The 57671-nt window shown below is 72.3% G+C and carries 44 protein-coding genes, 1 tRNA gene and 1 pseudogene (1 of these 46 only partly in view); 18 read left to right on the plus strand and 28 right to left on the minus strand.

Going from position 1 to position 57671, the window contains the following annotated elements; genetic code table 11:
• Window positions 1–128: 128 nt before the first annotated feature.
• The gene (gene mfd, locus ACZ4YL_RS21060) at window positions 129–3662 is read right to left on the minus strand and encodes a transcription-repair coupling factor (protein WP_468118321.1); all 3534 of its coding nucleotides are present in this window, start codon (window positions 3660–3662) and stop codon (window positions 129–131) included.
• 260 nt (window positions 3663–3922) lie between these two features.
• Here mfd and ACZ4YL_RS21065 point away from each other — a divergent pair, with 260 nt between their 5' ends.
• A complete protein-coding gene (locus ACZ4YL_RS21065) occupies window positions 3923–5329 on the plus strand; it encodes a DUF2079 domain-containing protein (RefSeq protein ID WP_468118323.1) in 1407 nt (468 codons plus the stop codon).
• A gap of 81 nt (window positions 5330–5410) precedes the next feature.
• On the opposite strand, the gene ACZ4YL_RS21070 is transcribed toward ACZ4YL_RS21065, so the two are convergent.
• Both ACZ4YL_RS21070 and ACZ4YL_RS21075 read right to left on the minus strand, forming a co-directional pair.
• Entirely contained in the window at window positions 5411–7996 is a 2586-nt protein-coding gene (locus ACZ4YL_RS21070) for an ABC transporter permease (RefSeq protein ID WP_468118325.1), read from the minus strand.
• Window positions 7993–8769, minus strand: a complete 777-nt coding sequence (locus ACZ4YL_RS21075; RefSeq protein WP_468118327.1) for an ABC transporter ATP-binding protein — start codon at window positions 8767–8769, stop codon at window positions 7993–7995. The genes ACZ4YL_RS21070 and ACZ4YL_RS21075 overlap by 4 nt, the downstream gene beginning before the upstream one ends.
• Before the next feature lie 437 nt (window positions 8770–9206).
• Here ACZ4YL_RS21075 and ACZ4YL_RS21080 point away from each other — a divergent pair, with 437 nt between their 5' ends.
• Both ACZ4YL_RS21080 and ACZ4YL_RS21085 read left to right on the plus strand, forming a co-directional pair.
• Window positions 9207–10793 carry an MFS transporter gene (locus ACZ4YL_RS21080; RefSeq protein ID WP_468118581.1) on the plus strand — a complete coding sequence of 529 codons (1587 nt, stop codon included), beginning with the start codon at window positions 9207–9209 and terminating at the stop codon, window positions 10791–10793.
• Between the two features lie 81 nt (window positions 10794–10874).
• Window positions 10875–11750 carry a hypothetical protein gene (locus ACZ4YL_RS21085; protein WP_468118328.1) on the plus strand — a complete coding sequence of 292 codons (876 nt, stop codon included), beginning with the start codon at window positions 10875–10877 and terminating at the stop codon, window positions 11748–11750.
• Between the two features lie 168 nt (window positions 11751–11918).
• On the opposite strand, the gene ACZ4YL_RS21090 is transcribed toward ACZ4YL_RS21085, so the two are convergent.
• The gene (locus tag ACZ4YL_RS21090; protein WP_468118330.1) at window positions 11919–12473 is read right to left on the minus strand and encodes a CGNR zinc finger domain-containing protein; all 555 of its coding nucleotides are present in this window, start codon (window positions 12471–12473) and stop codon (window positions 11919–11921) included.
• Between the two features lie 81 nt (window positions 12474–12554).
• On the opposite strand from ACZ4YL_RS21090, the gene ACZ4YL_RS21095 reads away from it, so the two are divergent.
• Window positions 12555–13430, plus strand: a complete 876-nt coding sequence (locus tag ACZ4YL_RS21095) for an alpha/beta fold hydrolase (protein WP_468118332.1) — start codon at window positions 12555–12557, stop codon at window positions 13428–13430.
• Window positions 13431–13507: 77 nt separating this feature from the next.
• On the plus strand, window positions 13508–14605 hold the full coding sequence (locus ACZ4YL_RS21100) for an alpha/beta fold hydrolase (protein WP_468118334.1): 1098 nt from the start codon (window positions 13508–13510) through the stop codon (window positions 14603–14605).
• 267 nt (window positions 14606–14872) lie between these two features.
• Here ACZ4YL_RS21100 and ACZ4YL_RS21105 read toward each other — a convergent pair whose 3' ends face one another.
• From ACZ4YL_RS21105 to ACZ4YL_RS21115, 3 genes are all read right to left on the minus strand, one after another.
• Window positions 14873–15745 carry a DivIVA domain-containing protein gene (locus ACZ4YL_RS21105; protein WP_468118335.1) on the minus strand — a complete coding sequence of 291 codons (873 nt, stop codon included), beginning with the start codon at window positions 15743–15745 and terminating at the stop codon, window positions 14873–14875.
• A 139-nt stretch (window positions 15746–15884) separates the two neighbouring features.
• Entirely contained in the window at window positions 15885–18434 is a 2550-nt protein-coding gene (locus ACZ4YL_RS21110; protein ID WP_468118337.1) for an SUKH-4 family immunity protein, read from the minus strand.
• 7 nt (window positions 18435–18441) lie between these two features.
• A complete protein-coding gene (locus ACZ4YL_RS21115) occupies window positions 18442–19437 on the minus strand; it encodes an SMI1/KNR4 family protein (RefSeq protein WP_468118338.1) in 996 nt (331 codons plus the stop codon).
• Window positions 19438–19667: 230 nt separating this feature from the next.
• Between ACZ4YL_RS21115 and ACZ4YL_RS21120 the strand changes: the two genes are divergently transcribed.
• Together ACZ4YL_RS21120 and ACZ4YL_RS21125 are read left to right on the plus strand one after the other, a co-directional pair.
• Window positions 19668–20273, plus strand: coding sequence for a YwqJ-related putative deaminase (locus tag ACZ4YL_RS21120; RefSeq protein WP_468118340.1), 606 nt, complete (start codon window positions 19668–19670; stop codon window positions 20271–20273).
• Window positions 20274–20275: 2 nt separating this feature from the next.
• Window positions 20276–20782: an SUKH-3 domain-containing protein gene (locus ACZ4YL_RS21125; RefSeq protein ID WP_468118342.1), complete on the plus strand. Its 507-nt coding sequence runs from the start codon at window positions 20276–20278 to the stop codon at window positions 20780–20782.
• A 696-nt stretch (window positions 20783–21478) separates the two neighbouring features.
• On the opposite strand, the gene ACZ4YL_RS21130 is transcribed toward ACZ4YL_RS21125, so the two are convergent.
• Entirely contained in the window at window positions 21479–22750 is a 1272-nt protein-coding gene (locus tag ACZ4YL_RS21130) for a sensor histidine kinase (RefSeq protein WP_468118343.1), read from the minus strand.
• 160 nt (window positions 22751–22910) lie between these two features.
• Between ACZ4YL_RS21130 and ACZ4YL_RS21135 the strand changes: the two genes are divergently transcribed.
• The 5 genes from ACZ4YL_RS21135 (at window position 22911) to pth (ending at window position 27103) form a co-directional block, all read left to right on the plus strand.
• Window positions 22911–22982, plus strand: a tRNA-Gln gene (locus tag ACZ4YL_RS21135).
• 109 nt (window positions 22983–23091) lie between these two features.
• Window positions 23092–24537, plus strand: coding sequence for a bifunctional UDP-N-acetylglucosamine diphosphorylase/glucosamine-1-phosphate N-acetyltransferase GlmU (gene glmU / locus ACZ4YL_RS21140; RefSeq protein ID WP_468118345.1), 1446 nt, complete (start codon window positions 23092–23094; stop codon window positions 24535–24537).
• Between the two features lie 133 nt (window positions 24538–24670).
• Window positions 24671–25648, plus strand: coding sequence for a ribose-phosphate diphosphokinase (locus ACZ4YL_RS21145; RefSeq protein WP_030008898.1), 978 nt, complete (start codon window positions 24671–24673; stop codon window positions 25646–25648).
• A 184-nt stretch (window positions 25649–25832) separates the two neighbouring features.
• Window positions 25833–26414, plus strand: coding sequence for a 50S ribosomal protein L25/general stress protein Ctc (locus ACZ4YL_RS21150; RefSeq protein WP_468118347.1), 582 nt, complete (start codon window positions 25833–25835; stop codon window positions 26412–26414).
• Window positions 26415–26512: 98 nt separating this feature from the next.
• On the plus strand, window positions 26513–27103 hold the full coding sequence (gene pth / locus ACZ4YL_RS21155) for an aminoacyl-tRNA hydrolase (RefSeq protein WP_468118349.1): 591 nt from the start codon (window positions 26513–26515) through the stop codon (window positions 27101–27103).
• A 4-nt stretch (window positions 27104–27107) separates the two neighbouring features.
• On the opposite strand, the gene ACZ4YL_RS21160 is transcribed toward pth, so the two are convergent.
• Window positions 27108–27707, minus strand: a complete 600-nt coding sequence (locus ACZ4YL_RS21160; protein ID WP_389120162.1) for a Uma2 family endonuclease — start codon at window positions 27705–27707, stop codon at window positions 27108–27110.
• A gap of 93 nt (window positions 27708–27800) precedes the next feature.
• On the minus strand, window positions 27801–30563 hold the full coding sequence (gene ppc / locus ACZ4YL_RS21165) for a phosphoenolpyruvate carboxylase (protein ID WP_468118351.1): 2763 nt from the start codon (window positions 30561–30563) through the stop codon (window positions 27801–27803).
• Window positions 30564–30917: 354 nt separating this feature from the next.
• Between ppc and ACZ4YL_RS21170 the strand changes: the two genes are divergently transcribed.
• Together ACZ4YL_RS21170 and ACZ4YL_RS21175 are read left to right on the plus strand one after the other, a co-directional pair.
• The gene (locus ACZ4YL_RS21170) at window positions 30918–31898 is read left to right on the plus strand and encodes an acyl-CoA desaturase (protein WP_468118353.1); all 981 of its coding nucleotides are present in this window, start codon (window positions 30918–30920) and stop codon (window positions 31896–31898) included.
• Window positions 31895–32569, plus strand: a complete 675-nt coding sequence (locus ACZ4YL_RS21175) for a TetR/AcrR family transcriptional regulator (RefSeq protein ID WP_189735476.1) — start codon at window positions 31895–31897, stop codon at window positions 32567–32569. The genes ACZ4YL_RS21170 and ACZ4YL_RS21175 overlap by 4 nt, the downstream gene beginning before the upstream one ends.
• 74 nt (window positions 32570–32643) lie before the next feature.
• Here ACZ4YL_RS21175 and ACZ4YL_RS21180 read toward each other — a convergent pair whose 3' ends face one another.
• The gene (locus ACZ4YL_RS21180) at window positions 32644–33036 is read right to left on the minus strand and encodes a VOC family protein (RefSeq protein ID WP_468118583.1); all 393 of its coding nucleotides are present in this window, start codon (window positions 33034–33036) and stop codon (window positions 32644–32646) included.
• Between the two features lie 2 nt (window positions 33037–33038).
• The gene (locus tag ACZ4YL_RS21185) at window positions 33039–33896 is read right to left on the minus strand and encodes a trans-aconitate 2-methyltransferase (RefSeq protein ID WP_468118355.1); all 858 of its coding nucleotides are present in this window, start codon (window positions 33894–33896) and stop codon (window positions 33039–33041) included.
• A 161-nt stretch (window positions 33897–34057) separates the two neighbouring features.
• Here ACZ4YL_RS21185 and ACZ4YL_RS21190 point away from each other — a divergent pair, with 161 nt between their 5' ends.
• The gene (locus tag ACZ4YL_RS21190) at window positions 34058–34555 is read left to right on the plus strand and encodes a MarR family winged helix-turn-helix transcriptional regulator (RefSeq protein WP_030659599.1); all 498 of its coding nucleotides are present in this window, start codon (window positions 34058–34060) and stop codon (window positions 34553–34555) included.
• Here the strand turns inward: ACZ4YL_RS21190 and ACZ4YL_RS21195 are convergent.
• The 14 genes from ACZ4YL_RS21195 to rsmI all read right to left on the minus strand — a co-directional run bounded on the left by ACZ4YL_RS21195 (window position 34514) and on the right by rsmI (window position 52321).
• Window positions 34514–35281, minus strand: a complete 768-nt coding sequence (locus ACZ4YL_RS21195) for a response regulator transcription factor (protein ID WP_301370442.1) — start codon at window positions 35279–35281, stop codon at window positions 34514–34516. The two genes, ACZ4YL_RS21190 and ACZ4YL_RS21195, sit on opposite strands and share 42 nt — an antisense overlap.
• 491 nt (window positions 35282–35772) lie before the next feature.
• Window positions 35773–36732, minus strand: a complete 960-nt coding sequence (galE, locus tag ACZ4YL_RS21200; RefSeq protein WP_382549671.1) for a UDP-glucose 4-epimerase GalE — start codon at window positions 36730–36732, stop codon at window positions 35773–35775.
• 113 nt (window positions 36733–36845) lie between these two features.
• Window positions 36846–37538, minus strand: coding sequence for a response regulator transcription factor (locus tag ACZ4YL_RS21205; RefSeq protein WP_468118357.1), 693 nt, complete (start codon window positions 37536–37538; stop codon window positions 36846–36848).
• A gap of 142 nt (window positions 37539–37680) precedes the next feature.
• A complete protein-coding gene (locus tag ACZ4YL_RS21210) occupies window positions 37681–39399 on the minus strand; it encodes an outer membrane protein assembly factor BamB family protein (RefSeq protein ID WP_468118359.1) in 1719 nt (572 codons plus the stop codon).
• Window positions 39400–39442: 43 nt separating this feature from the next.
• Entirely contained in the window at window positions 39443–41074 is a 1632-nt protein-coding gene (locus tag ACZ4YL_RS21215; RefSeq protein ID WP_468118361.1) for an outer membrane protein assembly factor BamB family protein, read from the minus strand.
• A gap of 248 nt (window positions 41075–41322) precedes the next feature.
• Window positions 41323–42933 (minus strand): outer membrane protein assembly factor BamB family protein, encoded by a 1611-nt coding sequence (locus tag ACZ4YL_RS21220; RefSeq protein ID WP_468118363.1) that lies wholly within the window; start codon window positions 42931–42933, stop codon window positions 41323–41325.
• 70 nt (window positions 42934–43003) lie between these two features.
• Entirely contained in the window at window positions 43004–44806 is a 1803-nt protein-coding gene (locus ACZ4YL_RS21225) for an ABC-F family ATP-binding cassette domain-containing protein (RefSeq protein WP_468118365.1), read from the minus strand.
• 28 nt (window positions 44807–44834) lie between these two features.
• The gene (locus tag ACZ4YL_RS21230; RefSeq protein ID WP_468118367.1) at window positions 44835–46163 is read right to left on the minus strand and encodes an acyltransferase family protein; all 1329 of its coding nucleotides are present in this window, start codon (window positions 46161–46163) and stop codon (window positions 44835–44837) included.
• A 259-nt stretch (window positions 46164–46422) separates the two neighbouring features.
• Window positions 46423–47340, minus strand: coding sequence for a 4-(cytidine 5'-diphospho)-2-C-methyl-D-erythritol kinase (locus tag ACZ4YL_RS21235; RefSeq protein ID WP_468118368.1), 918 nt, complete (start codon window positions 47338–47340; stop codon window positions 46423–46425).
• A complete protein-coding gene (rsmA, locus tag ACZ4YL_RS21240; RefSeq protein WP_468118370.1) occupies window positions 47337–48257 on the minus strand; it encodes a 16S rRNA (adenine(1518)-N(6)/adenine(1519)-N(6))-dimethyltransferase RsmA in 921 nt (306 codons plus the stop codon). The genes ACZ4YL_RS21235 and rsmA overlap by 4 nt, the downstream gene beginning before the upstream one ends.
• On the minus strand, window positions 48254–49783 hold the full coding sequence (locus tag ACZ4YL_RS21245; protein ID WP_468118371.1) for a ubiquitin-like domain-containing protein: 1530 nt from the start codon (window positions 49781–49783) through the stop codon (window positions 48254–48256). Before ACZ4YL_RS21245 ends, rsmA begins: the two co-directional genes overlap by 4 nt.
• 115 nt (window positions 49784–49898) lie before the next feature.
• The gene (locus ACZ4YL_RS21250) at window positions 49899–50789 is read right to left on the minus strand and encodes a TatD family hydrolase (protein ID WP_468118373.1); all 891 of its coding nucleotides are present in this window, start codon (window positions 50787–50789) and stop codon (window positions 49899–49901) included.
• A gap of 10 nt (window positions 50790–50799) precedes the next feature.
• Complete coding sequence (locus ACZ4YL_RS21255) at window positions 50800–51303, minus strand: hypothetical protein (protein WP_468118374.1); 504 nt, start codon at window positions 51301–51303, stop codon at window positions 50800–50802.
• A 139-nt stretch (window positions 51304–51442) separates the two neighbouring features.
• Window positions 51443–52321 carry a 16S rRNA (cytidine(1402)-2'-O)-methyltransferase gene (gene rsmI / locus ACZ4YL_RS21260; RefSeq protein WP_468118584.1) on the minus strand — a complete coding sequence of 293 codons (879 nt, stop codon included), beginning with the start codon at window positions 52319–52321 and terminating at the stop codon, window positions 51443–51445.
• 138 nt (window positions 52322–52459) lie between these two features.
• On the opposite strand from rsmI, the gene ACZ4YL_RS21265 reads away from it, so the two are divergent.
• A complete protein-coding gene (locus tag ACZ4YL_RS21265) occupies window positions 52460–54229 on the plus strand; it encodes a dolichyl-phosphate-mannose--protein mannosyltransferase (RefSeq protein WP_468118375.1) in 1770 nt (589 codons plus the stop codon).
• Between the two features lie 482 nt (window positions 54230–54711).
• Here ACZ4YL_RS21265 and ACZ4YL_RS21270 read toward each other — a convergent pair whose 3' ends face one another.
• Both ACZ4YL_RS21270 and ACZ4YL_RS21275 read right to left on the minus strand, forming a co-directional pair.
• Window positions 54712–54975 carry a hypothetical protein gene (locus ACZ4YL_RS21270; protein WP_468118376.1) on the minus strand — a complete coding sequence of 88 codons (264 nt, stop codon included), beginning with the start codon at window positions 54973–54975 and terminating at the stop codon, window positions 54712–54714.
• Between the two features lie 177 nt (window positions 54976–55152).
• Window positions 55153–55701 carry a GNAT family N-acetyltransferase gene (locus ACZ4YL_RS21275; RefSeq protein ID WP_468118378.1) on the minus strand — a complete coding sequence of 183 codons (549 nt, stop codon included), beginning with the start codon at window positions 55699–55701 and terminating at the stop codon, window positions 55153–55155.
• A gap of 159 nt (window positions 55702–55860) precedes the next feature.
• On the opposite strand from ACZ4YL_RS21275, the gene ACZ4YL_RS21280 reads away from it, so the two are divergent.
• A complete protein-coding gene (locus ACZ4YL_RS21280; protein WP_468118380.1) occupies window positions 55861–57504 on the plus strand; it encodes a penicillin-binding transpeptidase domain-containing protein in 1644 nt (547 codons plus the stop codon).
• Between the two features lie 51 nt (window positions 57505–57555).
• Window positions 57556–57671 (plus strand): annotated as a pseudogene (locus ACZ4YL_RS21285) (YbaK/EbsC family protein); its annotated part runs 157 nt beyond the window's last position; the annotation flags it as partial.

The raw sequence follows: 57671 nt of genomic DNA on the forward strand, positions 1-57671 counted from the left end.
GGGGGGAGGGTAGGGCGGGGGAGGGGGTGAGATGAGTCGTGGAGGGAAGGCCAGGGTTGTTTGGGGCCCCCCCCCTCCCCCCCCCCCCCCCACGGCCGTTCACGTCGTCACCGCAGCCGCTACGGCCGCTACGAGCCGAGGATGGTGGTGAGGAACTCCCCCGTCCAGGCCAGCAGTTCCCGCCCGACCACCGGCTTCCCGCCGATCTTGCCCGCCTTCGGGCGCGGGACCAGCACCTGCGAGGTGGCGGGCTTGAGCACCGTCCCCGGGTAGAGCCGCTTGAGCCGCAGCTCCTGCGACTCGCGCAGCTCCACCGGCCCGAACCGCACGTTGTTGCCCTGGAGGGTGATGTCCCCGACCCCGCAGGCCCGGGCCAGCATCCGCAGCCCGGCCACCAGCAGCAGGTTCTCCACCGGCTCCGGCAGCTTGCCGTAGCGGTCGGTGAGCTCCTCCCGCACGGCCTTGATGTCCGCCTCGGAGTTGGCGGAGGCGATGGACCGGTACGCCTGCAGGCGCAGCCGCTCGCCCGGCGCGTAGTCGTGCGGGACGTGCGCGTCGACCGGCAGCTCGATCTTGACCTCCAGCGGCGGCTCCTCCTCCACCTGGCCCTCGACCGCGGCCCGGTAGTCGGCCACGGCCTCGCCGACCATCCGGATGTAGAGGTCGAAGCCGACGCCCGCGATGTGACCGGACTGCTCGCCGCCGAGCAGATTGCCCGCGCCGCGGATCTCCAGGTCCTTCATCGCCACGTACATGCCGGCGCCCATCTCGGTGTGCTGGGCGATCGTCGCGAGCCGCTCGTGCGCGGTCTCGGTCAGCGGCTTCTCCGGCGGGTACAGGAAGTACGCGTACCCGCGCTCGCGGCCGCGCCCGACGCGTCCGCGCAGCTGGTGCAGCTGGCTCAGGCCGAAGTTGTCGCCGCGCTCCACGATCAGGGTGTTGGCGTTGGAGATGTCGATGCCCGACTCGACGATCGTGGTCGAGACGAGCACGTCGAACTTCTTCTCCCAGAAGTCGACGACGACCTGCTCCAGGGCCTGCTCCGACATCTGGCCGTGGGCCGTCGCGATCCGCGCCTCGGGCACGATCTCGCGCAGCTTGGCGGCCGCCCGGTCGATGGACTCGACCCGGTTGTGGATGTAGAAGCACTGGCCCTCGCGCAGCAGCTCGCGGCGGATGGCCGCGCCGATCTGCTTCTCCTCGTACGGGCCGACGAAGGTCAGGACCGGGTGCCGCTCCTCCGGCGGGGTGGTGATCGTCGACATCTCGCGGATGCCGGTCACCGCCATCTCCAGGGTGCGCGGGATCGGGGTCGCGGACATGGTGAGCACGTCCACGTTGGCGCGGAGCTTCTTCAGCTGCTCCTTGTGCTCCACACCGAAGCGCTGCTCCTCGTCGACGATGACCAGCCCGAGGTCCTTGAACCGGGTCTCCTGCGAGAACAGGCGGTGGGTGCCGATGACCAGGTCCACCGAGCCCTCCTGGAGACCCTCCAGGGTGGCCTTGGACTCGCTCTCGCTCTGGAAGCGCGAGAGCGCCTTCACCTTGACGGGGAACTGGCTGTAGCGCTCGGAGAAGGTGCCGAAGTGCTGCTGCACGAGCAGGGTCGTCGGGACGAGGACGGCGACCTGCTTCCCGTCCTGGACCGCCTTGAAGGCGGCTCTCACAGCAATCTCGGTTTTACCGTAGCCGACGTCGCCGCAGATCAGCCGGTCCATCGGGACCGACTTCTCCATGTCCTCCTTGACCTCGGCGATGGTGGTGAGCTGGTCGGGCGTCTCCGCGTACGGGAAGGCGTCCTCCAGCTCGCGCTGCCAGGGGGTGTCCGGCCCGAAGGTGTGGCCGGGGGCCGCCATGCGCGCGCTGTAGAGCTTGATGAGGTCGGCGGCGATCTCCTTGACCGCCTTCTTCGCGCGCGCCTTGGTCTTGGTCCAGTCGGCGCCGCCGAGCCGGTGCAGGGTCGGGGCCTCGCCGCCGACGTACTTGGTGACCTGCTCCAGCTGGTCGGTGGGGATGTAGAGGCGGTCGCCGGGCTGCCCGCGCTTGGCCGGCGCGTACTCCACCAGCAGGTACTCGCGGGTGGCGCCCTGCACCGTGCGCTGGACCATCTCGACGTAGCGGCCCACGCCGTGCTGCTCGTGGACGATGTAGTCGCCGGCCTCCAGGGTCAGCGGGTCGATGGTCTTGCGGCGCCGGGTCGGCATCCGGCCGAGGTCCTTGGTGGCGGTGCGCTGGCCGGTCAGGTCGGTCTCGGTGAGGACGGCCAGGCGCAGCACCGGGTCGACGAAGCCGTTGTCGATCGAGCCGCAGGCGACGTGGACCAGGCTCGGCTCCAGGGCGCGCAGTTCCGGCTCCAGCCGGGCCGCGATGCCCTCGCCGCCGAGCACCTCGACGGTACGGGCGGCCGGGCCGTGGCCCTCGGTGAGGTAGACGGTGTGCCAGCCGTCGGCGATCCAGCCCTTGGTGTCGGCCAGCGCCCGGGCGGTGTCGCCGCGGTAGGCCTCCGGGGCGTGCATGCCGAGCTTGAGGGTGTCGCTGCCGCCCGCGGTCTCGTCGGCGGCGAAGGGGGACACCGACCACCACATCATGTCCAGCTCGCGGGCCCGGTCGCGGACGTCGGCGATCCCGCGCAGGGAGGCCGCGCCGACGTCGATGGGGGCCTCGCCGCCGCCCGCGGTGGCCGCCCAGGAGGCCATCAGGAACTCCTGGCTCGTGGCCACGAGGTCGGCGGCCCGGGTCCGGACCCGCTCCGGGTCGCAGACCACGGCCATCGACCCGGCGGGCAGCACGTCGATCAGCAGTTCCATCTCGTCGACGAGGACCGGGGCGAGGGACTCCATGCCCTCCACGGCGATCCCCTCGGCGATCTTGTGCAGCAGTTCGCCGAGCTCGGGGTGGGCCTCGGCGAGGGCCGCGGCCCGCTCCCGTACCGCGTCGGTCAGCAGCAGCTCGCGACAGGGCGGGGCCCACAGCCCGTGCTCGGCGATCTCCAGCGAGCGCTGGTCGGCGACCTTGAAGTAGCGGATCTCCTCGACCTCGTCGCCCCAGAACTCGATGCGCAGCGGGTGTTCCTCGGTGGGCGGGAACACGTCCAGGATGCCGCCGCGCACGGCGAACTCCCCGCGCTTCTCGACGAGCTCGACCCGCGCGTACGCCGCGGCGGCCAGCGCCTCGGTGATCTCCCCGAGGTCGGCGCCGCCACCTTGCCGCAGGCTGACCGGGACCAGCTCCCCGAGCCCCTTGACCTGCGGCTGGAGCACGGACCGGATGGGCGCCACGAGCACGCTCACCGGGCCTGCCGCCGGGTCGTCCTTGCTCGGGTGCACGAGGCGGCGCAGGACGGCGAGCCTGCGGCCCATGGTGTCGCTGCGCGGGCTGAGGCGCTCGTGCGGGAGCGTCTCCCAGGACGGGTAGTCCACCACCTCGTCGGGCGGCAGCAACGAGCGCAGCGCGGCGGCCAGGTCCTCGGCCTCACGCCCGGTGGCGGTGACCGCCAGCACGGTCCGCCCGGTCTGCCGGGCCAGCGCGGCGATCGCGAAGGGCCGCGCGGCGGCGGGGCCGACCAGGTCCACGTGCATGCGCTTGCCGTCCCCGGCCGCGGTGACCGCCTCGGCGAGGGCGGCATCACGGGTGACGGCGTCGAGCAGTCCGTGCAGGCTCATGAAAGAGGCTTTCCGTCCGGTGAAAGTCTGAAGGTGTGCGGTGCGGTGCGGTGGAACAGTGCGGGTGCGATGCGATCGTGCGGTGCGGTGCGGTGCGGGTGCGAGGGCAACGCGAAGGGCCCGACACGTCGCACGGGCCGGGGGTTCCCACCCTACGACGACGCCCCTCGCCCCGCTTTACGATGTTCCTGTTCTGACTGTCCGAGCTCGCCGTGTCGTCTTCCGCCGGGGAGACACTGCCTCCGGAGGAGCACGAGTCCGTGACGAGCGATGCGATAGCCCGCCCGGCGCCGGTGGCACCGGCATCCGCGAAGCCGGACCGGTACGCCTGGGCGCCGCCCTGGCTGGTGGCCGCCGGGCTGTTCCTCGTCTACCTCGTCCTGTCCGTCGGGCGGTTCCGGCGGATGGACTGGGCCTCCTGGGACCTGGGGATCTTCGAGCAGGCGATCCGCGCGTACGCGCACCTCCAGGCGCCCGTCGCCGACCTGAAGGGGCCGGGGGCCAACATCCTCGGGGACCACTTCAGCCCGATCATCGCGCTCGTCGCCCCCGTCTACCGGGTCTTCCCCGGTCCCGTCACCCTGCTGGTCGTGCAGTCGGCGCTGTTCGCGCTGTCCGCCGTGCCCGTCACCCGGGCGGCCGTACGCTTCCTCGGCCGGGCCCGCGGGCTCGCCGTCGGCATCGCGTACGGGCTCTCCTGGGGCATCCAGCGGGCCGTCGAGTTCGACTTCCACGAGATCGCCTTCGCCGTGCCCCTGCTGGCCTTCGCCCTGGAGGCGGTGCTCGCCCGGCGCTGGCGGGCAGCCCTGCTGTGGGGGCTGCCGCTGGTCCTCGTCAAGGAGGACCTCGGCTTCACGCTCGCCGCGCTGGCCGTGGTGGTGGCCTGGCGGGCCCGCGACGGCAACCGGCGGATCGCCGTGACCGCGCTCGGCGTCGCCGCCGCGGCCTGCGTCTTCGCCGTCCTGGTGTTCACCGTCCTCATACCGGCCTTCGCCACCGCGGGATACGGCTACTGGGACAAGATCGACGGGGCGGGTCCGCTCGGCGGCATCGGCACCAAGCTCACCACCCTGGCGTGGGTGCTGATCCCCACCTCCGGGCTGCTCGCGCTGCGCTCGCCGCTGCTCCTGGTGGCCGCGCCCACCCTCGGCTGGCGGTTCCTGTCCGGGGACGACCACTACTGGTCCACCGACTGGCACTACAGCGCCGTCCTGATGCCCGTCGTGGCCCTCGCCCTGGTCGACGCCATCGACACCGTCCGGCGGAGCGAGCGGCCCCGGCTGCGCTCGTACGCGCTGCAGCTGCCGACCGCCGTCCTGGCCGCCGCCCTCGCCCTGAGCGCGACCGCCATGCCGACGGCCAAGCTCGCGGAGGCCCGTACGTACGAGAAGCCCGAGCGGGTCACCGCGATCGAGCGGCTCCTGGACCGGATCCCCGACGGGGCGACCGTGGAGGCCGACACCACCCCGCTGACCCGGCTGACCTCCCGCTGCCGCGTGCTGTGGATCGGCGGCAGCAAGGGCGTGGTCCCCGACTGGATCACCATCGACAACTCCTCGAAGTGGGCCGGCGAGGACCCGACCGGCTACGCCCGCCAGCTCCACCCCGACGAGCGGTTCACCCTGGTGGGTGAGGCCGCCGGCATCGTCCTCATGCAGCGGCAGTGACGGGAGCGCCGGCCCCGGAACGACGCCGGTCCGGGACCCTGAGGTCCCGGACCGGCATTCCCCCGAACGAACGCGGGCCGGTTACTCGCTCGCGATCGCGTTCAGTACGTTCATCCGCCCTGCCCGGAAGGCCGGGACCAGTGCGGCGAACAGGCCTACGAAGGCCGAGGCGGCGAACACCCCGAGGATCGTCGGCCACGGGATCTCCAGCACCTTCAGGCCCTGGAGCGCCAGCAGCTGCTGCGCGCCGATCCCCCAGCCCATGCCGAGCCCGAGGCCGAGCAGGGCGCCGAAGAGGGCGATGACCACCGACTCCAGGCGGATCATGCGGCGCAGCTGGCGGCGGGAGAGGCCGATGGCGCGCATCAGGCCGATCTCGCGGGTCCGCTCGACCACCGAGAGGGCCAGGGTGTTCACGACGCCCAGGACCGCGACGATGATCGCGAGGCCGAGGAGCCCGTAGACCATGTTCAGCAGCTGGCCGACCTGGTCCTTCAGGGCCTGCTTGTAGTCGGTCTGGTCGCGCACCTTGTACTGCGGGTACTCCGCCATCGCCGCCTTGACCGACTCGTACGCGGTGGCCTCGGACTGACCGTCCTGCGCGCTGGCCAGCAGCATGAAGGGCAGCGGGAGCTTGTCGGCCGGGACGTTCGCCCGGGCCGTCTCGGTGCTGATGTACTTCATGCCCTTGTCGAGGTTGCCCTCGTCGCTGGTGATCGCGGCGACCTTCAGCTTGACCGTGCTGCCGCCGGTGAAGGCGACCGTCAGCTCGTCGCCGGCCTTGACGCCGTGCTTGGTGGCGTACTCGGAGCCGACCGACATCGCGTTCGCCCCGTACGCCGCGGCGTGCTCGCCGGAGACCATCTTGCGCCGGATGTCCTTGGCGTACGTCGGGTCGGTGGCGCCGAGTCCCTCCTCCACAGTGGTGCCGTCGGGCGCGGTGACCTTGGCCGCCACCTCGCGGTAGGCGGTGACGTGGTCGAGGCCCTTGGTGGCGCGCAGGGCCTGCTCGGCCTGCGGCAGCACGGGCTGGCCGGTCTCGGAGTTGACGATGTAGTCCGCGCCGACCGACTGGTCGAGCTCCTCGGTCGCGGAGGCCACCATCGAGGAGCCGACCACCGACAGGCAGGCGACCAGCGCGAGGCCGATCATCAGCGCGGCGGCGGTGGCACCGGTGCGGCGCGGGTTGCGCAGGGCGTTGCGCTCCGCGAGCCGGCCCACGGACCCGAAGGGCCGCAGCACCACGCCGGAGAGCACCCGCACCACGCCCGCGGCGAGCAGCGGGCCGATCACGATGAAGCCGATGAGGCTGAAGACGACGCCCAGGCCCAGCCAGAGCGATCCGGGTCCGGCCTCCTCGGCGGCGGTGGCGAGGTAGAGCCCCGCGCCGCCGATGCCGGTGAGGACCAGGCCGAGGACGGCGCGGACGACGCCGGCCTTCCTGTCGCCCGGGGTGCCGGACTCGCGCAGCGCGGCCATCGGGGAGACCTTGCCGGCCCGGCGGGCCGGGATGAAGGCGGAGACGACGGTGACCTTGATGCCGAGGTAGAGGCCGACGACCGGGGTGGTCCAGGCGATCGTCAGGTCGTCGGTGGACAGGTGCATGCCCATGGAGCCCATGAGCTGCATCAGGCCGATGGCGAGGCCGATGCCGGCGCCGATACCCAGGAGCGAGCCGACGATCCCGAGCAGGAAGGCCTCGACGACCACGGACTTGAGGATCTGCCCGCTGTCGGCGCCGATGGCGCGCATCAGGCCGATCTCGCGGGTGCGCTGGGCCACCAGCATCGAGAAGGTGTTGAAGATCAGGAAGATGCCGACGAGGAAGGCGATCCCGGCGAAGCCGAGCATCACGTACTTCATGACGTTGAGGAAGGAGCCGACGTCCTTGCGGTTGGCGTCCGCGGCTTCCTTGGCGGTCTGCAGCTTGTACGTGTCCGCGCCGACGGCCGCCGCGACGTTCCGCTTGAGCTGCTCGTCGCTCACCCCGTCCTTGGCGGTGACGTTGACGTGCGTGAAGGAGCCGGGGGAGCCGAGCAGCGCCTGCTGCGCGGTGGCCGTGTCGAAGTAGACGATGGCCGCGCCCGGGTTGGTCACGGTGAAGGTGGCGATACCAGTGATCCTGGCGCGGATGTCGCCGGCGATGGTGATCGTGCGCAGTTCGTCACCGAGCTTCAGGTGGTGCTTCTCGGCGGTGTCGGCGTCGACCATCATCTCGGTCGGGCCGCGCGGAGCGTTGCCCGAGGTGATCTTCATGGACTTGAGCTCGTTGTCGTTCCAGCTGCCCGCGATGGTCGGGGCGCCGGTGGTCGAGCCCAGGTTCTCGTTCTTGGCGTTGACGACGGTGACGGACATCGACACGACGCCGCCCTCGGCGCTCTTGACGCCCTCGGCCTTGCGCACCTGCTCCACGGCCGAGCCCGCCAGGATCTCGGGGCGGCCGCGCTGCGGGGTCTCCTCCCCCTCCTCGGCTTCCTTCGGGCTGACGGTCACATCGGAGTTGGTGACGGCGAACAGCTTGTCGAAGGTGGTGTTCATGGTGTCGGTGAACACCAGGGTGCCGCAGACGAAGGCGACGGAGAGCATGACCGCGACGGCGGAGAGCGCCATCCGTCCCTTGTGGGCGACGAAGTTGCGCCGCGAGGTCTTCAGGACGGTGTTGCTCATGAGGTCCGCCCGCGCGCGTCGAAGTCCTTCATGCGGTCCAGGACCTGGTCGGCGGTGGGTCCGTACATCTCGTCGACGATCTTGCCGTCGGCCAGGAAGATGACGCGGTCCGCGTAGGAGGCCGCCACCGGGTCGTGCGTGACCATGACAATCGTCTGGCCGAGCTCGTCCACCGAGCGGCGCAGGAAGCCGAGGACCTCGGCGCCCGCCCTGGAGTCCAGGTTTCCGGTCGGCTCGTCGCCGAAGATGATCTGCGGGCGGGCGGCGAGGGCGCGGGCGACCGCCACGCGCTGCTGCTGGCCGCCGGAGAGCTCGGTCGGGCGGTGCTTGAGCCGGCCGGCGAGGCCGACCGTCTCCACGACCCGGTTCAGCCACTCCGCTTCGGGCTTGCGGCCCGCGATGTCCATGGGGAGCGTGATGTTCTCCAGGGCGTTGAGCGTGGGCAGCAGGTTGAAGGCCTGGAAGATGAAGCCGATCCGGTCGCGGCGCAGCTGCGTGAGCTTCTTGTCCTTCAGCCCGGTGATCTCGGTGTCGTCCAGGTGGATCTGGCCGCTGGTCACTGTGTCGAGACCGGCGAGGCAGTGCATCAGCGTGGACTTGCCGGAGCCGGAGGGACCCATGATCGCGGTGAACTGGCCGCTCATGATGTCCACGTCGACGTCGTCGAGGGCGACGACACGCGTCTCCCCGGAGCCGTAGGCCTTGACGACCTTGCGCGCCCGGGCCGCGACGGCTGCATGCCCTCCAGTACCCCCGTGCCTGGTTTCGGTCATAGCCGTTGTCACGGTCTTTCTCCCTCTTCGAATGCGTGCGTGCGTGTGCGTGCGTGCGTGTGCGTGCGTGCGTGCGTGCGTGCGTGTGCGTCGGTGTGCGGCTGTGCGCTCGTCGCCGTCATGAAGTCTCCGCCGGGCGGAGGCGCGGCGCGCTGGTGCCCATCGCCGTATCCGCCCGGGGGTTAACCCCACCCCCCGGCCTGTGGTGCGTAGGTTCCAGTTAAGGAGACGCCCGGGCCGCTCACGTCCTCCGCCGGGAGGAACGACCCCTGGCCCGTTGTGCGGAGGGACCCCTAGGGGATCTGCATCCTTCGGCGTACGAACCCTGGGGGATACCGCCCGCCACCCGGCGGTGAGATGGTGTTCCCCGCAGTTACGTGCAGGGGGAAGGAATCTCGGTGGCATCGGCGGAGAGCACCGGCGCGAGCCCGGACGGCATACCCTCGGGGCCCGCGGCCGATACCCCCGGGGCCGGGGTTCCGGCCAAGAACGCGACCAGCGGCGCGCCCGCGGCCAAGCCGGCCGCACGACCGCCGGCCCCGGTGGTCGCCTCACTGATGCTCGGCATGGCCCTCGTCGCCCTGGACAGCACCATCGTGGCCACCGCCGTCCCGCAGATCGTGGGCGAACTCGGCGGATTCTCCGTCTTCTCCTGGCTCTTCTCCGGCTACCTGCTCGCGGTGACCGTCACCCTTCCCGTCTACGGGAAGCTGTCCGACACCTTCGGCCGCAAGCCCGTCCTGCTCTTCGGCATCGGCCTCTTCCTCATCGGTTCGCTGCTGTGCGCGTCCGCCTGGAACATGGCCGCCCTCATCGCCTTCCGCATCGTCCAGGGCCTGGGCGGCGGCGCCCTCCAGGGCACGATCCAGACCCTGGCCGCCGACCTCTACCCGCTCAGGGACCGGCCGCGGATCCAGGCCCGGATGTCCAGCGTCTGGGCCGCCTCGGCCGTGGCCGGCCCGGCGCTCGGCGGGCTGCTCGCCTCGTACGCGCACTGGCGCTGGATCTTCCTGATCAACCTGCCGCTGGCCGGGCTCGCCCTGTGGATGATCGCCCGTCACCTGACCGAGCCCGTCCGGTCGCCGGGGCGCCGGGGACCGGTCGACTGGGCGGGGGCGCTCGCCGTCTTCGCCTGTGGCGGGCTGCTGCTCTTCGCGCTCGTCCAGGGCGGGGTCGCCTGGCCCTGGCTGTCCGCGCCCTCGCTCGGGCTGCTGGGCGCGAGCGCGCTGCTGGCCGTCGTCGTGGTCCGGGTGGAACGCCGGGCCGAGGAACCGATCCTGCCCGGCTGGGTATGGCGCCGGCGCACCATCGCCGCCGTCAACCTGGCCATGGGGGCACTCGGCCTGCTGATGGTCGCCCCCATGGTGTTCATGCCGACCTACGCGCAGTCCGTGCTGGGCCTCGGCCCCGTCGGCGCCGGCCTGGTCATGTCGGTGATGACCCTGAGCTGGCCCGTCACCGCCGCCTGCAGCCAGCACGTCTACCGGCGCATCGGCTTCCGCAACACGGCGGCCGTCGGGATCGCGCTCGCCGCGGTGATCCTGTTCTCCTTCACCCTGCTGCCCTACCCCGCCCGGCCCTGGCAGCCCGCACTGGTCATGCTGCTGCTGGGCGGCGCCCTCGGCCTCTTCCAGCTCCCGCTGATCGTCGGGGTCCAGTCCACCGTGGGCTGGGCCGAGCGCGGGACGACGACGGCCTCGGTACTGTTCTGCCGGCAGGTCGGCCAGAGCGTGGGCGCCGCCCTGCTCGCCGCCGTCGCCAACGCCACCATCGCCGCCCGCCTGGCGGACGCCCCCGCACCCGGCCTCCCGGAGCACCTGGACGACGTGGCGAAGACACTGGACCGGCCGGAACTGCTGCCCGCTGCCGCCGCCGGCTACCTGCGCGAGGCCGTGGCCGCCGCCGTCGAGCACATCTTCCTCGGCGCCACGGCAGCCGCCCTGGCCGCGCTGCTGGTCCTGCTGCTGGTGGCACCGCGCCGGTTCCCCGTCCTGCCGGAACTGCGCGAACAGCAGGAGGAGTAGACCGTCTGCGGAAAGTCGCCTTGTCATGGCCGGGCCAATGGGTAACCCTCGTGCCAGGACCGTTTCCGGGGGGACGACGACATGGCATCCGCACTCTGCGCACTCGCGTTACTGGCCGCGCTGGCCGGCCCGCTCTGCCTGCGGCTCCGCCGCAGCCCGGGCTTCATCACCGGCCGCGACGGCCGCCTCTCCACCTCGACGGCGCTCGCCCTCGCCTGGACGGTGATCCTGGTCTGGCTGCTGCTGGCGATCCTCGGCTACGGGCTCACCGCGGGCGGGGGCATCGCGTACTTCCGCGGCACCGACGGCCCGCTGTCCACCCTGACGACGGTGTACCTGCCGCTGCTCGGCGGCCCGTACGTGGCGCTGATCGCCGCGAAGGCGGTCGTCGGCCTGCGCGTGGAACACGGCAGCATGGCCAAGCCCGCCGCGAGGCCGACGGTGTCGGGCCGGCGGCCGCTGCGGGAGCTGATCGCGAACGACAGCGGGCGCACCGACCTCGTGGACCTCCAGTACGTCGCCCTCAGCGCGGTCACCATGCTGTACGTGGTGCTGTTCTACCTCGCGGACGTGGGCGGCGGACTCCCGCGCCTGCCCGCCGAGATGTGGGCCCTGACGGGCGCACCCGCGGGCGCGTACCTGGTCAACAAGATGGCCGTCCGCGCCAACCCGGTGATCACGCACGTCGCGCTGGAGGACGGCCGCCTGACGGTCGAGGGCGGCGGATTCGCCCCGGACCCGGCGGGCCCGCCGACCCTCCTCACCGTGGACGACGCCCCCCTTCCGGCACAGGCCGACCCCCTGACGGGCGCCCTGACCGCCACCCTCCCGGCCCCGGGGGCACCCCCGTTCACGGTGGTCGTCACGGCGCGCGGCCTGCGCAGCGACCCGTACCACTACGAGCCCCTGGCGAAGCCCCCCGTCCCGGCCCGGCAACAGACGCGGCCGGCGGGCTGACCCGTGCCGAGCCCCTTGTGAAGCCTGGCTGAGCGCCGACGCCGAGGCGTGGGGGCGGGAGACCGGCGGCGCGGACGAGGTGCCCGCGCGCACCCGCACCGGCGGCTCGGAGACGCACCGGCCGGACCGGGGCGAGCCGGCCCTCCTGTGCTTGATCACCGTCTCGGGCTAGTCGCCCTTGTGACGTGCGTAGTACCGGGCCACCCGGGCCCGGTTGCCGCAGACCGATGCCACGCACCAGCGGCGCCGGGGGTGCGCCGGCAGGAAGAGCAGGACGCAGTCGTGGGCCTCGCACGCGCGCACCTGCGCCACCCGGGGGTCCGTCAGCAGCTCCGCGACCGCCTCGGCCAGCTCCGCCGCGAGCCGCCGGGCCGGATCCGCGGGCCGGTGCGTGCCGGCGGCGATCCCGCCCGCCTCGCTCCAGGCCAGCACGCGGTGCGAGGGCGCCGCGGCCAGGGCCTCGTTCAGCGCGGTGAGCGCCCCGGCCGGGGGCCGCTCACCGCGCCGCACGGCGTCGAGCGCCGGGCGCGCGGCCTCCCGTACGGCCCGTACGGCGGCCACCTCGCCCTCACCCACGGCGTCGACGGGCGTCAGCCGCCCGGCCTGCGCGGCCAGCCAGGCCGTGAGCCCCGCCGGGCCGGCGACGAGGTCGCCCACCGCGGCCTCGGTGTTGAGGAGGTCCAGCGCGAGGGGCTCACCGGTGAGCGGGAAGGTCACTGTCATCCGACTAATGCTACTGCAATCGCTTGACCCATTAGCGATCACCGGCAAGACTAATGGAAACAAGGACGCAGGAGGCATGTGATGACCGCTCGCCGCACCATTCCCACCATCCGGCACCGCACCGTCGACGTGGACGGAGTCCGCGTCGCCTACCGCGAGAGCGGCCCCGCCGACGGCCCCGTACTGCTGCTCCTGCACGGCTTCCCCACCGCCTCGCACCAGTTCGCCCGCCTGATGGACGCCCTCGGCGACACCCCGTACCGCCTGATCGCCCCCGACTACCCCGGCTTCGGCCGCACCGAGGCACCGGCCGGATTCACGTACACCTTCGACCGGCTCGCCGACGTCATGGAGGGCTTCACCGATGCCCTCGGACTGGACCGCTTCGCCCTGTACGTCTTCGACTTCGGCGCCCCGGTCGGGCTGCGGCTCGCCGCGCGCCGGCCGGAGCGGGTGACCGGCCTGATCGTCCAGAACGGCAACGCCTACGAGGAAGGCCTCTCGGACGCGGCCCGCGAGTTCGCCGGACTCCGGCGGGAGGTCCCCGGCGACGAGGAGCGCGTCCGGGGGCTCTTCACCCTGGAGGGCACCCGCTTCCAGTACGAGACCGGCGTCGCCGACACCGGCCTCCTCTCCCCCGACAGCTGGACCCTCGACGTGCACCACCTCGGCCTGCCGGGCCGCGCCGACGCCCAGGCCGACCTCGCCTTCGACTACGCCTCCAACTTCGCCCACTACCCCGCCTGGCAGGCCTGGCTGCGCGCCGCCCGGATCCCGGTGCTGGTCGTGTGGGGCGCGGGCGACCCCTTCTTCACCCCGGCGGGCGCGAAGGCCTACCTCCGCGACGCCCCCGAAGCCGAGGTGCACGTCTTCGAGGGCGCGGGCCACTTCGCCCTGGAGACCCACCTCCCGCAGATCGCCCCGCTGATCGAGGAGTTCCTCGCCGAACTCCCCTGACGCAACAGGGGTTTACAAATCACCGGCATCGCGTAATCTTCCCCCCGTCAGCAAAACAGTGTCTGGGGGAAACAGTAATGCTCGGTGTCATCCTCGCCGCCGCCACCGCCGTACTCGCCACGCCCGTCGCCGGACTGCTCGGCCACCGCGCCGTGCGACGCTCGGCGAACGCCGCACTCATGCGGATCGACGCGCCGACCGGCATCGACGAGCAGGGCTTCGTCCCCATCGGCGGAATCGACCAGTGGATCTCGATCCGCGGCGAGGACCGCACCAACCCCGTACTCCTGGAGATCCACGGCGGCCCCGGGGCGGCCAACTCCCCCTACGGAGCCCGCACCCGGGAGTGGGAGAAGCACTTCACCCTCGTCCGCTGGGACATGCGCGGCGCCGGCCTGACCTTCGCCCACGCCCCTGCGGACCAGGGCGGACCGGTCACCTTCGCCCGGCTCTACGAGGACGCCCTGGAGGTCACCCGGTACGTCCTCGACCGGATGCACGTGGACCGGGTGGTGCTGCTGCCGAGCTCCTTCGGCACCACCTTCGGGCTCCGACTGGCCCGCAACCACCCCGAGCTCTACTCCGCGTACGTCGGCACCGACCAGAACATCCAGGAGGCGGGCCGGGACACTTCCGCCTACGAGGGCACGCTGGAGCGGCTGCGGGCCGCGGGCCGGACCAAGGACGTGGCGACGATCGAGGCGATGGGGTCCGACCCCCGGCGCTGGACCTCCGCGCAGCGGTCCTCGTACGACAAGCTGTGCGCCGGCAGCGACCCGCTGACCCTGGACACGGTCAAGAAGGTGATCATCGGGTCGCTGTGGCTGTCACCGCTCTACACCCTCGGCCGGATCAAGGCGTACTTCGGCGGTCAGGGCTTCTCGGAGTCCGTCACCGAGGGGGCGTCGGAGTTCGACGACCTGGCCGACGGAACCCGCTTCGAGATGCCGTTCTTCATCTTCCAGGGAGCGCTCGACGTGATCACCCCGGCGGCGCGCGCCAAGGCGTACTTCGACGCCGTCGAGGCACCGGTGAAGGCCTTCGAACTGATCGAGGGGGCCTCCCACTTCGCCGCACTCCGTCGCCCGGACCGCTTCCTGGACCTCCTCCTGACCCATGTCCGTCCGGCGGTCACCACCGCCGACCGTCGGGGAACGGCCACCGCCACGTCCTGAATCCGTAATGGTCCGTCAGGAACGGCTCTCCACCAGCTCCGCCGGGGAATGAACCGGTCGATCGACCAGTCCGTTCGCACACGGGGGCCACCATGCGCACTGCCCGAACCAGTTGGAGAACCTGCGCTCTCGGGGCCGCGGCCCTCGCCGCGCCGGGGTCGGGGTGGTGGGGTTCTTGGTGTTGTCCGCGATTCCTGGGTTGCAGGCCGTGGACGAGACGAGCGGTCCGGGGTGCCGGCCCGGCCCGACCCCCGGACCGGACACGCCCTAGCCCTCCGCCGGAGCCCGGCCCGTCAGTGCCGCCAGGCTGGAGCGGACGCGGTTCATGTGCGCCCGCATCTCCTCCGCCGCCTCCCCGTGCTCCCGCAGGATCCCCCGCGTCTCGCGCCCGATCCGCTCCTCCGCCACCCGCGCCTGCGCGACCAGCTCGGCGGCCCGCGCCTCCGCGTCCTCCTGCCCGTGCCGCGCCGACTCCTCCGCCTCGGCGAACTCCCGCCGCGCCTCCGCCAGACGGGCCTCGACGTACCGCTCCTGCTCCGCGTGGCGCGCCTCCAGGTCCGCCTCCCGCTCCGCCAGCTCCCGCTCCGCCGCCTCCCGGCGCTCCGCCTGCTCCTGCTCGCGCTCCGCCCGCTCCGCCTCCGCCCGCCGCCGCGTCTCCGCCAGCGCGGCCGCCGCCTGCGCCCGCCACGCCGCCGCGTCCTCCCGCGCCGCCGACCGCACGTCGTCCGCCTCGCGTTGCGCCCGCAGCAGCCCCTGCCGGGCCCGGACCTCCGTCTGCTCGCGCACCGCCTCCGCATCGCCCCGCGCGAGCTCCGCCACCCGATCGGCACGCGCCTCGGCCGCGCCGAGCGTCGTCGAGGCGTCCACCCGCGCGTCCGTCCGCAGGGCGTCCGCCTCTTCCTCCGCCAGCAGCAGGATCCGGCGGGCCCGCTCGCTCAGCTCGTCGTACGTCTGCGGAGCCAGCGCGGAGACCGCCGCCCGCAGCCGCGCCGCGTCCGCCTCCATCTGCTTGGCCAGGACCGTCAGCCGCGCCACCCGCTCCCAGGCCTCGTCCCGGCTCCCGGAGAGCCGGGCGAGATACCGGTCGACCTCTTCCATGCGGTAGCCACGACCGCGCACGGTCGCAAAGGGTGCACTCATCCTGGATGCGCCTCTCTCGCGGGGATTCCCGTCAAGGATGCGCCATTTGATCCCAGAAGCCGGAATGGCCGGGCTGAGACCCTGTTCGAAGGTCCCGACCCGGCCATCCAGCCGATCACACGATCACTCGATCAGCCGGTCAGAGCAGTCCGTCCCACATCTGCTCCAGCAGCACCGACCACCAGCTCTCCGGCGAGGACAGCGCCGCGCTGTCGAGCCCCGCCAGACTCGCCTGGAAGTCGACGGTCCAGCGCCCCGCCTGCTCCGGCGTCAGATGCTGGCGCAGCCGCCACATGTGACCCAGCATCGCCAGGGACCGCACGAACTGCGGCAGGCTCGAATTCACGAACTGCGGCGGTACGGGAGCACCTCCCGGGCCGCCTTCCACCGGCACCGCCACGATGTGCGCGGTGCCGTACTGCACGCACAGCGCCTTGCCGAAGTCGCTGCCGACGACGAGGTACGAACCCGCGTCCGAGGCCGGCTGCACCCCCCGCTGCTGCGCCAGCTCGGCCAGCGTCGGCACCGGCTGGCCCGGCACCGCCTGCGCCCAGAAGAACGGCCCGAAATCGACCGGCAGACCCGACCACATCAGCGTCTGCGCCACGATCTCCGGCACACCCTGACGGGACACCGCCCGCTGGTCGAAGCGGAACACGCCCTGCGGACCGAACGCGGCCGTCAGCTCCTGCGCGATCGCCTCCAGCGGGATCGCCGGCTGCAGCGGGACCTGCGGCAGCGGCGCCCGTACCGGCGCCGGGCGCGCCGGACCGTCCGCCACCTGGTGCAGCTCGCCCTGGTGGGTGAGCAGGTGCCGCATGCCCTGCTGACGGCCCGCGTGGTCCTTGCCGTACGGGGCCACGCTCGTGATCCGCACCTGCGGCCAGGTCTCCCGGATCATCCGGGCGCAGTAACCGCCGGGCAGCTCACAGGACTCCAGCTCGGTGTGCAGCTCCAGCACCTGCTGCGGCGGCACGTTCATGGCGCGCAGCTCGTAGAGGATCTGCCACTCCGGGTGCGGGGTACCGGGCGCCGAGCGGCGGATGAGCTGCTGCTCGGAGCCGTCGGGCGCGCGGTAGCGGAGCACGGCCTGGTAGCCGGGGCCGACGGTGGGCGCACCGGTCGGGACCGGGGGCTGCGCGCCGGGACCGGGACCACCGGGACCGCCGGGCACGCCGGGCGGCGGGCCGGGGGGCCCGGGCGGCTGCACCATGGCCGGGCCGGCCAGCATCGTGGCGGCATGGTCGAGCCCGCCACCGGGGGCGCCGGGCGCACCGGGGGCCGCAGGCGCACCGGGCGCACCGGGCGGACCCGGAGGCTGCGGTACGCCGGGACCCGCGAGCATCGTGGCGGCGTGATGGGCCCCGCCACCGGGAGCCCCGGGCGGACCGGGAGGCGCGGGCGGCTGACCCGTGACGGCCGGACCGGCCAGCATCGTCGCGGCATGGTCGAGGCCACGGCCCAGCGACCCCGGAGCACCCAGCGGACCGGGAGGCTGGGGCGCACCCGCACCCGCACCCGCACCCGGAGCCCCCGGCGGACCGGGAGGCGCCGGCGGCTGACCCGTGACGGCCGGACCGGCCAGCATCGTCGCGGCATGGTCGAGCCCACGGCCCAGCGACCCCGGAGCACCCGGCGGACCGGGGGGCGCCGGCGGCTGACCCGCGCCCGGTGCACCGGGCGGACCGGGCGGCTGCGGAACACCGGGGCCGGCCAGCATCGTCGCGGCGTGGTGCGCCCCGCCTCCGGGAGCCGAAGGCGCACCGGGCGGACCCGGCGGCGTCGACGGCGTCGACGGCCGGGAGATCTGGGCCTTGCTGGTCGGGGCGTCCGCGATGTCACTCGCCGCCGAACCGCCCTGCGAGCCGCCCTGCGAACCGCCCGCCGCATCGCCCGGCGAACCCAGCGCGGGCACGACCGCGGTCCTCGGCAGCTGGCTGCCGCCCGGCATCAGCGTGGTCTTCGCCTCCGGGGCCACCCCGGACGACGGCGCGTCCTCCAGGTCCGACCCGGACAGCGGCGGCGCGAACACCGTCGCGGGCAGCGGTACGGACGCGTCGTCCGTACCGGAGTTCACATCGGTGCCCGCCCAGGGCGTGGCACCGATCGGCACCGCGGGCGCGGCCGGAGCCGGGGCAGGGGCCGTCGCCGGAACCCCGTCGTTGGCCGTGGGCTCGTACGGGATCTCGCCCCCGCGCCGCAGCGGCACTGCCTCGACAGGCGCTGCCGGTGCCGCGGGAGCCGGCGCGGGCTCAGGCTCGGCCACGGCGTCGACGGGCGCGGCCGGAGCCGGCGTGGGCGTCGACCTCGGCGCGATCCCCGCCCGGTCCGCGGCCTCCTGCAGCCACTCTGGCGGGCTGAGCATGAACGACGTCTGTTCCGAGTCGATCCGCGGCTGCGGGACCGAAGCCTCCGAAACGGCCGCGGCCACGGCCCCGTACTCCTCCTCGTACCGGCGGATCACCTCACCCACCGGCAGTCCCGGCCACAGCGTCACCTCCCCGCTGTCCCGCGCGATGACCAGCCGCTGCCGCCCACCACCGGACACGGGACCCGCTGCGCGGTCCTCCGCCCACACCACGAACCCGAGCCCGAACTCCCGTACGCGCACCTCGCGGTGCTGGTACGCGGGCACGTCCCCGTTGATCCACTCCTCGGCGCGCTCCTGCGCCTGCGCAAACGTCACCATCGCGCGCTCACCCCTCCACCGGTGCCGAGCCCGGCACCGGAACCGAACGTGCGAATCCGCCGTCCACCATCAGACCGGCCACCGTCTCCAGCTCCGGCGGGTTACCGGCCAGCCTCTCGAGGAAGGCGTCGAAATCGGCACCGCACGGCAGCAACAACCGCTCCACGCGCTCCTGGACCGACCAGCCGTCCCGGTCGCGGGCATCGTCGTACGGGGAGAACCACACCGAGCCGATGCCCTCACCCTTGACCTTCAGCGCGAGCAGCCCGCCCTGGGCGAAGGCCACGCACAGGTAGTCCTTCGTCAGGTGGTCCCGCAGACACTTGTTGACATACACCAGGTCGTTGACCGCCGCCTCCTCACGCACCGTGAAGAACGGCTGGTCCACCAGCAGACCGAGGTCCACGTCCAGGCCCGCGCCCACCGGCGCGCAGCCGCCCGCGGCCTTCAGGAACGAGCGGTACGCCTCGGGCAGCCGGTAGCCGAGGTCCTCCTCGACCCCCTGCACCTGCTCCTCGGCGACCGACACCACGGACTTGGGCAGCCCCAGGTGCGCCGGGCGCACCTCCTGCAACGGCCGCGTCCCGCGCTTGTCGTGGTCCACCGGAGCCGTCGCCAGGCCCGCGTGATGCCGCAGGAGGGCCTTCACCTCGACCGGGACCAGCTCCATGCGCCGCGAACCCGCCACGTGGTGCCAGGTCCAGCCGTGCGGGGTCGCCACCGGCCCGACCGTGTCCCACAGCTCGTGCCCGGCGGCCTTCATCGCCGCGTTCGCGGACACGTAGTCCGTGAGCCGCAGCTCGTCCACGCCGAAGCCCTCCGGCGGTTCGGCGATCTCCACCGCCGCGCGCGCGTAGGCGGAGAAGTCCGGATGCCCATTGCCGTCCATCCGCACCCCGTGAGGATGCCGAGCGGCCCGGACCGGGTCCGGGAAATGCACGACCTGCCCCGAGTAAGCGGCGTTGGGTGGCGCGGCCTGCTGCCCGAGCCGACCTGTCGTCATGGCGGTAGCCCCCTGCTGGATCTGGCTGGTTCACCACAGCCTATGCGCTGGGGCAAGAGCCTTACCCGCGCCCGACCGGCGCACCCGCCCGAGGGCCGGGAACATCCGAATTGATACGAATATTCGACCCAGCTTCCGCATGACAGGTGACGTTTGACAGGCTGTCCCCGCGGCACGGGGGCGCGCGCGACAGCGGTCACCACCGCCGCCACGGGAGGGAAAGCGCGACCATGCACCACACGGCAACACGTACAGAATCCGGCGACACCGCGCCGAACGCAGCAGGCGCACCGGGCGCACTCGGCTCGCCTGGCGCGCCCGGCTCCACAGGCCCGGCCGGCGAAGCCGCCGGCCCCGCCGGCGACCCCCGCCTGCGCTGGAGCAGCACCGACGGCCGCCCCGCCGTGCCCGTCCTGCGCTTCCGCCGGGACGGCATCCTCCCCACCATCGCCGCCGCCCTCTCCGTACGCGGCGAAACCCTCACCGGCACCGCCGGCAAGGCCGATCAGCCGCCCGTGCTCCACCCGCTCGTCCAGGACTTCCTCGACACCCTCACCAGCGGCCAGCGCGAACGATTCACCGGCCGGTGCCCCGAGGCGATCCTGCTCTCCCGCCACCTCACCGCCGTCGAGGGCGCCCGCTCCCGGCGCGCCTCCCGCAAACCCCTCTCCCCGACCGAGGCCCGCCGCTCCCTCAAACACGCGAAGATCACCGCCCGCCGCATCCGCGAGGACGGCGACCCCCTCCACGGCAGCTACGCAGCCCCCTGCCGCTCCTGCGAAGCACTCCTCGCCCACTTCGGCGTACGCTCCGTCGACCTCACCCCATCCGAGTAGCCATGACCACCGCATCCGCCTCCTACGACCGCTCCTCGGCCACCCGGTTCCCGGTCGCCGTGGACTCCGCCCTGCGCACCGCCGGCTGGGAACCGGGCCGGTGGGACATCAAGCAGGCCGAGTACTGGGCCGACGCCCTGCGGGACCACACCACGCCCGCCGGACACCGGCACACCGTCTTCCCCGCCGCCGTCGAGGCCTGGGCCGAGTTCGGCGGTCTGACGGTCGCCGCGCACGGCCCCGGCCGCCAGGTCGCCCCGACGCCCGTCCGGATCGACCCGCTCACCGGGCTCCACCTCGCGCGCACGTTCGCCGACCTCGGCCGGGCCCTCTCCACCCAGCTCTGCCCGCTGGGCGTCGAGGCCGACGGCGCCTCCCACCTCGCGCTCGACCGCGAAGGCCGCGTCTACGGCATCGACCACACCGGCGACTGGTACCTCGGCTCCAACGTCGACGAGGCCCTCACCCTCCTCCTGACGGGCCTCCAGCCGACCCGCCTCACCACCTAGCTCCCGCTGGGGTTGCCGACTCCGGCCGGTCGGTGGTGCGGGGGCTCTGCGGTTCGGCTCCGGTCGGTCGGTGGTGCCGGGGTTCTGCCCCGGGCCCCGCGCCTCAATCGCCGGCGGGGCTGGGTGGTGTGGGGCGGTGCCCCGCCGGAGTGTCTCCTCGGCTCGCGCGGTGCGGCATGTCGCGGTGGTGCCCGGTGGTGCGCGCTCGTCCTGCGGGGACACTCCGCCGTGTCCCCGCCCCACGGCGAGGCTCCGGCAGTGCCCCGAAGCCGCCCCGACGCGTGGGGAGCGGGGACGGGGAGGGGTGTCCCCGCAGGACGAGCGCGCGACCGCCGGGTACAACCGAGACATGCCCGCACGCGCCGAGCCGAGGAGACACCCCTGCCCGGCCCCGCGCACCCGGCCCGCACCGCGCCCGAATCCCAGCCCGCAGGACGAACAGCGACCGCCACCGAGACGGCCCGCACGCGCCGAGCCGAGGAGACACCCCTCTCCGGCCCCGCGCACCGGCCCGCACCGCGCCCGGACCCCGGCCCGCAGACCGATGCGGACCGACCGGCCCGGACCCGCCCTGCGGGATCGGCTCGGCAGAGTGCCGCGGAGCCCCGGGCGCAGCCCGGGTGCATTCGGACCGTCACCCCCGCGGGAGCGGACCGGCCCCGGGCCGTCACCGTCACCCCCGCGGGAGCGGACCGGCTAGGCCGTCGGGAGGACCGCCGAGACGCGGAAGCCGCCCGCGTCGGTCGGCCCGGACACGAACACCCCGCCCAGTCCGAGGACGCGCTCCCGCATCCCGACGAGTCCGTTCCCCCCGCTGGGCAGGCCCGGCTCGGGGGCCTGCCCGTCGCAGGGACCGTTCTCCACCTGCATGGCCACCTCCCCCGCCCGGTGCGCGAGCCGCACCACGACCCGCGCGCCCGGAGCGTGCTTGTGGCAGTTGGTGAGCGCCTCCTGCACCACGCGGAACGCCGTCTGCTCGATCTCCGCCGCGTACGCCGCCCACTCGCCGTGCACCAGCATCTCCACGGCCATCCCCGCCGCCCGCGACTGCCCGACCAGCGCCTCCAGCTCGCCGAGCGAGGGCCCGTCCTCCATGCCGCCGGCGAACGCGACGGCGGGCACCGCAGGCACGGCGGGCACCGCGGGCACGGGAGCCGGGGCCGGCTTGGGCGGCGCCCGGAGCACGCCGAGCATCTCGCGCAGCTCCGTCAGCGCCTGCCGCCCCATGTCCCCCACCAGGGCCGCGTTCTTCGCCGCCCGCGCCGGGTCCTTGACCGCCACCGCCTCCAATGCGGCCGCGTGCACCACCATCAGCGACACCCGGTGGGCGACCACGTCGTGCATCTCCCGCGCGATCCGGGTGCGCTCCTCCGTACGGGCCCACTCGGCCCGCTCCTCCGCCCGGTCCGCCAGCAGCGACAGCTCCCGCTCCAGCGAGTCCGCCCGCTCCTGCAGGCTCTCCATCAGCCGCCGCCGGGCCCCGATGTAGAGGCCGAACAGCACCGGCGGCACGGTCAGCGCCACCGCGACGAACCCGGACAGCACGACCACGAGCGTCGTGTCGGCCTCCACGTCCCCGCGGGTACGCAGGTACATCACGACGAAGGTCGCGGCCAGCGACATCGAGGCCAAGGTGGCCGTGATCCGCCGGGGCACCTCGGAGGAGGCCAGCGTGTACATCCCGACCACCGCGAGCAGGAACCCCATCGCGGCCGGCGACACGGCGATCCCGACGAGCACGACGGCGATCGGCCACCGCCGCCGCAGCACGAGCGTGGCCCCCACCACGAACCCGAACAGCACTCCGACCGACGTCGGCAGTCCCGCCTCGGCGGCGAAGGGCACGCCCTCCCACGCGCACTCGACGGCGGACACCCCGCCGAGCACCACGTCCCCCACGGCGTCCCGCCGCCGCACCCACCACAAAGGCGGCCCGGCCCGGCCTTCCACTTCCCCCGTTTTGGTCATGCCGTCCAGCGTACGGGCGGCCTTCGCGGCACCCCGGGGAAATACCCGCCGCCGAAACGGCGGGGACGGGTACCGTCGCGGTGAGGGCAGGTGGTACGGCATAGTAGGGACGGCCAGCTTGATCGGTACGCCAAAATGTCCGATTAGGCCACATTCACTATCCCCTGTGGTGTAATTGGCAGCACTGAGGCTTTTGGTGCCTTATGTCCGGGTTCGAGTCCTGGCGGGGGAGCTGCTCGATTCCGGGTCCGGACCTTCACGGTCGGGACCCGCGTTCGTTCGGGGGCACCGGCACCCCGGTATCCTTCACGGGTCCACCCCCGAAGCCGAAGGGCATCCCCGTGAGCGCCAACCGCCCGGCAGCCGTCGTCGTACTCGCAGCGGGTGAAGGCACCCGCATGAAGTCGGCGACTCCCAAGGTTCTCCACGAGATCTGCGGGCGCTCGCTCGTCGGTCACGTCGTCGCCGCCTCCCGTGAGCTGGACCCCGAGCACCTCGTCGTGGTCGTCGGGCACGCCCGGGAGCAGGTCACCGCGCATCTGGCCGGCATCGACGCCGACGTCCGCACCGCCGTCCAGTACGAGCAGAACGGCACCGGGCACGCCGTCCGCATGGCCCTCGAAGAGCTCGGCGGCGGCATCACCGGCACCGTGATCGTCGTCTGCGGCGACACCCCGCTGCTGACCGGGGAGACCCTGGCCGGGCTCGCGCGGACGCACGAGGCCGACGGCAACGCCGTCACCGTGCTGACCGCCGAGGTTCCGGACTCCACCGGCTACGGACGCATCGTCCGCGACGCCGGCGGCGCCGTGACGGCCATCGTCGAGCACAAGGACGCCTCCGACGCCCAGCGCGCGATCCGTGAGATCAACTCGGGTGTCTTCGCCTTCGACGGCGCCCTGCTCGCCGACGCCCTCGGCAAGGTCCGCACCGACAACAGCCAGGGCGAGGAGTACCTCACCGACGTCCTCGGCATCCTGCGCGAGGCCGGGCACCGCGTCGGCGCGGCCGTCGGCAGCGACCACCGGCAGATCCTCGGCATCAACAACCGCGTCCAGCTCGCCGAGGCCCGCGCGCTGCTGAACGCGCGCCTGCTGGAGCAGGCCATGCTCGCGGGCGTCACGGTCGTCGACCCGGCCGGCACCTTCATCGACGTGACGGTCACCTTCGGGCAGGACGCGATCGTGCACCCCGGCACCCAGCTGCTGGGCACCACGCACATCGCCGAGGGCGCCGAGGTCGGCCCCAACACCCGGCTCAAGGACACCCACGTGGGCGCGGGCGCCCGGGTGGACAACACGGTCGCCGAGAGCGCGGTCGTGGGTCCGCAGGCGAGCGTGGGCCCCTTCGCGTACCTGCGCCCCGGCACCAACCTCGGCGCCAAGGCCAAGGCCGGTACGTACGTCGAGATGAAGAACGCGACGATCGGCGAGGGCACCAAGGTCCCCCACCTGTCGTACGTGGGCGACGCGACGATCGGCGAGTACACCAACATCGGCGCCGCGAGCGTCTTCGTGAACTACGACGGTGAGCACAAGCACCACACCACCGTCGGCTCACACTGCAAGACGGGCTCGGACAACATGTTTGTGGCTCCCGTCACCATCGGGGACGGCGCCTACACGGCCGCCGGCTCCGTGATCACCAAGGATGTGCCGCCCGGCGCCCTGGCCGTGGCCCGTGGCCAGCAGCGGAATATCGAGGGCTGGGTGGCCCGCAAGCGTCCGGGCAGTGCGGCTGCCACGGCGGCGCAGTCGGCGGGCCCGGAGGACGCCGAGCGCCCCTGAGGTGAACTGACCGGAAACAGGTACGCCCGCGACGGCGTACCGTGATAGGTGCACGCAATTCGGCTGGCTCACCGTGTGCGGGACGGACGCACATGGGGGCGAGCAGCTTCAACACGTCTGAGGAGACTGTGCTGTGACCGGGATCAAGACGACCGGCGAGAAGAAGCTGATGCTCTTCTCCGGCCGCGCCCACCCCGAGCTGGCCGAGGAGGTTGCGCATCAGCTGGGCGTCGCCCTCGTGCCGACCAAGGCTTTCGACTTCGCGAACGGTGAGATCTACGTCCGCTTCCAGGAGTCGGCACGTGGCGCGGACTGCTTCCTGATCCAGAGCCACACGGCTCCGATCAACAAGTGGATCATGGAGCAGCTGATCATGATCGACGCGCTGAAGCGCGCGTCGGCACGCTCCATCACCGTGATCGTCCCGTCCTACGGGTACGCCCGCCAGGACAAGAAGCACAAGGGCCGCGAGCCGATCTCGGCCCGCCTGGTCGCCGATCTGCTGAAGACCGCGGGTGCGGACCGCATCCTCACGGTCGACCTGCACACGGACCAGATCCAGGGCTTCTTCGACGGCCCGGTGGACCACCTTTCGGCCCTGAACGTCCTCGCGGACTACGTCGGCGCCAAGGTGGACCGTACGAAGCTCACGATCGTGTCCCCGGACGCCGGCCGCGTGCGCGTCGCCGACCGCTGGTGCGACCGTCTGGACGCGCCGCTGGCCATCGTGCACAAGCGCCGCGACAAGGACGTCGCCAACCAGGTGACCGTCCACGAGGTCGTCGGTGAGGTCAAGGGCCGCGTCTGCGTCCTGGTCGACGACATGATCGACACGGGTGGCACCATCTGCGCCGCGGCCGACGCGCTGTTCGCGCACGGCGCCGAGGACGTCATCGTGACGGCCACGCACGGCATCCTGTCGGGCCCGGCGGCCGACCGCCTGAAGAACTCCAAGGTCAGCGAGTTCGTGTTCACGAATACCCTGCCGGACCCGTCCGACCTGGAGCTCGACAAGATCACGGTGCTATCGATCGCCCCGATGATCGCGCGCGCGGTGCGCGAGGTCTTCGAGGACGGTTCGGTCACCAGCCTCTTCGAGGAGCAGCAGTAACCGCTCCGCGGTAGATCCTTTTTGGTACGGCCTCCCCTGCCGGGTACACTCCATGAGTTGCTCGGCGAGGGAGGCCGTACCTTTTTTTCCGGTACGGACGCTCCGTTATCGACGCGCTCTTCGTAGCAGGCCGTTCCGGCCGGGTGACTGTCGTCCTTCTTCCGTCACCCCACGAGGAGTGAGCATGTCCGAGGTCAAGCTTTCCGCCAAGGTCCGCACCGTGTTCGGCAAGGGCTCTGCCCGTCAGGCCCGTCGCGACGCCCTGACCCCCGCCGTCATCTACGGCCACGGCACCGACCCGAAGCACGTCAACGTCGACGCCCACGCCCTCCAGCTGGCGCTGCGCACCCCGAACGTCCTGCTCTCCCTGGACATCGACGGCGCCACCGAGCTGGTCATCCCGAAGGCCGTGCAGAAGCACCCGCTGAAGCGCTCGATCTCGCACGTCGACTTCCTGATCGTCAAGAAGGGCGAGAAGGTCACCGTCGACGTCGCGATCGTCACCGAGGGTGAGCTGGCCGCCGGCGGCAACATGCTGGAGACCCTCCAGAACACGATCTCCGTCGAGGCCGAGGCCACCCACATCCCGACCGAGGTCACCGTCTCCATCGCGGGCCTTGAGGCCGGCGCCACCATCCACGCCAAGGACCTGGTCCTCCCGGCGGGCACCACCCTGGCCGTCGACGGCGACATCGCCGTCCTGCAGGTCGTGGCCCCGCAGGCCGAGGAGCCGGCCGCCGAGGCCGCCGAGGGCACCGAGGCCTGAGCCTCGCCCCATCCCCTCAGCAGTTGCTGACCGACCGCCGTCCGGCTCCACTGGAGCGGGACGGCGGTCGTCTTCGTAGAGGAACCGAGGAGCTATTGATGTCGGACGACGCGGCGCCCTGGCTGATCGTGGGCCTGGGGAACCCGGGACCGGAGTACGCGGGCAACCGCCACAACATCGGCTTCATGGTGGCCGACCTGCTGGCGGAGCGGATCGGCGGGAAGTTCAAGGCGCACAAGGCCCGGGCCCAGGTGGTCGAGGGCCGTATCGGTCCGCCGGGGCCGGCGAACCGCCGGGTGGTGCTGGCCAAGCCGATGACGTACATGAACCTGTCCGGCGGCCCGGTGACGGCGCTGCGCGACTTCTACAAGGTGCCGCTGGAGCGGATCGTCGCGGTCCACGACGAGCTGGACATCGACTACCCGACGCTGCGGCTGAAGCTGGGCGGCGGGGACAACGGGCACAACGGTCTGAAGTCGATGACCAAGTCCATGGGCCCGGACTACCACCGGGTGCGGTGCGGCATCGGGCGGCCGCCGGGCCGGATGCAGGTCGCGGACTTCGTGCTGAAGGACTTCTCCTCCACGGAGCGCAAGGAGCTGGACTGGTTCGTGGACCGGGCCGCCGACTCGGTGGAATGCCTGCTCCAGGAGGGCCTGGAGCGCGCCCAGTCGGCGTACAACTCCTGACCCGCTACATCTCGTCGAGCCCGTCGAAGTCGATTTCGGCGGCGAAGGGCCGGTCGACGCTGAACGGCTTGGTGTGGATCCCCTGGCAGACGTAGGCACGTGTGTGGGGGTCCAGCTCGTAGAGGTACACGACCGGTTCGATGGCTTCGTCGCCCTCGATCTTGACGATCCAGTAGTTCGGGATACCGGCAGCGGCGTACTTGTGCAGCTTCGCTTTGGTGTCCCGGGCTTCGGACTCGGGCGAGACCACCTCGACTGCGAGCAGGACATCGGCGGCATAGAAGTGGGTCTGCATGGGGCTCGTGCAGGCTTCTCGCCGCACGACTGAGATGTCTGGTTCGGGCCCGTTGCGCTTGTCGATCACCACAGTCATCTCTCGCGCGACCCTTGTGTGCCGGGGGGCGGTCAGTCGCAGCCGGGTGACGAGGAAGTCGATCAGATCAGAGTGGATGAAGCGTTGCGGACTCACGAAGACCAGACTCCCGTCGATCAGCTCGGTGTGTCGCGGGAGGTCCGGCAGCGTCAGCAGGTCGTCCACCGTGTACCCGTCCAACGGCGGCCTCGACCAGTCGTGTACGGGCTCGGCAGTCATGGTTGCTCCCATGGACGGGATTGTGGTCCTGGACGTCCACGGTAGCGCCCGGTATCCGTGTCCGTCATCACAAAGGGTGACGGACACGGATACCAGGGCTCGGGGTCAGCCGGTGTTGCGCAGGCCTGCGGCGACGCCGTTGACCGTGAGCAGCAGGGCGCGGGCGAGCAGCGGGTCGGCTTCCTCGCCCGCGGCGGCTGCGGCGCGCTGGCGGGCCAGCAGGGAGACCTGGAGGTAGGAGATGGGGTCCAGGTAGGCGTCGCGGACGGCGAAGGTCTGCTGGAGCACCGGGTTCGAGCCGAGGAGCTCTGCGGCGCCGGTGATGCGCAGGACCTCGCGGACGGTGAGCTCGTGTTCGGCCTCGATGCGGGCGAAGACGTGCTTGAGGTGGTCGGGCACGAGGGTGTCGACGTAGTGGCGGGCGATCCGCAGGTCGGTCTTGGCCAGCGTCATCTCGACGTTGGACAGGAAGTTGCGGAAGAAGTGCCAGCGTCCGCCCATCTCGGCGAGGACGTCCTCCTGGCCGGCTTCGCGCAGGGCCTTGAGGCCGGAGCCGACCCCGTACCAGCCGGGGACGATCTGGCGGGACTGGGTCCAGCCGAAGACCCACGGGATGGCGCGCAGGCCGTCGAGGCCGGCGCCGGAGTCGGGGCGGCGGGAGGGCCGGGAGCCGAGGTGCAGGTCGGCGAGCTGGTCGACGGGGGTCGCGGCGAAGAAGTACGCGGGCAGGTCGGGGTCCTCGACGAGTGCGCGGTAGGCGGCGTGCGCGGCGTCGGAGACGACGTCCATGGCCGCGTCCCAGCGGGTGAGGGCTTCGTCGGACTGGCGGGGTGCGGTGTGCAGGGCGGAGGCCTGCAGGGTGGCGGCGACGGTCAGTTCGAGGTTCTCGCGGGCCAGCGAGGGGACCAGGTACTTGTCGGAGATGACCTCGCCCTGCTCGGTGACCTTGATCTCGCCTTCGAGCGTGCCCCAGGGCTGGGCGAGGATCGCGTCGTGGGAGGGGCCGCCACCGCGGCCGACGGTGCCGCCGCGGCCGTGGAAGAGGCGCAGGCGCACGCCGTAGCGGTGGGCGACGTCGCGCAGCCGGCGCTGGGCTCGGTGGATCTCCCACTGGGAGGTGGTGATGCCGCCGAACTTGGAGGAGTCGGAGTAGCCGAGCATGACCTCCTGGACGTCGCCGCGCAGGGAGACGAGGCGGCGGTAGGAGGGGTCGGCGAGCATCTCGTCGAGGATGACGTCGGCGGCGCGCAGCTCGTCGGTGGTCTCCAGGAGCGGGACGATGCCGATCTTGGCCCAGCCGGTGTGGAGGTCGATGAGGCCGGCCTCGCGGGCGAGGACGGCGGCGGCGAAGACGTCGTCGGCGCCCTGGCACATCGAGATGATGTAGGACTCGATGACTTCGGGGCCGAACTTCTCGAAGGCGTCCTTGATGGCGCCGAAGACGCCGAGGGTCTTGGCTCCGGCGGCGTCGAGCGGGGCCGGGGTGGGGGCCAGCGGGCGGCGGGAGCGCAGTTCCTTGGCGAGGAGCTTCTGCCGGTACTCGCGCGGCATGTCGGCGTAGCGCCAGGACTCCTCGCCGAGGCGGTCGAAGAGCTGGCCGAGCGCGTGGTGGTGGGCGTCGGCGTGTTCGCGTACGTCCATGGTGGCGAGCTGGAGCCCGAAGGCGGCCAGGGTGCGGATGGTGCGGTCCATGCGGCCGTCGGCGAAGAGCGCGCCGCGGTGTTCGCGCAGGGAGGTCTGGATGAGGGTGAGGTCGGTGAGGAGCTCGGCGGTGCCGAGGTAGTCGCGGCCTTCCTCGTGCGGGATGCCCTTGGCGAGGCGCTCGCGGGTGTTGAGGAGCTTCTGCCGGACGCAGGTGGCCTTGAGGCGGTACGGCTCCTCGGCGTTCAGCCGCTTGTAGCGCGGGCTGATCTCGGGGAGGCGCTCCAGGTCGGCCTGGAGGGAGGCGAGGAGTTCCTCGGTGGCTCCGGTGTAGCGGATGGAGTTGGAGAGGAGTCCGCGCAGGTAGTCGATGAGTTCGAGGGCGTCGGTGATGCCGTGCTCGTGCTGGAGGATCAGCACGTCGCGGGTGACCTCGGGGGTGACGTTGGGGTTGCCGTCGCGGTCGCCGCCGATCCAGGTGCCGAAGGTCAGCGGGCGGGTGCCGGCGGGGATCTCGACGCCGACGCGCTGGAGCTCGGCGGCGAGGTCTTCGAGGACGTCGCCGACGGCGCCGGCGTGCAGCTCGTCGAGGTAGTAGATGGCGTTGCGGGCCTCGTCGGCGGGCTCGGGGCGCACGACGCGCAGTTCGTCGGTCTGCCAGACGAGGTCGATGTTCTCGGCGAGGCGCAGGTCGTGGCGGCGGCGGTCGCCGGCGCCGGTGACGGGCTCCTCCAGCAGCGTGGCGATGCGGCGCAGCTTGTTGAGGACGCTGCGGCGGGCCGCCTCGGTGGGGTGTGCGGTGAAGACGGGGCGGACGTTGAGGTTCTTGACCGTCTCGCGCAGGTGTTCGGGGTCGGCGTCCTTCAGCATGTCGGCGGTGCGGGCGAGGAGCCCGCCCTCGGCGGCACGGTGGGCGCGGAGCTCCTTGCCGCGGTGCACCTGCTCGGTGACGTTGGCGAGGTGGAAGTAGGTGGAGAAGGCGCGTACGAGCTTGGCGGCGGTCTCCAGGTCGGTGTCGCCGAGCAGGGCGGCGGCGGCCTCGCCGTCGGTGCGGGTGAGGGCGCGGACGCGCTCGACGAGGTCGAGGAGGTCCTGGCCCTCCTGGCGTACGAGGGTTTCCCCGAGGAGGTCGCCGAGGCGGCGGATGTCCGCGCGCAGTTCCGCGTTGGCGGTGGCGGCCGGGGTGACGGGGGCCTGGCCCTGGCGGGCCTGGTCAGCACTGCTCACAGGTGCGGCTCCTTGCAGTGTTCGAGCGCTACTGGGCGGTGGGCTCCCGGCGACGTGCGGCGATGCCTTCCCAGGACTCCGTCCGGGGGCGGGATCTCCGCTCCTGATGCGCAGCTCGGGCTGCCCGTGCGGACCGCGCTGTCCGACGGGACCCAGGATAGGTGTCCGATGCGTGTGCCTGGACAAACGTCTCATCAGGCGGCGCGTGAACACCTCGCGCGCGCTCCTTCTCCCGGCGCTGCCCCTCTTGCCTGCGTACCCGGCTTTGCCATACTTACGATGCCGTAGGTTACGGGTCCGTAGGGTCCGTGACCCGGGAGCCCTCCGACTTCTCTCACCCCCCAGGGGACACCCATGACCACCAGTCCCGATCTGATCGAGGGTGCCTCCGCGCCCTCCGACACGTCCGAGCCGTCCGCGACACTGGGCGGCGAGAACAAGCGCTCCATCGAGCAGATCGCTCTGCTGCTGTTCATCACCGTGCCCTTCGTGGCCCTGCTGGCGGCGGTTCCGCTGGCCTGGGGCTGGGGGGTGAGCTGGCTGGACCTGGGTCTGATGGTCTTCATGTACTTCCTGGCCTGCCACGGGATCACCATCGGTTTCCACCGCTACTTCACGCACGGTTCCTTCAAGGCGAAGCGGCCGCTGCGGATCGTCCTGGCCGTGATGGGGTCGATGGCGGTGGAGGGGCCGCTGGTGCGCTGGGTGGCGGACCACCGCAAGCACCACAAGTTCTCCGACCACGAGGGTGACCCGCATTCGCCGTGGCGGTTCGGGGAAACGCTGCCGGCCCTGATGAAGGGGCTGTGGTGGGCGCACATCGGCTGGCTGTTCGACGAGGAGCAGACCGATCAGCAGAAGTACGCCCCCGACCTGATCAAGGACCCGGCGATCCGCCGGATCTCTCGGGACTTCGTCTTCTGGACGATGTTCTCCCTGGCGATCCCGCCGCTGGTGGGCGGTCTGGTGACGATGTCCTGGTGGGGCGCGTTCACGGCGTTCTTCTGGGGCTCCCTGGTGCGGGTCGCGCTGCTGCACCACGTGACGTGGTCGATCAACTCGATCTGCCACGCGGTGGGCAAGCGGCCGTTCAGGTCCCGGGACCGCAGCGGCAACGTCTGGTGGCTGGCGGTGCTCTCGTGCGGGGAGTCCTGGCACAACCTGCACCACGCCGACCCGACCTCGGCGCGGCACGGTGTGCTGCGCGGCCAGGTCGACTCCAGCGCGCGGCTGATCCGCTGGTTCGAGCAGCTGGGCTGGGCGACGGACGTCCGCTGGCCGTCGGCGGCCCGCATCGACGCCCGGCGCAGGGAAAACGAGTCGAACGCGGCATGATGGGGGGCGTGGCGATCGACGGCAGCAATTCCAGCAGCGACAAGCCCAGGCGCGGCCGCCGGGTCCGGATGACGGGCGCGGAGCGGCGCCAGCAACTGCTGGACATCGGCCGGACGCTGTTCGCGGAGAAGGGCTTCGAAGGCACCTCGGTGGAGGAGATCGCGGCGAAGGCCGGGGTGTCCAAGCCGGTGGTGTACGAGCACTTCGGCGGCAAGGAGGGCCTGTACGCGGTCGTCGTGGACCGGGAGATGCGCCAGCTGCTGGACGGGGTGACGGGTGCGCTGACGGCCGGGCACCCGCGGGAGCTGCTGGAGCAGGCGGCGTTCGCGCTGCTGGACTACATCGAGTCGTACACGGACGGTTTCCGGATCCTCGTGCGCGATTCCCCGGTCGCCCAGTCGACGGGCACCTTCGCCTCGCTGATCAGCGACATCGCCACGCAGGTCGAGGACATCCTGGGTCTGGAGTTCAAGGCGCGGGGCTTTGATCCCAAGCTGGCCCCGCTGTACGCGCAGGCGCTGGTCGGGATGGTGGCGCTGACCGGGCAGTGGTGGCTGGACGTGCGCCGGCCCAAGAAGGCGGAGGTGGCCGCGCACCTGGTGAATCTGGCCTGGCACGGGCTGGACGGGCTGGAGTCGAAGCCTCAGCTGGTGGGCCGGCGCAAGAACTGAGCCCCGTGCGCGGACCACGACGGCGCCCCGTCACCGGCAGATCCGGTGGCGGGGCGCCGTCGTGCGGACACGCCCTAGGCGCAGGGTTCCAGCGCTGCCGGTTCCGGGCGGTGCCGTTCCAGGAATTCGAGCCGGTTGCCGACGGGGTCCTCCGAGTAGAAGCGGCGGTGGCCCGGCAGGTCGTCGTCCCAGACCACCCTGGCTCCCCGCTCCCGCAGTCTGCTCGCGTACGCCTCGATGTCGGTCACCCGTAGCCCCGGATGGGCCTTGCGGGCGGGCCGGAAGTCCTCCTCGACGCCGAGGTGCAGCTGCACGGGCCCGGCGGCGAACCAGCAGCCTCCGCGGGCGGCGAGGACGGGCGGCTTGGGGATCTCGGTCATGCCGAGGACGTCCGTGTAGTACGCGCGGAGCCGGTCCTCGGAGTCCGGCGGCGCGGCGAGTTGCACGTGGTCGACTGCGGTCAGCACGGTCATGCCTCCTTGCGGGCTACGGCGAAGATGCGGCGGAACGGGAAGACGGTGCCGCGCGGGCCGGTCGGATAGGCCGCGCGCAGCCGGTCGCGGTATTCGGCGAGGAAGGCGTCCACGGCGTCGCGGTCGTCGCCGAGGGCGGTGAGGACGGGGCGCAGGGCGGTGCCCTTGACCCAGTCGAGCACGGGGTCGGGGCCCTGGAGCAGCTGGTGGTAGGTGGTTTCCCAAATGTCGGCGGCGCAGCCGAGCTCGGTGAACCGGGCGAGGTATTCGGCGGGTTCGAGGAGATGGATGTAGCGGGCGCCGTGACCGGCGAGCCGGGCCCGCCAGCGGGGGGTGTCGCACTGTTCGGCGAGCAGGGCGTGGCTGGGGGCCGTGAAGTTGCCGGGGATCTGGAAGGCGAAGGTGCCGCCGGGGCGCAGGCCGTTGATCCAGGCTCCGAAGGAGCCGGGGTGGCCGGGGACCCACTGCAGGGCGGCGTTGGAGACGATCAGGTCGTAGGGCTCCTCGGGGAGCCAGGTGGCGAGGTCCCCGTGGCGGAAGTCGAGGCTGCCGCCGCCGGGGGTGGGCCCGGCGTACTCCTCATCCGCGCGGTGGAGCATCTCCCGGGAGAGGTCGAAGCCGGTGATGCGGGCCTCGGGCCAGCGCTCGGCGAGAAGAGTGGTGACATTGCCGGGGCCGCAGCCGAGGTCGGCGATACGGGCGGGGCGGTGGGGGAGCTCGGGTATGCGGGTGAGCAGGTCGAGGAAGGGCCGTGTGCGGTGGCCCGAGTGCCGGAGGTACTGCTGGGGATCCCAGGTGGGGGCGGATGGCGCGGTGGACGTGGGGGTCCCGGCGCGCGCGGTATCGGAATACATGTTCGAGCCTCCCTGCTGGCGGGGCGATCGGAAGCGGAATCCGTTCCGGCCCCCTCCATGCCCCATGCTCGCTCCATTTATATCTCGATGTCAAGATACTCGTGATCGAGATACTTGTTATGAAGAGACTTCACATCGACAGACCCCGTACACTGATCGGCATGGAGGACGAGGTCGACCGACTGGTGGCGGCATGGCGGCGGGAGCGCCCTGACCTCGACGTGGAACCGCTCGAGGTACTGAGCCGCGTCAGCAGGCTCGCGCGCCATCTCGACCGCGCCCGCAGGCTCGCCTTCTCCGAGCACGGCCTGGAGCCGTGGGAGTTCGACGTCCTGACGTCGCTGCGCCGGGCCGGCGCGCCCTACCAGCTCTCCCCCGGCCAGCTGTTGACCCAGACCCTGGTCACCTCCGGCACCATGACCAACCGCATCGACCGGCTCGCGAAGAAGGGCCTCGTCGAACGGCTCCCGGACCCCAGCGACCGACGGGGGGTCCTGGTGCGGCTCACCCCCGAGGGCCGGGACCGCGCCGACCAGGCCCTCGCCGGGCTGCTGGCCCAGGAACGGGCGATCCTGGCCCAGCTCTCGCAGAGTCAGCGCGGCGATCTCGCCGGGCTGCTACGCCAGTTGACCGCTCCGTTCGACAACATCCCCGGCTAGGTCCGCCGGCCGTACGCCGGCCCTCCGGGCCAGTGCCACCGCGGCCAGCGTGGAGTGCACCCCCAGCTTGCCCAGCACGTTCTGCATGTGGGTGCGGACCGTGTGCGGGGACAGGAACAGCCGCGCCGCCACGTCCTTGCGGCCCAGCCCCGCCACCATGCAGCGCAGCACCTCGTGTTCACGCGGGGTCAGCGACTCCACGAGCCGCTCGCTGTCCGTACGGTGCTTGCGCGCCGCGGTCAGTTCCCGGAGCACCCCGGTGAGCAGTGCGGGCGGCAGGTGGGTCTCCTCGCGCAGGACCCCGCGGATCACGGCCAGCAGCCGGGAGAGCGAGCAGTCCTTCGCCACCCAGCCCGAGGCTCCCGCCTGGAGCGCGAGGGCGGCCCGGCGGGGGTCGTCGCGCTCGGCGAGCACGACGGTGCGGACCCCGGGGTGGGACACCCGCACCCCCGCGACCAGCGCGATCCCGTCCGAGCTGGGCGGCGGCGGCCCGGAGCCGGACTCCCGCTGGGCGGGCACGGCCCCCGGGACCGCGCCGAGATCGGCGTCGACCAGCAGGACGTCGAAGCGACGGCCCTCGGCCGCCGCGCGTTCGAGGCAGCGCAGCGCGGCGGGGCCGCTGCCGGCCGCGGACACGTCCACGTCCGGCTCGGCCGCGAGCGCGGCTGCGAGCGATTCGGCGAAGATGCGGTGATCGTCGACGACGAGAACCCGGATACGAACCACAAAACCCCCAAGGGTAGGGGAACGGACGACGGCGGGTACGGCGCCCGGACCGGGTGATCCGCAGCTGCCCCGGCCGCCGCCGTGACATCTCTGCACTACCCCGGACCGGACGACGTACCCGACTTGTCTCGACCCCTGAATCAACACCGGCCCCCACCGGTGTCACGCATCAGCGTAGGGCCGGGGGCGTCCGGCGGTTGGCCGAATAGCAGAAGTTTTCCCGGGGATTTTCCGGCGCGGGCGTCCCGGACCCGCTTTGCAATGGCTTGAAATCGCCTGCACCGAAGGTCCTGATGGCGGCTTCGGTACCGGCGTGTGCCGCGGGCAGTTGCACGGGGGGCATTTCACCCGGCGTGTGCACGCCGGGCGCCCGCGCACAGCGCCCGTACGCAGCGCACGGCCGACACGCACACGCCCCCCGCACCGATCGGGGTGCGGGGGGCGCGCAGGACAAGGGGAGGTCCGGACGGATTGCCGGAGGTTCAGGAGGTTCAGGAGGTGTGCGTACGCGCGAAGTTCCACGCGTCCGTGATGATCCCGGTGAGGTCCGAGCGGCTCGGGGTCCAGCCGAGGCGCTCGTGGGCCGTGCGCGCGGAGGCGACGAGCATCGCCGGGTCGCCGGCCCGGCGCGGCGCGACCACCTCGGGGATCTCCCGGCCGGTGACCTTGCGGACGGTCTCGACGACCTCGCGGACGGAGAAGCCGTTGCCGTTGCCCAGGTTGCAGATCAGGTGCTCCCCGCCGGTGGCGGCCCGCAGGGCGGCCAGGTGGGCCTCCGCGAGGTCGGCGACGTGGATGTAGTCGCGAACGCAGGTGCCGTCCGGGGTCGGGTAGTCCTCGCCGAACACCGAGATCGACTCCCGCTCGCCCAGCGCGACCTGGAGGACCAGCGGGATCAGGTGCGTCTCGGGGGTGTGGCGCTCGCCGAACTCCCCGTAGGCGCCGGCCACGTTGAAGTAGCGCAGGGACACCGCGGCCAGGCCGTGCGCCACGCACTCCCCCGCGATCATGTGGTCGACGGCCAGCTTCGAGGCACCGTACGGGTTGGTCGGCGCGGTCACCGAGGCCTCCGTCAGCAGGCCCTCCGTCGGCTCCCCGTAGGTGGCGGCGGTGGAGGAGAACACCAGCTTGCGCACGCCCGCCCCGCGCATCGCGGCCAGCAGGGCCAGCGTCCCGCCGACGTTGTTCTCCCAGTACTTGCCCGGGTTCACCACGGACTCGCCGACCTGCGAGGAGGCCGCGAAGTGCAGCACCGCCTCGTAGGAGCCGTCCACGTACCGGGCGGCGTCCTGGATCCGGCCCTCGATGAAGGTGGCGCCCTCCGGGACCCCTGCGCGAAAGCCCGTGCTCAGGTCGTCGAGGACGGTGACCTCGTGGCCGGCCTCCAGAAGGTGGGCCGCGACCACGCTGCCGACGTATCCTGCGCCACCGGTTACCAGGTACTTGCTCACTCGCCTACTGCCTCTCGCGGGGGAGCACGCGCGGGTACGTGCGCGTGCTTGGACACTGGCATACCCGATTCCGCGCCCACGGGGAAATCGGGGCCCGGCCCCCGGCAAGTACGTCAGCCGCGCGCGGCGGCGGACGGCAGCGTGGGCAGCGCCCGGTCCAGCAGGCCGGTGCGGGCGGCCAGCGCGGCCGCCTCCAGCCTCGACCCCACGCCCAGCTTCATCAGCACCCGCTGCACGTGCGTACGGGCGGTGCTCGGGGCGATCTCCATGCCCGCGGCGATCAGCCGGGTGTCCTCGCCCTCGGCGACCCGGACGAGCACCTCCACCTCGCGCGGGGTGAGCAGCCGCAGCAGCCGGCTTCCCTCGTCGTCGGGCTGGGCGGCGGGGTTGAGCAGCTCCGCGAAGGCCCCCTGCAGCAGCTGCGGGGCGATCGCCACCTCCCCCGCCCTGGCCTTGGCCAGCGCCCGCTCGACGCCCTCGATGCGCTCGTCCTGGCGTACGTAGCCCGAGGCGCCGGCGGCGAAGGCGGCCGCGATCCCGCGCGGGCTGGGCACCGGGCCGAGGACGACCACGGCGATCTGCGGGCGCTCCCGCTTGATGCGGACGACGGGCTCGAAGACCCCGGGCTCGGCGGGGGTGGCGGTGCCGAGCAGGCAGACCTCCGGGGCGCGGCTGATGACCAGCTCGGCGGCGCCCGCCGCCGGGGCGGCCGCGGCCAGCACCCGGTGGCCGCGCAGCTTCAGGGCAGAGGCGAGTGCCTCGGCCAGCAGCCGGTGCTCGTCGACCACCACGACCCGTACGCCCATCGAGGAAACACCCCCCACCCTTCTGACCCGGCAAGCTACACGCTTGTTCGACGGTGCGCGGGGGATACCGCGCAGAAGCCCCCGATCGGTGCGGACCGTTCGGGGGCTTTCGGCGGTGCTGTGCGATATCGGCGCGGCCCGGTCAGCTCGCGGTGAAGGAGACGAAGAGGTACTCCGGGTCGTCCGAGTACGGCTTGGAGACCGTGGTGCGCGAGATGAAGAACTTGCCGTTGTGGTAGCGGTACTCGGAGTACTCGGGCGAGTAGCCGGTCTCGGCGCGCCGGCTCGCCTTGTCCGCCGGGTTCTCCATGAGGACGGTCTCCTTCATGGTCTTGCCGTCGATGCTGACGATCTGACCGCCCTTGTCGTACGGGGGGTTCTTGTAGGCGATGATGTTCGACCCGTCCATGCGCAGCGGGAACATCGTGTACGACTCGCCCGCGTCGGCGCGGTCGGTGGTCTGCTTGCCGGTCTCCAGGTCGAAGGAGAGCAGCTCGTTGGTGCGGCCGCTGGAGGCCTGGCCCTGGTGCTCGTACGACGGCAGGTAGAGCTTGCCGTTGCCGACCACCATGTTCGTGCACTTCTCGACCTCGGATCCGCACTTGCCGCCGAAGTCTCCGGAGGCGAGCGGGATACGGGCCTTCAGCTCGCCCTTGGGGTCGACGACGAAGAGGTCGCTGATGCCCGTGGCGTTCTTCGCGGTCTTGCCGACGTCGGCCGCCACGATCAACGGCTTGGTGGCGACGATGTACGCGTCCTCGATGCCCTGGGAGAGCTTGTACGAGGCCGTGGGCGCGCCGGTGGCCGGGTCGAGGAGCTGCCCGTACAGCGTGTAGTTGGGGCTCTGGCCGCACTTGCGGATGGCGGCGAGGGCCTCGCCGCCGCCGTAGCCCACGTCACGGCAGCCTTCGCCGTCGACCTTGGGCAGCCACAGGGACTTGCCGTCGGCGAGGTTCCAGGCGGCGCCGCCCGCGGAGATGCCGGCCGCGGCGACCGTCTTGCCGCTGAGGGTGACGCTGGAGAACGTGACGGGCTTGTCGCCACCGGTGGCGCTCTTGGCGTTGCCGGACCAGACGAGCTTGCCGCTCTCCAGGTCGATGACGCCGACCTCGGTGCACTGGATGTACTTGTTCTCGGGCGTCGGCTGGGCGGCCTTGAAGAGGACCGCCGCCTTGTTCTCGCTGACGTGCTTGGTCGCGCCGCAGAGCTCGCCGGGGAAGGTCAGCTCCCACTTCTTGCCGCCGTCGACGAGGTTGTAGCCGACGACCTTCGACAGATCGGACTTGATGTAGGTGGAGTCGGTCAGCCAGGAGCCGGCGACGACGGCGATGTCGGCCGGGACCGGGCTCGGAAGGTTGAGGAGCGGCTTCGACTTCGGGTTGCCGGGCGCCTTCTCGGTGCCGGGCACGTAGTCCTTGGGCTTGTCGTTGCCCGGGGAGGCGCTCGGGTTGCCGTCGGCCTTGTTCCCGCCTCCGCTGTCGCCGGAGGTGTACCAGAAGCCGCCGCCGACGATGAGGACGATGGCCAGGACGGCCGCCCCGACGATCGTCAGCTGGGTGCGCTTGTCGTCGCCGCCGGCCGGGGCCGGGGGCTGCGGGGCGGGCACGGGCGCGCCGCCGGGGGCGCCGGGGGCTCCGTACGGCGGCGGGGTGCCGGGCTGCTGCGGGTAGCCGTAGCCGGGCCCGGTCTGCGGGTACCCGTACGCGGGCTGCGCGGCCGGCGGCTGCTGCTGCGGGGGCCCGGGCTGCGGCGCGGCCGGTCCGGGCGGCGGCACGGGCGCACCGAACCCGCCCGGCGGCGGGTCCTGGGGCGCGCCGAAGCCACCGGACGGCGGCTGGCTGGGGGGCGGCGGGATACTCATCGGTTGCTATTGCCTCTCGGTGGGCGGGTCGTTGGACGCGTGTTCACTTGCCGAAGGCCATCAGGAGCTTCTCGTCCTTGTTCTCGCCCAGCAGCCGGGTGGCGGAGAGGAAGAACCGCCCGTCCACGTAGGCGGCGCTCTGGGAAGCCAGGAAGGAGGCCTCGATCCGTGCGGAGGTGCCCGAGGGGAGCTTCAGCAGCGTCTTGGGCGCGCCTCCCTCGGCCGGGAACGAGACGATCTCGCCGGACTCGTCGTTGAGGCCGGCGATGCTGGCGCGGTAGGCGATCAGCCGGCCGTTCGCGGCATCGAGCGGGATGAGGGCCTTCTTGGCACCGGCCTTGGTGCGCCACTTGATCTTGCCCGTGCCGAGGTCGAAGGCGACGATCTCGCTGCCGGTGGACTCGTCCCCGGCAGCGAGGTAGACGGTGTCCGCGTCGACCGCGGAGTTCCCGCAGTTCTGGAGGCCCTCGCTGCCGCTGCTGCCACCGCAGTTGACCACGAAGTTGCCTTCACCGGAGAGCGTGTTGCGCTTCTGTCCCTTCTCGTCGAGGACGAGAATGGCCCGCTCCTTGGTGTCGCGGTTGCCGGCGTCGATGACGGTGGGGCTGACCGAGTAGACGGCGTTGACCTGGTAGCCCTTGGGCAGGCGGTAGCTCCAGGTCTTCTTGCCGGTGTTCGGGTCGGCGTCCTGGATCTCGAAGGTCTTGTCGGCGTCCATGCAGAGGGCCACAGCGATCATCTTGTTGTTGCCCGCGGCGTAGCTCATGGGCTTGCAGCCCTCGGGGCCCGCGTCGGAGAAGAGCTTGTCGCCGGTGCTCAGGCGGTAGGCGCTCTGGCCCCCCATCCAGTCGAGGGCGAAGGTGTCGCCGCTGAGGGTGACCGTGGTGGATATGGCGGTCTTGAACGGCCCCTCCATGACGACCTCCTTCGTCCAGCCCTCCTTGCCGGCCTTGAGGTCGATGAGCTTCATCTGGTTGCAGCTGGAGCCGTCGGCGTTCTTGACGACCATGACGGTCCTGCCGTCGGGGGTGGTCTGACCGGTGAGTCCGCAGATCTCCGTGCGGAGGTCGATCTTCCACTTCTCCTTGCCGTCGCTCACCCCGTAGCCGATGACGGACTTGTCGACGGTCTTGACGACGGCGTCGCCGACGACCCACAGGCCCTTGGCCGGGATTCCGGCTCCCGGGCCCTCCATCTTGACGGTCGTCAGCCAGAGGGCCTTGCCCTCACCCGGCTTGCGGCCCTCGTTGAGGTCGGTCGGGATGTCGCTGCCCTTGCCGTTCCCGTTGCCGTCGCCCTTGTCCACGGAAGGAGAGCCTGAGGGCTTGGCGTCGGTGGGCTCCTGCGCGACCGGCTTCGGGTCCTTGTCGTCGCCGGAGAAGGCCACGTAGCCGACACCCCCGAGGACGAGGACGGCAGCCACCGAAGCGGCGATCAGCACCGTCCGCTTCTTCTTCGGCGCACCGCCCGGACCAGGGCCGGGACCGGGGCCGCCGGGGCCCGCTGCCAGCACGGTCAGCGGCTGCGGCGGGTGGCCGGGCTGCTGGGCGTACGGGTTCTCACCCTGCGGCGGAAACCCGTACCCCTGCTGCGGCGGACCGGGCAGATGCCCGTAACCGGAAGGCGTCGACGGCTGGTTCGGCGGCTGGTTCGGCGGCTGGGGCAGCTCGGTCATCAGCGCACGCTTTCGGCATCAGGAGGTCGGGGAGGATGACCTTTCTATCACTGACAGCGCGTATACATCGGGCCGGTCCGCCCCCTGTTCCCAAGGGAGGACCGGCCCGTGACGCCGCCGTTATCCGGCCAGTTGCCCCCGAAGACCGGCGGAATCCAGGCCTCGTCGGCAGACTCGCCCCGGCGCGTCGCCAAATCGGCGCGGTCCGGACGGAGTTCGCGGAGCCCTGCGCCGGCCCGGACGCGTGCTCACTTGCCGAAGACCATCAGGAGCTTCTCGTCCTGGCCCTGGGCCCGCAGGTGGGTGGAGGAGATGAAGAACCGTCCGTCCACGTAGTCCAGCTTCGGGAGGGTGAAGGTCCGCTCGATCGGGGCCGAGGGGCCCGAAGGGTGGCGCAGGAGCGCGGTCGGGGTGCCACCGGCGGCCGGGATCGAGAGGACCTCGCCGCCCTGCTCCTCCTCGGCCTTCCGGTAGGCGATCAGCTGCCCGTTCACGGCCTTGAGCGGGGTGAGCGTGCGCTTGTCCCCGGCGGGGACACGCCACTTGTCCTTGCCGGTGGCCAGGTCGAAGGCGACGATCTCGTTGGCCTTGCCGGTGCCCGCCGCGGTGGGCAGGTAGAGGGTGTTCGCATCGACGACGGCCGAGGGGCAGGTCGCCAGGGACCGGAAGAGGCCGGTGTCGCCGCAGCCGACGGCGAAGCTGCCCTCGCCGGCGAGGGTGGCGGTCTGCTTCCCGTCGGGTCCCAGGACCACGATGGAGCGCTGCTTCGTCGCCTCGTTGCCGATGTCGATGACGGTCGGGTTCACCGAGTAGATGCTGGTGACCTTGAACTTCGCGGGGAGCCGGTAGGCCCAGCCCTTCGCGCCGGTGACGGGGTCGATGCCGTGGACCTCGGCGGTGGAGTCCTCGTCCGAGCAGGTGGCGAGGGCGATCATCTTGCCGTTGCCGGCCTCGTAGGAGTCCGGGTTGCAGCCGTCGCCCACGGGGCTCGCGAAGAGCTTGTCACCGTTGCTGATCTTGAAGGCGCTGGCGTTGCCGCCGCGGCTGACGGTGACGGTGTCCCCGATCATGGACAGGGTGGGGCTGGTGAAGATGTCGAAGAGCCCCTCCTTGGGCACCTCCTTCGACCAGACCTCCTTGCCCGTCTTGAGGTCGACCACGCGCAGCTGGGTGCAGGAGGTGTTCTCCCCCTCGCCGTCGCGGTACATGACGACCGTTCTGCCCTCGGCCGTGGTCTGCGAGGCGACGGAGCAGATCTGCGCGGGGAAGGGGAGTGTCCACTTCTCCTTGCCGTCCGTGACCGAGTAGCCGGTGAGGTTCTTCCAGAGGCTCTTGACCACGGTGTCGCCGATGACCCACTGGGCGGCGGCGTCGACGCCCATGCCGGGGCCGTCGATCTTGGTGGTCTTGAGCCAGAGGGCCTTGTCCTCGCCCTGCTTACGGCCGGAGTTGAGGTCCGTCTGCCGGCCTCCGCCATCGCCGTTGCCGTCGCCCTTGTCCACGGAAGGAGAGCCGGAGGGCTTGGCGTCGGCGGGCTCCTGCGCGACCGGCTTCGGATCCTTGTCGTCGCCGGAGAAGGCCACGTAGCCGACGCCCCCGAGGACGAGGACGGAGGCCACCGAAGCGGCGATCAGCACCGTCCGCTTCCTCTTCGGCGCACCGCCCGGACCAGGGCCGGAGCCACCCGGCCCCGCCTGCCACTGCTGCACGGTCGGCAGCTGCGGCGGGTGGCCGGGCTGCTGGGCGTACGGGTTCTCACCCTGCGGCGGAAACCCGTACCCCTGCTGCGGCGGACCGGGCAGATGCCCGTAACCGGAAGGCGTCGACGGCTGGTTCGGCGGCTGGGGCAGCTCGGTCATCAGCGCACGCTTTCGGCATCAGGAGGTCGGGGAGGATGACCTTTCTATCACTGACCCGGCCCGGTCCCGCTCAGGCCTCCTCGGCCAGCTCCAGCCAGCGCATCTCCAATTCGTCTCGGTCCGAGAGGAGTTCGCGCAGCTCCGCGTCGAGCTTGGCAACCTTGTCGTAGTCGGTGGAGTTTTCGGCGATCTGGGCGTGCAGGTTGCCCTCGCGGTCGGACAGCTTGTTCAGCTGCCGCTCGATCTTCTGGAGCTCCTTCTTCGCGGCGCGCGAGTCCCCCGAGGCGGTGGACTTCGCGGAGCCCGCGGACGGGACGGGCGCCGGGGCGGCCGCCTCGATCATCCGCTGCCGGCGCTCCAGGTACTCGTCCAGACCGCGCGGCAGCATCCGCAGGCTCGCGTCGCCGAGCAGCGCCATCACCGTGTCGGTGGTGCGCTCGATGAAGAAGCGGTCGTGGGAGATCACGATCATCGAGCCGGGCCAGCCGTCGAGGAGGTCCTCCAGCTGGGTCAGGGTCTCGATGTCGAGGTCGTTGGTGGGCTCGTCGAGGAAGAGGACGTTGGGCTCGTCCATCAGCAGGCGCAGGATCTGCAGACGGCGGCGCTCACCGCCGGAGAGGTCGCCGACCGGCGTCCACTGCTTCTCCTTGGTGAAGCCGAACTGCTCGCAGAGCTGGCCCGCCGTCATCTCGCGGCCCTTGCCGAGGTCGACGCGGTCACGCACGCGCTGGACGGCCTCCAGGACGCGCAGGGACGGGTCGAGTTCGCCGACCTCCTGGGAGAGGTAGGCCAGCTTGACGGTCTTGCCGACGATGATCTTTCCGGCGGCGGGCTGGACCTCGCCCTGGGTGCGGGCGGCCTCGGCGAGGGCGCGCAGCAGGGAGGTCTTGCCGGCACCGTTGACGCCGACGAGGCCGACGCGGTCGCCGGGGCCCAGGTGCCAGGTGAGGTGCTTGAGGAGTTCCTTCGGGCCGGCGTGGACGCTGACGTCTTCCAGGTCGAAGACCGTCTTGCCGAGGCGGGCGTTGGCGAACTTCATCAGCTCGGAGGTGTCGCGCGGCGGCGGCACGTCGGCGATGAGCTCGTTGGCGGCCTCGATGCGGTAGCGCGGCTTGGAGGTCCGGGCGGGGGCGCCGCGGCGCAGCCAGGCCAGCTCCTTGCGCATCAGGTTCTGCCGCTTGGACTCCTCGGTCGCGGCGATGCGGTCGCGCTCGGCGCGGGCGAAGACGTAGTCGCTGTAGCCGCCCTCGTACTCGTGCACGTCACCGCGCTGCACGTCCCACATCCGGGTGCAGACCTGGTCGAGGAACCAGCGGTCGTGGGTGACGCAGACGAGCGCGGACCGGCGCTCCTGGAGGTGCTTGGCCAGCCAGGAGATGCCCTCGACGTCGAGGTGGTTGGTGGGCTCGTCGAGGATCAGGAGGTCCTGGTCGGCGATGAGCAGCTTGGCGAGGGCGATCCGGCGGCGCTCGCCGCCGGAGAGCGGGCCGATGACGGTGTCGAGGCCCTGGCCGAAGCCGGGCAGGTCGAGGCCGCCGAAGAGTCCGGTGAGGACGTCACGGATCTTGGCGTTGCCGGCCCACTCGTGGTCGGCCATGTCCCGGATGATCTCGTGGCGGACGGTCGCCCGGGGGTCGAGGGAGTCGTGCTGGGTGAGGACGCCCATCCGCAGGCCGCCGGACTGGGTGACCCGGCCGGTGTCGGGCTCCTCCAGCTTGGCGAGCATCCGGATGAGGGTGGTCTTGCCGTCGCCGTTGCGGCCGACCACGCCGATCCGGTCCCCCTCGGACACGCCGAGGGAGATGCCGTCCAGCAGGGTACGTGTGCCGTACACCTTGCTGACTGCCTCGACATTGACCAGATTGACGGCCATCAGACGCGCTCCAGGGAAAGGGTGTGGATCAGCCCCTCAGCCTAACCCTCCGGGCCGGGGCAGACCGTTCTACGAGATACCAGCCGCCCAGTGCCATCGCGATCGCGGCCGGCGCGGTGACGGGCAGGGCGATCAGCGTGGCGCTGTGCCCGTCGAGCAGGCCGCCGAGGCCGGTCATGGACAGGCCCAGGATGCCGAGCAGGCACAGGGTGATCCCGAGGGCGGCGACGGGGCCGCCGGAGCTCCGCGCGGGGGCGGGCGCGCTGGGCCGGGGCGCCTCGAAGCGGCGGAACAGCGCCACGAGTACGCCCGTCAGGGCGGCCGCGGCCAGGAACCGTACCGGGACCTGCGCCCACCAGGCGGCCGTGGCGGGGGCCGGCAGGCCGAGGCCGAGGGCGAGCTGGGCCGCGTACACGCCGAGCATGGCGGTCAGGTGCCACAGGAAGGCGGTCATGGCGAGGCCGTTGGCCGCGACCACCCCGCGCCAGACGCGCGGGCGGCGCAGCCACGCGGTGGCGGGCCCGGCCGCCAGCTGGACGGCACCGACGAGCCACAGGCCGTGGCAGAGCAGGGCGAGGGTGGGCGGGGCCATGTTGGAGACCTTCTCGCCGGGCATCCCGACCATGGACAGCGGGTACGGCCCGTACGCCACCAGCAGGGCGGCGCAGGCGAGTCCCGCGGCGGCGAGGACGGCGGGCCTGCGGATGCGGCCGTCGGCGCGCAGGAAGCCGAGCTGGTGGACGGCGAGCCAGACGAGGGCGAAGTTCAGGAACTCCACGTACGGGACGCCGAGCGCGAAGCGCAGTACGTCGACCAGTGCGGCCGCCCCTGCCAGGGCGGCGAAGGCGGCCCAGCCGTGGCGCTCGTGCAGCTTCAGCAGCGGCGGGGTGAAGGCGACCATGGCGAGGTAGATCCCGATGAACCACAGCGGCTGGGTGACGAGCCGCAGCGCGGCCCCGGTCAGCGTTCCGCCGCCGTGGCCGGCGAGCTGCACGGCGAGCGCGGCCGCGGCCCACACCAGGACGAAGACGAGGGTGGGGCGCAGCAGCCGCTGGAGCCGGGCCCGCAGGAAGGCGGCGTAGACGGGCCCGTCGGTGCGGCGGGCCAGGGATCGGTAGGACAGGGCGTGCGAGAACCCGCCGACGAAGAAGAAGACGGGCATGATCTGCAGCCCCCAGGTGAGCACCTGGAGGGCGGGCACGAGGGCGAGCAGATTCCCTATGCCGTCGCCGCTGACGGCCGCCATCAGCCAGTGTCCGGCGATGACGGTGCCGAGCGAGGCGACGCGCAGCAGGTCGACGTACCGGTCACGGTCGGCGGGGGTGGCCTCGGCCATGGCGCGTGCGCTAGCTGTCATGGGGCCACGGTGTCCCCTGCCGCGTGTCTCCCGACAGGGTGCGGATACTCAACTCCGGCCTAGGTACCACCACCGGGGCCCCGCCCCAGGTGGTGCGCCTCGATCGCCGGCGAGGCTCAAAGACCGGGGCTCCGCCCCGAACCCCGCGCCTCAAACGCCGGCGGGCTGAACGTGCGCCCGGCGGGGCTGCAACTTCAGCCTCGCCGGCGTTTGAGGCGCGGGGGTACGGGGGCAGCGCCCCCGCAGCGGACCCGCGGGGTCAGGACGGCAGAACCGTCGCGCCCGACGCCGGGCTGGACGCCACGCGGGTGGCCCGGCAGGTGCCCGACGCGGACAGGGCCGCTGCCACCTTCTCCGCCGACTCCGCATCCCGGCACAGGAACGCCGTCGTCGGCCCCGAGCCGGAAACCAGCGCGGCGAGCGCACCACCGTCCACGCCCGCGGCCAGCGTCCGCGCGAGCTGGGGTCGCAGGGAGAGCGCGGCCGGCTGGAGGTCATTGGCCAGCGCCGCGCCCAGCGCCTCCGCGTCACCCGAGGCGAGCGCCGCCAGCAGCGCCGGGGAGGCCTGCGGCTCGGGGATCTCCGTACCGGCGGCCTCGGCGAGGCGGTCGAACTCGCGGAAGACCGCCGGGGTGGACAGCCCGCCGTCGGCCACCGCGAAGACCCAGTGGAACGTCCCCGCCCCGACCGGCGTGAGCAGCTCACCGCGGCCGGTGCCGAGCGCGGCCGCGCCGACGAGGCTGAAGGGGACGTCGCTGCCGAGCTCCGCGCAGATGTCGAGGAGCTCGGCGCGCGGGGTGTCCAGGCCCCACAGGGTGTCGCAGGCCAGCAGGGCCGCCGCGCCGTCCGCGCTGCCGCCCGCCATGCCGCCCGCGACCGGGATGTTCTTCGCGATGTGCAGGTGGACGGCGGGTTCGATCCCGGCCCGGGCCGCGAGGATCTCGGCGGCGCGCGCCGCGAGGTTGGTGCGGTCCAGGGGGACCTGGTCGGCGTCGGGGCCGGTGCAGGTGATGGTCAGGGCGTCGGCCGGGGTGGCGGTGACCTCGTCGTACAGGGAGACGGCGAGGAAGACGTTGGCCAGGTCGTGGAAGCCGTCGGGGCGGGCCGCGCCCACCGCCAGCTGGACGTTGACCTTCGCGGGGACCCGTACGGTCACGGGCGCCTGGTGCGCGCTCACAGTGCGGGCCTCTCCGCCGCCGGCTTGTGCTCGGCGATCGCCGCGAACTCCTCGACCGTCAGGGACTCCCCGCGGGCCTGCGGCGAGACACCGGCGGCGACCAGCGCGGCCTCCGCGCCCGCCGCCGAGCCGGCCCAGCCGGCCAGCGCGGCGCGCAGCGTCTTGCGGCGCTGGGCGAAGGCGGCGTCGACGACCGCGAAGACCTCGGCCTTGGTGGCGGTGGTCTTGATCGGCTCGGTGCGGCGCACCAGCGAGACGAGACCGGAGTCGACGTTCGGGGCGGGCCAGAAGACCTTGCGGCCGATGGCGCCGGCCCGCTTGACGTGCGCGTACCAGTTGGCCTTGACGGAGGGCACCCCGTAGACCTTGTTGCCCGGTTCCGCGGCCAGCCGGTCGGCGACCTCGGCCTGCACCATCACGAGCGTGCGCTCGATGGTCGGGAAGCGGTCGAGCATGGTGAGCAGGACGGGCACGGCCACGTTGTACGGCAGGTTCGCGACGAGCGCGGTCGGCGCCGGGCCGGGCAGTTCGGTCACCAGCATCGCGTCGGAGTGGACCAGCGCGAAGCGGTCCTTCTTCGCGGGCATCCGGGCCTCGATGGTGGCGGGCAGAGCGGCGGCGAGGATGTCGTCGATCTCGACGGCGACGACCCGGTCCGCGGCCTCCAGCAGCGCGAGCGTCAGCGAGCCGAGCCCCGGGCCGACCTCGACGACCACGTCGTCCGGGCGGACCCCGGCGGTGCGCACGATCCGGCGGACCGTGTTGGCGTCGATGACGAAGTTCTGCCCCTTCTGCTTCGTCGGGCGTACGCCGAGGGCGGCGGCCAGCTCCCTGATGTCGGCCGGGCCGAGGAGGGCGTCGGGCGCGGCGGGGGAGGTGTTCTCGGTGTTCTCGGGCTGCTGCTCTGCGGTGCTCACCGGTAAAGCGTACGGCCGCAGTGCGGCCACGGACTCGCCCCCCGCTGCACGTAGAGCTTCTTCGCCCGGTACGTCTGCTCCGCGCCCGGGGCGTCCTGCGGGCGTCCGCTGCCGCCGAGGCCCTGCCAGGTGCGGACGTCGAACTGGTACAGCCCGCCGTAGGTCCCCGAGGTGTCGGTGGCGGCGGGGCGGCCGCCGGACTCGCACTGGGCGAGGGCCGCCCAGTTGAGGCCGTCCGCGCCGGCGACGGAGCTCGGCAGCGCCTTGGTGCCGACCTTGACGAGCTGGGTGACGGGTTCGCGGACGACCTCGTCGGCGATGGGCCGCGGCTTCTGCCGGACCCCGTTGACGGTGCGCAGGCTGTACGTGACCCTGCGCGCCCCGGGGCGGCCGACGCGCTCGACGACCTCGGTGCCGGCGAACAGCTCGGGGTCCTTGACCTTCTCGGTCTCGTACGGGATCCGCTCCTCGCGGACCTCGCGGGTGCCTGCGATGCGGAGCACGGTGACGGTCTGGCCGTCGCGCGGGAAGTCGGTGGGCGGTACGGAGGTGGTGTCCTGGCCCTGGAGGGTGATGCCGGCCTGGTCGAGGGCCTCCTGGACGGTGGCGGCGTTGGTGCGGATGGTGCGTTCGCGGCCGTCGGCCATGAAGGTGACGCTGCGTTCGGTGCGGACGCTGAGGGCCAGCCCGGCGCGCGGGACGGGGGCGGTGCGGGGGGCGGAGAGGTGGGCGCCCTCGGCGCGGATGCCGAACTGGCGCAGGGCGCCCTCGACGGTGCGGGCGGTGGTCCACACCTGGCGCTGCTGTCCGTCGAGGGTCATGTGCAGAGGGCGGCCGTAGTGGACGACGATCTCCTCGCCGTCGACGAGGGGTTCGCCTGGGGCTGGGGCGACGAGGTCGTGGGGGCCGACGCCGAGGCCTTCGGCGGCGAGCAGTTCGCCGATGTCGTCGGCGAAGGTGTGGAGGTTGCGCGGGACTCCGTCCACGGTGAGCCGTACGGCCTTGTCGGCGGCGACGAACGCCGTGGTGCCGCCCGCGAGGAAGGCGACGACGAGGGCCTGCGGCACGATCCGCCGCCAGTTCCCGCCGAGGGGCTCGGCGGGGGCGCCGCGGCCCCGGGCGCGGCGGCGGCCCGGCACCGTGGGGGCGGGGGCGGCCGGTGCGACGGGTGCGGCCGGGGCCGGGGCCAGGGCCACGGCCCCGGCCCCGGGGGCCGCGGCCCGGCGGCGGCCCGAACCGGGCGCGACGGGCGCCGCGGCCAGGGTGTCGGCCTCCGACAGCTCGGCCGGTGACAGGCCGGCTCGGCGGCGGCGCCCGCCGCGCGGCGCCGGCACCGCGGCCGGGGCCGGGACCAGGGCCGGGACCAGGGCCGCCGGCTGGGGCTGGGTCGGGGGCTCCGGATCCCACGCGGCGGGCCCGGGATCCCCCGTACCGGACGGCCAGGCCACGGGCTGGGCCAAGGGCTGGGCCTCGTACGCCTCGGGGACGGGACCGCCACGGCGGTGACTGCCCTGCGTATCGCTCACGACGCTCGCTCCACTGGTGATCCGGCACCCTCTGGTGCGGGCACGGCACCCTAGCGGAGGAGTCGTCACGCTCCAAAGCGGGACGGCTACTCAGCGTGTCGGAGCGGGCGGGGAATCAGTAGCCGAAGGCGCGGGCCGTGTTGGCCGCCAGCGCGGTGGCCATCGCGTCCTCGTCGATGCCGCGGACCGCGGCCATCGCCCGGACCGTCAGCGGAATGAGGTACGGCGCATTGGGCCGTCCGCGGTACGGCGCCGGGGTGAGGTAGGGCGCGTCCGTCTCGACGAGCACCAGCTCCAGCGGGGCCACGGCCAGGGCCTCGCGCAGCGGCGCGGCGTTCTTGAAGGTGACGGTCCCGGCGAAGGACATGTAGTACCCGGCGGCGGCGCACTCGCGGGCCATGTCGGCGTCCCCGGAGTAGCAGTGGAAGACGGTGCGCTCGGGGGCGCCCTCCTCGCGCAGGACGCGCAGCACGTCCGCGTGGGCGTCCCGGTCGTGGATGACGAGCGCCTTGCCCTGCCGCTTGGCGATCTCGATGTGCGCGCGGAAGGAACGCTCCTGCGCGGCCATGCCCTCGGGCCCGGTGCGGAAGTGGTCCAGGCCGGTCTCGCCGACCGCCTTGACGTGGTCGAGCGCGGCCAGCGCCTCGATCTCGGCGAGCGCCTCGTTCAGCGCGGCCTCGCCGCCGCCGACCCGGGCGCCCTGGCGCGACCACCCGTCGGGGTCCCCCAGCACGATCCTCGGCGCTTCGTTCGGGTGCAGGGCGACGGCCGCGTGGACGTTCTCGTACGCGGCCGCGGTCTCGGCGGCCCACCGGGAGCCCTTCACGTCGCAGCCCACCTGGACGACGGTGGTCACGCCCACCGAGGCGGCCTTCGCGAGGCCCTCCTCGACGGTCCCCGACTGCATGTCGAGGTGGGTGTGCGAGTCCGCCACCGCCACCCGGAGGGGTTCGGGCAGCGGCGGCGGTGCGTCCTTGGGCTGCGTCTTCTCCACGCGTGTGCTCATACGGCCGATCTTATGACCGGCGGAAGAGCCCCTTCAGACGGGAGAGCAGACCCCGGCGCTCCCCGGCCGGGCCGGCGGCCACCGGCCCCGGGGAGGCGTGCGACCGGGCGGGCCTGCGCTGCTTCGGCGGCTTCGGCGTCCGGGGGACGTTCGCACCGGCCGGCACCGGTCCGGCGATCCCGGGGGCGATCTGGTGGTGGTAGATGTGGTCGATCATGCCCAGCACCGAGGAGACCTGCCCGGCCCGCATGATCCGTACGACGTGTCCGCCGCAGTTCAGGCAGGTCGGGTTGGACAGGGGGGAGGGCACCCGCTCGCCGTCGACCTTGTACATGATGAACGGCTCGCCCTTGCCGTCGACGTGGTGCTCGATCGCGTACGCCTGCTCCCAGCCGTACCCGCACCTCATGCACGCGAAGGAGTAGGCCTCGTGCACGGTGTGCACGTCGGAAGCGGTCACAGCGACGGGGACTGCGGCGGGGACGGGTACCGGGGTGTCTGCGATCTCACTCATGCCAGCTCCTCTTGTTCCACTGGTGCCATTGCCAGTGGACGCCTCAACGGGCGGGAGCGCATCAGGCCCTGTCTACTGTTGGACGGTCTTTGGGCGACTCATGTCAAAAGCGCCCGGTGCGCGGTCTGAGCTTTGCTTTTCAGGCTAGCTCTTTACCGACCGAGGGCATCTTTTGTGCCGCGTTCTTTGCCGCGACCACAGCGTCGAACACCTCGCGCTTGGGTACGCCGGCCTCGGCCGCGACCGCCGCGATGGCCTCCTTGCGCCGCTCGCCGGCCTCCTCGCGCACCCGCACCCGGCGCACCAGCTCCTCGTCGTCCACGTCTCCGGGCACGGCGGCCGGGGCGCCCTCGACCACGACCGTGATCTCACCGCGCACCCCTTCGGCGGCCCAGGCCGCGAGCTCGCCGAGCCCGCCGCGCTTGACCTCCTCGTAGGTCTTCGTCAGCTCGCGGCAGACCGCGGCCCGCCGGTCGGCGCCGAAGACCTCGGCCATCGCGGCCAGGGTGTCGTCGAGCCGGTGCGGGGCCTCGAAGTAGACGAGCGTGCGCCGCTCGCCCTCGACCTCGCGCAGCCGGCCCAGGCGCTCCCCCGCCTTGCGCGGCAGGAACCCCTCGAAGCAGAACCGGTCCACCGGCAGCCCGGACATGGCGAGCGCGGTCAGCACTGCGGACGGCCCGGGAACGGCGGTGACCTTGATGTCCTTCTCCACGGCGGCGGCGACCAGCCGGTAGCCGGGGTCGGAGACCGACGGCATGCCCGCGTCCGTCACCAGCAGCACGCGCGCCCCGCCGGCCAGGGCCTCGACCAGCTCCGGGGTGCGCGCCGACTCGTTGCCCTCGAAGTACGACAGGACGCGCCCGGTGGTGCGCACACCGAGCCCCTGGGTCAGCCGGCGCAGCCGGCGGGTGTCCTCGGCGGCGATCACATCGGCCCGCTCCAGCTCGGCCGCCAGACGCGGCGGGGCGTCCGCGAGGTCGCCGATGGGGGTGCCGGCGAGCACAAGCGTGCCCATCAGGCCTCCGGCCGTGGCTGCAGTGGTGGTGGGCTCGGTACCGCGGGGCTGGTCAGTTGTCACCCGCCCATCCTCTCAGCCCGGTGCCCCGCCGCCCCCGCCACTGGTGGCGCACACGGATCTCTTCCCTACGATGTGCCGGTGACCAGTACCGCGACGCCGCCGCCCAGCCCCGCGGGGGCCCCGCCCGCCTCACCGGCGGGACGCGAAGACGAGCCGCCCACCTGGCTGCGCCGGCTGCGCGGCTTCGGCTACGTGCCGCCCGCCGCCGCTTCCGCGCGCGCGGACGTCCGCACCCGCCTGGTGCCCCCGTACACCAGGCCGTCCAAGCAGCTGTGGATGACCTTCGGGCTGCCGCCCCAGGTATGGGGGACCTGGCGGCTGATCGCCTCGTGGGTGGGGCCGCTGCTGGTGGCGCTGGTCGCCGGGGTGCTGCGGTTCGTGCACCTGGGCAGCCCGAAGGCGGTGATATTCGACGAGACGTACTACGCCAAGGACGCCTGGGCCACGATCCGGCAGGGCTACGAGGCGAGCTGGCCCAAGGACATCGACGCTTCGATCCTCGCCAACCCGGACGCGGTCGCCCTCCCGGCCGACCCGGGCTACGTCGTGCACCCGCCCGTCGGCAAATGGGTGATCGGGCTGGGCGAGTGGATGTTCGGCTTCACGCCCTTCGGCTGGCGGTTCATGACCGCCGTGCTCGGCACCCTGTCGGTGCTGATGCTGTGCCGGATCGGGCGCCGCCTCTTCCGCTCGACCTTCCTGGGCTGCCTGGCGGGCGCACTGCTCGCGGTGGACGGCCTGCACCTGGTGATGAGCCGCACCGCGCTGCTGGACCTGGTGCTGATGTTCTTCGTGCTCGCCGCCTTCGGGGCCCTGCTCATCGACCGTGACCGGGCCAGAGCCCGGCTCGCGGACGCGCTGCCGGTGGACGAGGAGGGCCGGACCCGGCCGGACGTGAAGATCGCCGAGACGCTGCGGCTGGGCTGGCGGCCGTACCGGATCCTGGCCGGTGTCTGCCTGGGTCTGGCCGGGGGCACGAAGTGGAACGGCTTCGTCATCCTCGCCTTCTTCGGCGTCCTGACCGTGCTGTGGGACGCCGCCGCGCGCCGCACCGCGGGCGCGGGGGCCCCGTACGCCTCGATGCTGCGCCGCGACGCGCTGCCCGCCTTCGTCTCCACCGTGCCGGTGGCGATCGCCACGTACCTGGCCTCGTGGTCGGGCTGGATCCTCAGTCCGGACAACGGCAAGGGCGGCTATCTGCGGGACTGGGCGGCCAAGTACGACCAGGGCAGTTCGCTGGGGTTCCTGCCGGAGTGGCTGCGCAGCCTGTGGCACTACGAGACCGAGGTCTACAAGTTCCACGTCGGCCTGACCTCAGGGCACACCTACGAGTCCAACCCGTGGAGCTGGCTGGTCCTGGGCCGGCCCGTCTCCTACTTCTACGAGTCCCCCGAGGCCGGCACCGACGGCTGCCCGGCGACCGCGGCGGGCAAGTGCGCCCGCGAGGTCCTGGCCCTGGGCACCCCGCTGCTGTGGTGGGCGGGCTGCTTCGCGCTGCTGTACGTGCTGTGGCGGTGGTTCTTCCGCCGCGACTGGCGGGCGGGCGCGATCGCGTGCGCGCTGGGTGCGGGTCTGCTGCCCTGGTTCAACTACCAGGAGCGGACGATCTTCTACTTCTACGCGGTGGTCTTCGTCCCGTACCTGTGCCTGGCGGTGGCGATGATGATCGGCGCCCTGCTGGGCCCGGCCGGGTCGAGCGAGCGCCGCCGGGCGCTGGGCGCGATCGGTGCGGGCGTGCTGGTCCTGCTGATCGCGTGGAACTTCATCTACTTCTGGCCCATCTACACGGGCCAGACCCTGCCGATGGACTCCTGGCGCGGCCGCATGTGGCTGGACACCTGGGTCTAGCAGGACGGACGCGGGCCCCGATGCTCACCGGCGTCGGGGCCCTTCCGGTTGTCACTGGTCGCCAGTGGGCATCGACGGCCACCCTGGACGGCCCGCAGACGGCCCTGTATCCATGCAAGCGACTCGCCCTGCGGGCGTATCGAGTCCGAGCCGGCAGACGGACCGTCGGCGGTTCGTTGCATCCCCTCCCCATCCCGCCCTGCCGAGGTCCGCGCCGCGATGCCCCGTCAAGACTCATGCGGGCAGGGGCCACAGCCATGGCTCCACGGACCTCTGCCCGCCAACCAGTCGACCTCCGGAGCAGGTTGAGGAGCCGGCCTCCGGGGCGATGGGCGGGCTCGGGGCAGCGCGGCGGGGGGCACCCCCACGCCATGGGAGGTTCGCGAGCGGGAGCCTGATGTGCGTAGCGCGGTGGAGCCGGGACGGGGGCAACCCGTCCCGGCTCCGCTGCGTAGCGCGGTGTCGGGGCCTTCGTCGTCGCGCTACCGGGACGCCTCGCAGGCCGCGGACGCGACGTCCTTGCTCGCGCCGACCGCGACGAGGCTGGCGTCGCAGCTGGTCTGGTTGCCGATCGACCCCTGGTAGCAGGCCTCCGCGGCGCCGTCCGTGGCCTTCGGGGCGTGCTGGGCGACGTACTGCTCGCAGGCCTTCACGTCCGCGTGGGCGGACGGGGCGGCGATGACGGTGCCGCCGACGGCGAGGGCCAGGCCTGCCAGGATGCTGGGGATACGAGCCGACGGACGCATGCGGATGCACCTGCTCTCTCGGTGGGTCGCGCGATCCGCCGACGCGCCGGACCGCGGGCGGGGGCGGCGGCGCGGAGCGGGCACTCCGGGGGGCGACCGGCTCGGCGCATCGGTCACCCTCGCTCTTCCGACGCTAGAACACGGCGAGGGTGCACGCATTTTCGGGCCGCGCCGGTGTCAGCCCTCCGGCGCGTGCTCGTCGTCCCAGGCGGGGGCCGTGGTCGTACCGGCGGCCCAGTCCCGCCGCAGGATCGCGTAGCCGACCGCGTCGCGGACCGTACCGTCGGCCGAAGGCCATCCCTCTCGGTAGTGCGCCTCCTTGACGTACCCGCACCGCCGGAAGGTGCGGCGCATCGCCGCGTTGTCCTGGCGCGTGGTGCCCTCGATCCGCCGGATCCGGGGGAATTCCGTGAACAGGTATCCCGTCAGCCAGGTCAGGGCTTGGCCGCCGATCCCCCGGCCCCGGTACCGGGAGCGGATCCGCAGGTCGAAGACGGGCGTGCCGTCGCCCAGGTCCATCAGGCGGACCAGGCCGAGGGTGTCGCCGCCGCCGGCGATCCAGAACGACCTGGTCTCGGTGTTGTCGAAGCGGCCCTCCGCGGCCCATTGCCGGGCCTGCTCCGGGTCGACCACGGCCGAGCCGTGGAACGGCCAGGTGTCCCCGGTGAGGAAGGCGACCAGGTCATCGGCATCGGCATCGGCGTAACGCCGGTAGGTGAGGTCCACGGCGGCACTCTAGGGAGGGGGGCCGCCGGTGACGAGCCGATTACGTTCGGATGTTCCGGTCCGGTAACAATGGCGTACCGGAGCGCTGCACAGAGTAAAGTCCGCACCAAGGGTTCTTTGAACATGTTCAGGAACCGTGACCATGGGGGAAGGACTCAAGTGAACGGGGCAGCGAAGGGTGCCGTCATCGGCGGGGTGTTCCTCGCCATGCTCGGCGGTGCCGGGTACGGGGTGTACGCGCTGGTGGGAGACGCCGGCGGGGATACGAAGGAAGGCAAGGACGGCGAGACCTCCGTCCAGGCCGAGAAGGGCAGCGGGCCGGTCAGCGAGAAGGACGCCGCGAAGACCGCCAAGGCCTTCCTGGCCGCCTGGGCGGCCGGGGACGAGCGGGTGGCCGCCGACCTGACGAACAACGCCGCGGCCGCACAGGCCGCGGTCGGGGATTTCAAGACCAAGGCGTACGTGTCCAAGGCCGTGATCACCCCCGGCACGCCGAACGGCACCACCGTGCCGTTCAAGGTCGAGGCGGAGATCACGTACGAGGGCACCACCAAGCCGCTGGCCTACGACTCCCAGCTGACCGTGGTGCGCGGGCTGAACAGCGGAAAGCCGCTGGTCGACTGGCAGCCCTCGGTGATCCACCCCCAGCTCCAGAAGGACGAGAAACTCCGCGCCGGCGCCCCCGCGAGCCCGCCCGTCAAGGCCGTGGACCGCAACGGCGAGGAGCTGACCGCGGAGAAGTACCCCTCGCTGCGCCAGATCCTCGACGAGCTGCGCCAGACCTACGGCAACAAGGCGGGCGGCAAGCCCGGGGCCGAGGTGTGGATCGAGCCGGTCGCCAAGGAGGCGCCCAAGCGGACCCTGCTGACCCTGGTCGAGGGCGAGCCGAGCACCCTCAAGACGTACCTGGACGCGAAGGTGCAGGCGGCGGCCGAGCAGGCGGTCACCAAGTTCCCGGAGGCCTCGGTGGTCGCCGTCCAGCCGAGCAACGGCCACATCCTGGCCGTCGCGAACAACCGCAAGGACGGCTTCAACGCGGCGATGAAGGGCAAGCGGGCGCCCGGCTCCACGATGAAGATCGTGACGGCGGCGATGCTGATCGACCGCGGGCTGGTCGCCGCCGACAAGCCCGCGCAATGCACCAAGGACGTGATCTGGGGCGGCCGCACCTTCCACAACCTGAACAACTTCGAGGCCCCGGGCGCCACCTTCGGGACCAGTTTCGCCAAGTCCTGCAACACCGCCTTCATCAAGCCGATCCGAGACGTGCACGACGACGCCGCGATGTCGAAGGAGGCCACGGAGGTCTTCGGCATCGACCTGGACTGGAAGACGGGGATCGTGTCCTCCGACGGCAAGGTCCCGGTGGCGACCGGCGCGGAGGAGGCCGCCGGGTACATCGGCCAGGGAAAGATCACCATGAACCCGCTGAACATCGCGTCCATCACCGCGACCGCACGCACCGGTGTCTTCCGCCAGCCGCTGCTGGTCTCGCCGGAGCTGGACGGCCGGACGATCGCGACGGCCCAGCGCCGGATGAAGTCCTCGGTGCAGCAGCAGCTGGTCGGCATGATGAAGCTGACGGCCTCCAGCGGCACCGCACGGGAAGCGATGTCCTCGGTCGGCGGCTCGGACAAGGGCGCGAAGACCGGCTCGGCGGAGGTCGGCGGCGCCGGGGACAGCCCGGACAGCTGGTTCACCGGCTTCAGCGGTGACGTGGCCGCGGCGGCCATGGTCGAGGGCGGCGGCCACGGCGGCGAGGCGGCGGGCCCGATCGTCGCCCAGGTACTGAACGCGGGCTGACCGGGTGGCGGCGACGCGACCGGCTCGGGCCGAAAACGGTCGTGTCGCCGCGCCGGGAAGGTGACGCGGGCCGACGCCACCCTGGTCCGGGAGACCACCGGCTGCGCGATCGGCGGGGTCCCTCCCTTCGGGCACCGCACGCGTACCCGGGTGCTGGCCGACCGGTC

This window comes from Streptomyces sp. NPDC030021, assembly GCF_055574035.1.

What these genes read in the sequence shown, in the direction of transcription:
- ACZ4YL_RS21185 (WP_468118355.1), bottom strand. Translation starts at nt 33,896, where the DNA reads ATGTATTCCGATACCGCGCGCGCCGGGACCCCCACGTCCACCGCGCCA.
- ACZ4YL_RS21215 (WP_468118361.1), bottom strand. Translation starts at nt 41,074, where the DNA reads ATGACCGAGCTGCCCCAGCCGCCGAACCAGCCGCCGAACCAGCCGTCG.
- ACZ4YL_RS21085 (WP_468118328.1), top strand. Translation starts at nt 10,875, where the DNA reads ATGGCATCCGCACTCTGCGCACTCGCGTTACTGGCCGCGCTGGCCGGC.
- ACZ4YL_RS21110 (WP_468118337.1), bottom strand. Translation starts at nt 18,434, where the DNA reads ATGGTGACGTTTGCGCAGGCGCAGGAGCGCGCCGAGGAGTGGATCAAC.
- ACZ4YL_RS21160 (WP_389120162.1), bottom strand. Translation starts at nt 27,707, where the DNA reads ATGGGAGCAACCATGACTGCCGAGCCCGTACACGACTGGTCGAGGCCG.
- ACZ4YL_RS21205 (WP_468118357.1), bottom strand. Translation starts at nt 37,538, where the DNA reads ATGGGCGTACGGGTCGTGGTGGTCGACGAGCACCGGCTGCTGGCCGAG.
- ACZ4YL_RS21115 (WP_468118338.1), bottom strand. Translation starts at nt 19,437, where the DNA reads ATGACGACAGGTCGGCTCGGGCAGCAGGCCGCGCCACCCAACGCCGCT.
- ACZ4YL_RS21095 (WP_468118332.1), top strand. Translation starts at nt 12,555, where the DNA reads ATGACCGCTCGCCGCACCATTCCCACCATCCGGCACCGCACCGTCGAC.
- mfd (WP_468118321.1), bottom strand. Translation starts at nt 3,662, where the DNA reads ATGAGCCTGCACGGACTGCTCGACGCCGTCACCCGTGATGCCGCCCTC.
- ACZ4YL_RS21125 (WP_468118342.1), top strand. Translation starts at nt 20,276, where the DNA reads ATGACCACCGCATCCGCCTCCTACGACCGCTCCTCGGCCACCCGGTTC.
- ACZ4YL_RS21270 (WP_468118376.1), bottom strand. Translation starts at nt 54,975, where the DNA reads ATGCGTCCGTCGGCTCGTATCCCCAGCATCCTGGCAGGCCTGGCCCTC.
- ACZ4YL_RS21120 (WP_468118340.1), top strand. Translation starts at nt 19,668, where the DNA reads ATGCACCACACGGCAACACGTACAGAATCCGGCGACACCGCGCCGAAC.
- ACZ4YL_RS21070 (WP_468118325.1), bottom strand. Translation starts at nt 7,996, where the DNA reads ATGAGCAACACCGTCCTGAAGACCTCGCGGCGCAACTTCGTCGCCCAC.
- ACZ4YL_RS21225 (WP_468118365.1), bottom strand. Translation starts at nt 44,806, where the DNA reads ATGGCCGTCAATCTGGTCAATGTCGAGGCAGTCAGCAAGGTGTACGGC.
- ACZ4YL_RS21075 (WP_468118327.1), bottom strand. Translation starts at nt 8,769, where the DNA reads ATGACCGAAACCAGGCACGGGGGTACTGGAGGGCATGCAGCCGTCGCG.
- ACZ4YL_RS21150 (WP_468118347.1), top strand. Translation starts at nt 25,833, where the DNA reads ATGTCCGAGGTCAAGCTTTCCGCCAAGGTCCGCACCGTGTTCGGCAAG.
- ACZ4YL_RS21175 (WP_189735476.1), top strand. Translation starts at nt 31,895, where the DNA reads ATGATGGGGGGCGTGGCGATCGACGGCAGCAATTCCAGCAGCGACAAG.
- ACZ4YL_RS21250 (WP_468118373.1), bottom strand. Translation starts at nt 50,789, where the DNA reads ATGAGCACACGCGTGGAGAAGACGCAGCCCAAGGACGCACCGCCGCCG.
- ACZ4YL_RS21230 (WP_468118367.1), bottom strand. Translation starts at nt 46,163, where the DNA reads ATGACAGCTAGCGCACGCGCCATGGCCGAGGCCACCCCCGCCGACCGT.
- ACZ4YL_RS21100 (WP_468118334.1), top strand. Translation starts at nt 13,508, where the DNA reads ATGCTCGGTGTCATCCTCGCCGCCGCCACCGCCGTACTCGCCACGCCC.
- ACZ4YL_RS21210 (WP_468118359.1), bottom strand. Translation starts at nt 39,399, where the DNA reads ATGAGTATCCCGCCGCCCCCCAGCCAGCCGCCGTCCGGTGGCTTCGGC.
- ACZ4YL_RS21130 (WP_468118343.1), bottom strand. Translation starts at nt 22,750, where the DNA reads ATGACCAAAACGGGGGAAGTGGAAGGCCGGGCCGGGCCGCCTTTGTGG.
- pth (WP_468118349.1), top strand. Translation starts at nt 26,513, where the DNA reads ATGTCGGACGACGCGGCGCCCTGGCTGATCGTGGGCCTGGGGAACCCG.
- ACZ4YL_RS21220 (WP_468118363.1), bottom strand. Translation starts at nt 42,933, where the DNA reads ATGACCGAGCTGCCCCAGCCGCCGAACCAGCCGTCGACGCCTTCCGGT.
- ACZ4YL_RS21170 (WP_468118353.1), top strand. Translation starts at nt 30,918, where the DNA reads ATGACCACCAGTCCCGATCTGATCGAGGGTGCCTCCGCGCCCTCCGAC.
- ACZ4YL_RS21090 (WP_468118330.1), bottom strand. Translation starts at nt 12,473, where the DNA reads ATGACAGTGACCTTCCCGCTCACCGGTGAGCCCCTCGCGCTGGACCTC.
- ACZ4YL_RS21255 (WP_468118374.1), bottom strand. Translation starts at nt 51,303, where the DNA reads ATGAGTGAGATCGCAGACACCCCGGTACCCGTCCCCGCCGCAGTCCCC.
- ACZ4YL_RS21105 (WP_468118335.1), bottom strand. Translation starts at nt 15,745, where the DNA reads ATGAGTGCACCCTTTGCGACCGTGCGCGGTCGTGGCTACCGCATGGAA.
- ACZ4YL_RS21190 (WP_030659599.1), top strand. Translation starts at nt 34,058, where the DNA reads ATGGAGGACGAGGTCGACCGACTGGTGGCGGCATGGCGGCGGGAGCGC.